The 54,900-nt window shown below is 70.3% G+C and carries 55 protein-coding genes and 1 pseudogene (1 of these 56 running past the window's edge); 26 read left to right on the plus strand and 30 right to left on the minus strand.

The features are described 5' to 3' along the window. Positions 1-472, minus strand: a pseudogene (locus AN233_RS18100) (PIN domain-containing protein); the annotation flags it as partial. An 874-nt stretch (positions 473-1,346) separates the two neighbouring features. Next, positions 1,347-3,650 carry a twin-arginine translocase subunit TatC gene (gene tatC / locus AN233_RS12220; RefSeq protein WP_058367058.1) on the minus strand — a complete coding sequence of 768 codons (2,304 nt, stop codon included), beginning with the start codon at positions 3,648-3,650 and terminating at the stop codon, positions 1,347-1,349. 129 nt (positions 3,651-3,779) lie between these two features. Between tatC (AN233_RS12220) and tatC (AN233_RS12225) the strand changes: the two genes are divergently transcribed. Then, positions 3,780-5,078 (plus strand): twin-arginine translocase subunit TatC, encoded by a 1,299-nt coding sequence (tatC, locus tag AN233_RS12225; protein ID WP_058367059.1) that lies wholly within the window; start codon positions 3,780-3,782, stop codon positions 5,076-5,078. 80 nt (positions 5,079-5,158) lie between these two features. Here the strand turns inward: tatC (AN233_RS12225) and AN233_RS12230 are convergent, their stop codons facing one another. Further along, positions 5,159-5,407, minus strand: coding sequence for a histidine kinase (locus AN233_RS12230; RefSeq protein WP_245626071.1), 249 nt, complete (start codon positions 5,405-5,407; stop codon positions 5,159-5,161). Between the two features lie 233 nt (positions 5,408-5,640). On the opposite strand from AN233_RS12230, the gene AN233_RS12235 reads away from it, so the two are divergent. From AN233_RS12235 to AN233_RS12245, 3 genes are all read left to right on the plus strand, one after another. After that, positions 5,641-5,982, plus strand: coding sequence for a dihydroneopterin aldolase family protein (locus AN233_RS12235; protein WP_058367061.1), 342 nt, complete (start codon positions 5,641-5,643; stop codon positions 5,980-5,982). Between the two features lie 131 nt (positions 5,983-6,113). Then, entirely contained in the window at positions 6,114-6,545 is a 432-nt protein-coding gene (locus tag AN233_RS12240; protein WP_058367062.1) for an HIT family protein, read from the plus strand. Between the two features lie 72 nt (positions 6,546-6,617). Continuing rightward, on the plus strand, positions 6,618-7,373 hold the full coding sequence (locus AN233_RS12245) for an AAA family ATPase (RefSeq protein ID WP_058367063.1): 756 nt from the start codon (positions 6,618-6,620) through the stop codon (positions 7,371-7,373). Positions 7,374-7,376: 3 nt separating this feature from the next. On the opposite strand, the gene AN233_RS12250 is transcribed toward AN233_RS12245, so the two are convergent. Then, positions 7,377-7,865, minus strand: a complete 489-nt coding sequence (locus AN233_RS12250; protein WP_058367064.1) for a DUF7858 family protein — start codon at positions 7,863-7,865, stop codon at positions 7,377-7,379. Positions 7,866-7,929: 64 nt separating this feature from the next. Here AN233_RS12250 and AN233_RS12255 point away from each other — a divergent pair, with 64 nt between their 5' ends. Then, positions 7,930-8,934, plus strand: coding sequence for a transcription initiation factor IIB (locus tag AN233_RS12255; protein ID WP_080508461.1), 1,005 nt, complete (start codon positions 7,930-7,932; stop codon positions 8,932-8,934). 71 nt (positions 8,935-9,005) lie between these two features. After that, positions 9,006-10,283 (plus strand): aminotransferase class V-fold PLP-dependent enzyme, encoded by a 1,278-nt coding sequence (locus AN233_RS12260; protein ID WP_058367065.1) that lies wholly within the window; start codon positions 9,006-9,008, stop codon positions 10,281-10,283. 412 nt (positions 10,284-10,695) lie between these two features. Here the strand turns inward: AN233_RS12260 and AN233_RS12265 are convergent, their stop codons facing one another. The 3 genes from AN233_RS12265 to AN233_RS12275 all read right to left on the minus strand — a co-directional run bounded on the left by AN233_RS12265 (position 10,696) and on the right by AN233_RS12275 (position 13,196). After that, a complete protein-coding gene (locus tag AN233_RS12265; protein WP_058367066.1) occupies positions 10,696-11,625 on the minus strand; it encodes a branched-chain amino acid transaminase in 930 nt (309 codons plus the stop codon). Positions 11,626-11,709: 84 nt separating this feature from the next. Then, positions 11,710-12,435, minus strand: a complete 726-nt coding sequence (ribB, locus tag AN233_RS12270) for a 3,4-dihydroxy-2-butanone-4-phosphate synthase (protein ID WP_058367067.1) — start codon at positions 12,433-12,435, stop codon at positions 11,710-11,712. Next, complete coding sequence (locus AN233_RS12275; protein WP_058367068.1) at positions 12,435-13,196, minus strand: DUF120 domain-containing protein; 762 nt, start codon at positions 13,194-13,196, stop codon at positions 12,435-12,437. The genes ribB and AN233_RS12275 overlap by 1 nt, the downstream gene beginning before the upstream one ends. 283 nt (positions 13,197-13,479) lie before the next feature. Here AN233_RS12275 and argS point away from each other — a divergent pair, with 283 nt between their 5' ends. Further along, a complete protein-coding gene (argS, locus tag AN233_RS12280; protein WP_058367069.1) occupies positions 13,480-15,255 on the plus strand; it encodes an arginine--tRNA ligase in 1,776 nt (591 codons plus the stop codon). 30 nt (positions 15,256-15,285) lie between these two features. Here argS and minD read toward each other — a convergent pair whose 3' ends face one another. Continuing rightward, entirely contained in the window at positions 15,286-16,500 is a 1,215-nt protein-coding gene (gene minD, locus AN233_RS12285; protein WP_058367070.1) for a cell division ATPase MinD, read from the minus strand. Between the two features lie 181 nt (positions 16,501-16,681). On the opposite strand from minD, the gene ahaH reads away from it, so the two are divergent. From ahaH to AN233_RS12325, 8 genes are all read left to right on the plus strand, one after another. Further along, positions 16,682-17,014, plus strand: a complete 333-nt coding sequence (ahaH, locus tag AN233_RS12290) for an ATP synthase archaeal subunit H (RefSeq protein WP_058367071.1) — start codon at positions 16,682-16,684, stop codon at positions 17,012-17,014. Further along, complete coding sequence (locus AN233_RS12295) at positions 17,001-19,190, plus strand: V-type ATP synthase subunit I (RefSeq protein WP_245626073.1); 2,190 nt, start codon at positions 17,001-17,003, stop codon at positions 19,188-19,190. Before ahaH ends, AN233_RS12295 begins: the two co-directional genes overlap by 14 nt. Positions 19,191-19,389: 199 nt before the next feature. After that, on the plus strand, positions 19,390-19,644 hold the full coding sequence (locus AN233_RS12300; protein ID WP_058367073.1) for an ATP synthase subunit K: 255 nt from the start codon (positions 19,390-19,392) through the stop codon (positions 19,642-19,644). Between the two features lie 22 nt (positions 19,645-19,666). Continuing rightward, a complete protein-coding gene (locus AN233_RS12305) occupies positions 19,667-20,242 on the plus strand; it encodes a V-type ATP synthase subunit E (RefSeq protein ID WP_058367074.1) in 576 nt (191 codons plus the stop codon). Continuing rightward, a complete protein-coding gene (locus AN233_RS12310; RefSeq protein ID WP_058367075.1) occupies positions 20,239-21,285 on the plus strand; it encodes a V-type ATP synthase subunit C in 1,047 nt (348 codons plus the stop codon). The genes AN233_RS12305 and AN233_RS12310 overlap by 4 nt, the downstream gene beginning before the upstream one ends. Further along, positions 21,282-21,608, plus strand: coding sequence for a V-type ATP synthase subunit F (locus tag AN233_RS12315; RefSeq protein ID WP_058367076.1), 327 nt, complete (start codon positions 21,282-21,284; stop codon positions 21,606-21,608). The genes AN233_RS12310 and AN233_RS12315 overlap by 4 nt, the downstream gene beginning before the upstream one ends. 5 nt (positions 21,609-21,613) lie before the next feature. Next, positions 21,614-23,386, plus strand: a complete 1,773-nt coding sequence (locus AN233_RS12320) for a V-type ATP synthase subunit A (RefSeq protein WP_058367077.1) — start codon at positions 21,614-21,616, stop codon at positions 23,384-23,386. A 1-nt stretch (position 23,387) separates the two neighbouring features. Then, the gene (locus AN233_RS12325) at positions 23,388-24,809 is read left to right on the plus strand and encodes a V-type ATP synthase subunit B (protein ID WP_058367078.1); all 1,422 of its coding nucleotides are present in this window, start codon (positions 23,388-23,390) and stop codon (positions 24,807-24,809) included. Between the two features lie 96 nt (positions 24,810-24,905). Here the strand turns inward: AN233_RS12325 and AN233_RS12330 are convergent, their stop codons facing one another. Continuing rightward, entirely contained in the window at positions 24,906-25,415 is a 510-nt protein-coding gene (locus tag AN233_RS12330) for a metallophosphoesterase (protein ID WP_058367079.1), read from the minus strand. Positions 25,416-25,581: 166 nt separating this feature from the next. Between AN233_RS12330 and AN233_RS12335 the strand changes: the two genes are divergently transcribed. Next, complete coding sequence (locus tag AN233_RS12335) at positions 25,582-26,148, plus strand: GNAT family N-acetyltransferase (RefSeq protein WP_058367080.1); 567 nt, start codon at positions 25,582-25,584, stop codon at positions 26,146-26,148. A gap of 583 nt (positions 26,149-26,731) precedes the next feature. Here the strand turns inward: AN233_RS12335 and AN233_RS12340 are convergent. The 7 genes from AN233_RS12340 to AN233_RS12370 form a co-directional block, all read right to left on the minus strand. Next, on the minus strand, positions 26,732-27,958 hold the full coding sequence (locus AN233_RS12340) for a phosphoglycerate kinase (RefSeq protein ID WP_058367081.1): 1,227 nt from the start codon (positions 27,956-27,958) through the stop codon (positions 26,732-26,734). Between the two features lie 93 nt (positions 27,959-28,051). Beyond that, on the minus strand, positions 28,052-29,104 hold the full coding sequence (gene gap / locus AN233_RS12345; protein WP_058367082.1) for a type I glyceraldehyde-3-phosphate dehydrogenase: 1,053 nt from the start codon (positions 29,102-29,104) through the stop codon (positions 28,052-28,054). A gap of 87 nt (positions 29,105-29,191) precedes the next feature. After that, on the minus strand, positions 29,192-29,953 hold the full coding sequence (locus tag AN233_RS12350) for a M48 family metallopeptidase (RefSeq protein ID WP_058367083.1): 762 nt from the start codon (positions 29,951-29,953) through the stop codon (positions 29,192-29,194). Further along, on the minus strand, positions 29,950-30,285 hold the full coding sequence (locus AN233_RS18105; protein ID WP_058367084.1) for a hypothetical protein: 336 nt from the start codon (positions 30,283-30,285) through the stop codon (positions 29,950-29,952). The genes AN233_RS12350 and AN233_RS18105 overlap by 4 nt, the downstream gene beginning before the upstream one ends. 97 nt (positions 30,286-30,382) lie before the next feature. Beyond that, complete coding sequence (locus AN233_RS12360) at positions 30,383-30,733, minus strand: fluoride efflux transporter FluC (protein ID WP_058367085.1); 351 nt, start codon at positions 30,731-30,733, stop codon at positions 30,383-30,385. Beyond that, a complete protein-coding gene (locus AN233_RS12365) occupies positions 30,730-31,071 on the minus strand; it encodes a fluoride efflux transporter FluC (RefSeq protein WP_058367086.1) in 342 nt (113 codons plus the stop codon). The genes AN233_RS12360 and AN233_RS12365 overlap by 4 nt, the downstream gene beginning before the upstream one ends. 20 nt (positions 31,072-31,091) lie before the next feature. Then, positions 31,092-32,189, minus strand: coding sequence for an ATP-binding protein (locus AN233_RS12370; RefSeq protein WP_058367087.1), 1,098 nt, complete (start codon positions 32,187-32,189; stop codon positions 31,092-31,094). A 202-nt stretch (positions 32,190-32,391) separates the two neighbouring features. Here AN233_RS12370 and AN233_RS12375 point away from each other — a divergent pair, with 202 nt between their 5' ends. After that, positions 32,392-32,850 (plus strand): DUF7382 domain-containing protein, encoded by a 459-nt coding sequence (locus AN233_RS12375; RefSeq protein WP_058367316.1) that lies wholly within the window; start codon positions 32,392-32,394, stop codon positions 32,848-32,850. Here the strand turns inward: AN233_RS12375 and AN233_RS12380 are convergent. The 3 genes from AN233_RS12380 to AN233_RS12390 form a co-directional block, all read right to left on the minus strand. After that, the gene (locus AN233_RS12380) at positions 32,847-33,611 is read right to left on the minus strand and encodes a protein-L-isoaspartate O-methyltransferase family protein (RefSeq protein ID WP_058367088.1); all 765 of its coding nucleotides are present in this window, start codon (positions 33,609-33,611) and stop codon (positions 32,847-32,849) included. The two genes, AN233_RS12375 and AN233_RS12380, sit on opposite strands and share 4 nt — an antisense overlap. A 15-nt stretch (positions 33,612-33,626) precedes the next feature. Beyond that, positions 33,627-34,655, minus strand: coding sequence for a hypothetical protein (locus AN233_RS12385; protein WP_058367089.1), 1,029 nt, complete (start codon positions 34,653-34,655; stop codon positions 33,627-33,629). A 117-nt stretch (positions 34,656-34,772) separates the two neighbouring features. Further along, positions 34,773-35,402 (minus strand): protein-L-isoaspartate(D-aspartate) O-methyltransferase, encoded by a 630-nt coding sequence (locus AN233_RS12390; RefSeq protein ID WP_058367090.1) that lies wholly within the window; start codon positions 35,400-35,402, stop codon positions 34,773-34,775. 159 nt (positions 35,403-35,561) lie between these two features. Here AN233_RS12390 and prf1 point away from each other — a divergent pair, with 159 nt between their 5' ends. Beyond that, the gene (gene prf1, locus AN233_RS12395; RefSeq protein WP_058367091.1) at positions 35,562-36,812 is read left to right on the plus strand and encodes a peptide chain release factor aRF-1; all 1,251 of its coding nucleotides are present in this window, start codon (positions 35,562-35,564) and stop codon (positions 36,810-36,812) included. Between the two features lie 616 nt (positions 36,813-37,428). On the opposite strand, the gene AN233_RS12400 is transcribed toward prf1, so the two are convergent. Then, positions 37,429-38,067, minus strand: a complete 639-nt coding sequence (locus AN233_RS12400; protein ID WP_058367092.1) for a riboflavin synthase — start codon at positions 38,065-38,067, stop codon at positions 37,429-37,431. Between the two features lie 160 nt (positions 38,068-38,227). On the opposite strand from AN233_RS12400, the gene AN233_RS12405 reads away from it, so the two are divergent. Continuing rightward, complete coding sequence (locus AN233_RS12405) at positions 38,228-38,497, plus strand: DUF7533 family protein (protein WP_058367093.1); 270 nt, start codon at positions 38,228-38,230, stop codon at positions 38,495-38,497. A gap of 84 nt (positions 38,498-38,581) precedes the next feature. On the opposite strand, the gene AN233_RS12410 is transcribed toward AN233_RS12405, so the two are convergent. Continuing rightward, on the minus strand, positions 38,582-39,580 hold the full coding sequence (locus AN233_RS12410; protein WP_058367094.1) for a radical SAM protein: 999 nt from the start codon (positions 39,578-39,580) through the stop codon (positions 38,582-38,584). A 124-nt stretch (positions 39,581-39,704) separates the two neighbouring features. Here AN233_RS12410 and AN233_RS12415 point away from each other — a divergent pair, with 124 nt between their 5' ends. Continuing rightward, a complete protein-coding gene (locus AN233_RS12415) occupies positions 39,705-40,418 on the plus strand; it encodes a DUF6517 family protein (RefSeq protein WP_058367095.1) in 714 nt (237 codons plus the stop codon). An 88-nt stretch (positions 40,419-40,506) separates the two neighbouring features. After that, positions 40,507-41,628: a DUF373 family protein gene (locus AN233_RS12420; protein WP_058367096.1), complete on the plus strand. Its 1,122-nt coding sequence runs from the start codon at positions 40,507-40,509 to the stop codon at positions 41,626-41,628. Between the two features lie 36 nt (positions 41,629-41,664). On the opposite strand, the gene AN233_RS12425 is transcribed toward AN233_RS12420, so the two are convergent. Genes AN233_RS12425 through pyrE form a run of 3 tightly spaced genes read right to left on the minus strand, consistent with a single transcriptional unit; the run spans position 41,665 to position 42,807 of the window. Further along, a complete protein-coding gene (locus tag AN233_RS12425; protein ID WP_058367097.1) occupies positions 41,665-41,949 on the minus strand; it encodes a hypothetical protein in 285 nt (94 codons plus the stop codon). A 41-nt stretch (positions 41,950-41,990) separates the two neighbouring features. After that, positions 41,991-42,263, minus strand: coding sequence for a hypothetical protein (locus AN233_RS12430; RefSeq protein WP_058367098.1), 273 nt, complete (start codon positions 42,261-42,263; stop codon positions 41,991-41,993). Between the two features lie 4 nt (positions 42,264-42,267). Continuing rightward, positions 42,268-42,807 carry an orotate phosphoribosyltransferase gene (gene pyrE, locus AN233_RS12435; RefSeq protein WP_058367099.1) on the minus strand — a complete coding sequence of 180 codons (540 nt, stop codon included), beginning with the start codon at positions 42,805-42,807 and terminating at the stop codon, positions 42,268-42,270. 110 nt (positions 42,808-42,917) lie between these two features. Between pyrE and AN233_RS12440 the strand changes: the two genes are divergently transcribed. Further along, on the plus strand, positions 42,918-43,103 hold the full coding sequence (locus AN233_RS12440; protein WP_058367100.1) for an HVO_0416 family zinc finger protein: 186 nt from the start codon (positions 42,918-42,920) through the stop codon (positions 43,101-43,103). 72 nt (positions 43,104-43,175) lie between these two features. On the opposite strand, the gene AN233_RS12445 is transcribed toward AN233_RS12440, so the two are convergent. Continuing rightward, positions 43,176-44,333 carry a pyridoxal-phosphate dependent enzyme gene (locus tag AN233_RS12445; RefSeq protein WP_058367101.1) on the minus strand — a complete coding sequence of 386 codons (1,158 nt, stop codon included), beginning with the start codon at positions 44,331-44,333 and terminating at the stop codon, positions 43,176-43,178. Further along, positions 44,333-45,289, minus strand: coding sequence for a succinylglutamate desuccinylase/aspartoacylase family protein (locus tag AN233_RS12450; RefSeq protein ID WP_058367102.1), 957 nt, complete (start codon positions 45,287-45,289; stop codon positions 44,333-44,335). Before AN233_RS12450 ends, AN233_RS12445 begins: the two co-directional genes overlap by 1 nt. A gap of 160 nt (positions 45,290-45,449) precedes the next feature. Here AN233_RS12450 and AN233_RS12455 point away from each other — a divergent pair, with 160 nt between their 5' ends. Further along, positions 45,450-47,522: a hypothetical protein gene (locus tag AN233_RS12455; protein ID WP_058367103.1), complete on the plus strand. Its 2,073-nt coding sequence runs from the start codon at positions 45,450-45,452 to the stop codon at positions 47,520-47,522. A gap of 10 nt (positions 47,523-47,532) precedes the next feature. On the opposite strand, the gene AN233_RS18265 is transcribed toward AN233_RS12455, so the two are convergent. Both AN233_RS18265 and AN233_RS12460 read right to left on the minus strand, forming a co-directional pair. Continuing rightward, positions 47,533-47,661: a DUF7503 family protein gene (locus AN233_RS18265; protein ID WP_281176563.1), complete on the minus strand. Its 129-nt coding sequence runs from the start codon at positions 47,659-47,661 to the stop codon at positions 47,533-47,535. A gap of 237 nt (positions 47,662-47,898) precedes the next feature. After that, positions 47,899-49,002: a M20 family metallopeptidase gene (locus AN233_RS12460; RefSeq protein ID WP_058367104.1), complete on the minus strand. Its 1,104-nt coding sequence runs from the start codon at positions 49,000-49,002 to the stop codon at positions 47,899-47,901. 130 nt (positions 49,003-49,132) lie between these two features. Here AN233_RS12460 and mutL point away from each other — a divergent pair, with 130 nt between their 5' ends. Both mutL and kdgK1 read left to right on the plus strand, forming a co-directional pair. After that, complete coding sequence (gene mutL / locus AN233_RS12465; protein WP_080508463.1) at positions 49,133-51,598, plus strand: DNA mismatch repair endonuclease MutL; 2,466 nt, start codon at positions 49,133-49,135, stop codon at positions 51,596-51,598. A gap of 95 nt (positions 51,599-51,693) precedes the next feature. Further along, positions 51,694-52,659 carry a bifunctional 2-dehydro-3-deoxygluconokinase/2-dehydro-3-deoxygalactonokinase gene (gene kdgK1 / locus AN233_RS12470; RefSeq protein WP_176696691.1) on the plus strand — a complete coding sequence of 322 codons (966 nt, stop codon included), beginning with the start codon at positions 51,694-51,696 and terminating at the stop codon, positions 52,657-52,659. A 51-nt stretch (positions 52,660-52,710) separates the two neighbouring features. On the opposite strand, the gene AN233_RS12475 is transcribed toward kdgK1, so the two are convergent. Both AN233_RS12475 and AN233_RS12480 read right to left on the minus strand, forming a co-directional pair. Continuing rightward, positions 52,711-53,334: a DUF502 domain-containing protein gene (locus tag AN233_RS12475; RefSeq protein ID WP_080508464.1), complete on the minus strand. Its 624-nt coding sequence runs from the start codon at positions 53,332-53,334 to the stop codon at positions 52,711-52,713. A gap of 68 nt (positions 53,335-53,402) precedes the next feature. Continuing rightward, the gene (locus AN233_RS12480; RefSeq protein WP_058367105.1) at positions 53,403-54,242 is read right to left on the minus strand and encodes a proline dehydrogenase family protein; all 840 of its coding nucleotides are present in this window, start codon (positions 54,240-54,242) and stop codon (positions 53,403-53,405) included. A gap of 149 nt (positions 54,243-54,391) precedes the next feature. Here AN233_RS12480 and AN233_RS12485 point away from each other — a divergent pair, with 149 nt between their 5' ends. Then, positions 54,392-54,900, plus strand: the 5' portion of a protein-coding gene (locus AN233_RS12485; protein WP_058367106.1) for a CDP-2,3-bis-(O-geranylgeranyl)-sn-glycerol synthase. The gene runs 37 nt beyond the window's last position; 509 of the gene's 546 nt are visible here — the first part of the coding sequence; its start codon is at positions 54,392-54,394; its stop codon lies off the right edge, out of view.

The raw sequence follows: 54,900 nt of genomic DNA on the forward strand, positions 1-54,900 counted from the left end.
TCGTGTCGGTCTTGAGGTGGACCGACATCGTCTCGTCGGTGAAGAACTGCTGGATGGGCAGTTCCTCGACCACGCCGCGGGTGACGGGCTCGAGGTAGTCGATCGCGAGCCCCTTCGCCTTCGCGACCTCCGCCTGCACCACGTCGCTCGTCAGGAGCGTGGCGTCGTGCTCGCTGGCCGCGTCGCGGATCACCGCGTCGATCTCGCCCTCCTCGGCGGCGTCCCGCCGGCCGGCCTCGGGGCGGACGCCGACGTACGTCAGGTCGATCCGTCCCTCGTCGGCCATCGTCGCGAGCCGCTGGAGCTCCGAGAGCCCGTCCCAGCCGGAGTCGCGGCCGTCGTTGGCCTGCGCCTCCAGTTCGCCGACGACGGCCTCGGGGACGACCACCGTCGCGCCCTCGTAGGTCCCGTCCTCGACGCGTTCGGACACGCGGCCGTCGACGACCGCACTGGTGTCCGGTACTACGTTCATACCGTCGCTGGGGGCGCGTGCCGTATAAGGGTGTTCGACCGCCGGCCCCCGGCGTCCTTATAAACCCGGGCGCGGCGTCGGGCTCCCAGCGAGGCGGTCGCGGGGGCGAGCGGGGCGGTGCTGAGGTGCTGTGCCGTGCGGTTGCGGGGCAGTGCTGTGCCGTACGGTTGCGGGACGGTGCTGAATGCGGTCGGCGCGCGCGACCCTGACGCGCGCGAGGGAGGTCGCGGGCCGGCCGCATTGCGGTGCGGTGCTGTTCGCGGTCGGCCCGCGGCCGAGGTTGGGGAGGAGTGAGGCTGCCGTGCGGCCGCGGTGCTGTGCGGGGCGGTCGCGGTGGGTGGGACTGAAAGGGGCAGTCGGCTCGATCCGGCCCCGGCGCCGCAAGCGACGCGAGAGCGAAGCACTCGCTAGTCTGAGACTTCGTCTCAGGCACCGCAGCGGGCGTTGTCTCCAGCGTCGCCGTGAGCGCGGTGGGGAGCGAACGGCGGCTCGAAAATCTCCGATTTTCGGCGCGCTACTGCACGCTGGAGGCCAGCGGGACGCGGTTTGTCCCGCGCGGCGGAGAGCGAGGAGCGCAGAGTGTGCCGCGTTCCCGCGAGGAACGAGCGGGAGCCCGTGAGTCGCAGCCCGGCAGCCCGCTACCGCAGGCAGCCCGGACCGTCTCACGACGGCCGGTCGAGCCGGCTGGGGCTTTCGAGGTGTTACTGCTCCGATCAGCAGGATCAGCAGGATCAGCACCGGAGACAGAAACAGAAAACGCGTCGAAAGGAGAACGAGGAGAGCGTTCCGAACGTCGCCGCCCCGATCGGCAGCCTCGGGACCGAACCAGGGACGCGCTCCGGCCGGTCTTGCGCCCTACATCCGGTCTCGCGCCCTACATCCGGTCTTGCACTTCGCTCTCGACGCGCTGACCGGTCTCGATGATCGCCGAGGGCGGCGCGAGGTTCCGGCGGCCGCCCAGCGTCACGACGAACAGGACCGCGATACCGACGCCGTAGGCGGCCATCAGTGGCACCGTCACGAGGAACATCGTGATGATGTCCGCGGGCGTGAAGATGGCGGCGACGGTCAACATCGCGATGGTCACCTCGCGCCAGCGGCCGCGGAACGCGCCGTAGGTGATCCCCACGGAGTTCAGAAGCACCATCAGCACGGGCACGTCCGCGAGCAGGCCGATGCCGATGGTGGTGAACACGATGAGCCAGAAGAAGTCGTTGATCCGGTAGGTGATCACCATGTTGGCGTTCAGCGCGTCCGTCACGAGGTAGCTGATGATCGTCGGGGCGATGTACGAGTAGCCGAGCACGAAGCCGCCGATCAGGCCGGCCGCGAGCGCCGCGGCCCAGCCGAAGATGACGTTCCGGCGGCCGCGGACGAACCCGCGGTCGCGCAGGGCGGGCCACGCGGAGTACGCCAACACCGGCAGCGTCATCAACGCGCCCGCGAGCACCGAGAACTTCACGAGGAAGATGAGCGCCTCCACCGGGTGGAGCGTGATGATGGTGAACGAGGAGGTGTCCAGCGCCGGCGGCACGCGGCTGATGAAGTCCTCGCGGACGCGGCCGAGGCCGCCGAGGTACAGCGCGGTGAACGTCCCGGCCATCCAGATCAGGAACCAGGCCACGATGAGGAACGACCGCGAGCGCAGCGAGTCGAAGATGAACTTGAGGTCGGTGTAGTAGCCGCCGATGTCGTCCTCGTCGGCGCCCTCCTCCGTCAGCTCGTCGAGGAACGTCGAACTCGCGCGGGAGGCGCGTTCGCCCACGTCGTCGGCGATGCCCGGCGTCTCCTCGGCGACGGCGTTCACCTCCTCAGCCGGCTCGGCGCCGGCGGACTCGTCGGCCGCCCCGTCGTCGTCGGTCTCCGCTTCGGCGTCCGCGCCGGCTTCCTCGTCCGCTTCCTCGTCCGGCGTCGCCTCGTCGAAGCGGTCGAGGATCGCCTGCGCCTTCTCGGGGTCGTCGTCGTCCATCGCCTCGCTGGCGAGCGCGAGCGCCTCCTCCTCGGCGAGGGACGCGAACGCCTGCTCGGGCGCGGCGCGGACGCCGCCCGCGTCGAGCCCCCCGATGTCGATGGCGGTCGGGTCGCCGTACTCGCCGCCCGGCGCGACGGTGTCCAGGTCGCGGTAGACGACCGCAAGCGTCGCGACGACGACGAAAAGCAGCGCCCACAGGCCGGCGTAGAGCCCGGCCGCGGCCGCCGGGTCGAGCCCGAGCCCCTCGCCCGGCGCGAGGAACCGCCGCGTGCTCCCGAGCGACCGGATTAGGTCGTTGGCCGCCGTGCGACCGCCGTACTCGTAGAAGGCGTAGACGAGGCCACCACCGAGCACCGCCGCGCCGGCGACGACGTTCCAGTGGCGGCGCACCGACTCGAGCACGTCGATGCGGTCCGAGGAGCGCCTCGCGGTGACGACGACCTTCGAGAGGTAGAGGCTGAAGCCGTACAACGCGATCAGCGGCACCGCCCACATGATCTGCGTGAACGGGTCCGGCGGCGAGAACATGGCGCCGAAGACGAAGATGATGACGACCGCGTGGCGCCACTTGTCGCGGAACGTCTCGTAGGGGACGATCTCGGCGTACGACAGCCCGGTGATGAGGAGGGGCATCTGTCCCGCCAGCCCGAACGACAGCGAGAGGAAGACGATGAACTCCGTCCACATCACGATGGAGTAGCTCGGGTTCAGCCCCGCGTCGAGACCGAACGACGCGAGGAACGAGAACATCACCGGGAAGAAGACGAAGTAGCCGTAGGCCACGCCGCCCGTGAACAGGGCGACCGCGAGCAGGCCGATCAGCGCGAGCTTCCACCGTGCGACCGGCGTCTGCGGCCACGCGCCGCGCTCGCGGAGCTCGTCGCGCGCGAAGTAGATCAGCACCGGAGCGGCGACGATGCCGCCGACGATCAGGCCGATCTTCGCCTGCAGCAGGATCACCTCGAAGGGGGTCTGGGCGATGATCTCGGTCTCGGCGGCCACGTCCGGCGGCATGTTGGACTTGGTGTTGGCCTTCAGCGTGTCCCAGACGTAGAGTCGGAGGGCGTAGAACGTGCCCATGAAGCCGATCAGGAAGACGATGAACACCTTCTGGAGGTCCTTCTGGATGGAGCGCAACACGGTCGCGGCCGCGTCGCGTCCCTCCGATAAGGTCTGCTGGGTGTCCTCGTCGAGGGCACTCGCCATACCGGGCCGGAAGCGCGTCGCGGTTATCAACCTTTTCGAAGCCGACGCTCCCGAACGCCCGCCGTCGGGGGAGATCCGGCGGCGCTATCCAAAAAGGCCTATAATAGCCCGGTGGCGTATGTCGGATGAATGGGTGAGGACTCGGATCCCGACGGCGACGAGGAGAACGCGCCGTCGGACGCCGACGAGACGTCGTCGAGCGAGGGAGCGCCGGACGCCGGGGCCGAGGCCGACCCGGTCGAGGATCCCGACAGCGACGCGTCGGCCGCGGGCGACGAATCCGGTGAGGGCGACGCGGAGGGCGATGCCGATGCGGACGACGGCGCAGATGCGGACGACGATGCTGACGCGGACGACTCGAGGGATGAGTCAAGCGACGACGAAGCGTCCGACGACGAACCGGCCGATCCCGAGCCGAACGCGCCCGACGATGACGAGCTAGAGGAGGCGCGCGCGGTGGCCCCGCCACTCGACCGCGAGGAGGCGGTCACGAGGCGGGAGGACGCGGACGACGAGGGGGACGAGGACGATGAGGGAGACGCGGACGACGAGGGGGACGCGGACGAGGACGTCGACGAGGACCCCGACGGCGGTGCGGACGCTGCGAACGAGTCGGCAGACGTGACCGAGCCGACCGCGGAGGGCCTCGACGAGGACCCCTACGGGATGAGCGAGGAGGGGGACGACGAAGACGAGGAGCTCTTCGAGGGTCCCGAGTCGGACGAGGAGATGCCGCTGGCGGTCCACATCGAGGAGATGATGCGGCGGCTCGGCATCGTCTTCCTGTTCGGCGGCATCGCGACGCTGATCGCGTTCCCGACCGCGACGGACCTGATCGAGTACTTCTGGCAGTTCCACATCCCGGAGCCGATGGCGAACCGGCCGCGGCTCTACGGCCCCCTCGAACTCGTCTTAACGCGGCTGAAGGTGGCCGGGCTCGCGGGCGTGGTCGTCGGGCTCCCCGTCTTCGTCTACGAGACGTACCGGTTCATGCGCCCCGGGCTCTACCGCACGGAGCGGCGCTACTACCTCGCAGCGGTGCCGACGAGCCTAATCCTCGGCTCCATCGGGATCATGTTCGCGCACTTCCTCGTGCTGCCGGCGATCTTCAGCTACTTCACGACCTACACGACGGGCGCGGCGGTCATCGCGTTCGGGCTCGCGGAGACGTTCAACCTGATCGTCGTCATGCTGGCGTTCATGGCCATCGTCTTCCAGATCCCGCTGTTCATCATGCTCGCGATCATGATGAACCTCGTCACGCGGCGGTGGCTCGAACAGAAGCGCCTCATCTTCTGGGGCGTGTTCCTCGGCATCGCGTTCCTGTTCAGCCCCGACCCGACCGGGATGGCCCCGATCATCGTCACGCTGACGATGATCGTCCTCTACGAGGGAACGCTCGCGCTGCTGCGCTGGACCGGGAACTGAGAGGGAATCCGTCTCTGCGTTTTCACGTTTTCACATTTTTACGTTTTCGCGGACCGCGTGAACGCGGTTCGACGATCAGCCTAACAGGTCGAGGCGCCGAACAGCGTCTTCACGAAGTTCGGCACCGGGAGCGACCCGATCAGGTCCGAAAGGAAGTCCGGCACGAGGTCCGCCACGAAGCCCGGCGGTCCGTTCGCGCCCGGCCCCTCGTCAGCGTTCAGACACTCGTCCGTTTCCCCGCCCGGTTGCGCGGCGGCCGCGGCCGGCGCGACCGCGACGCCCGCGAGCAGGATCAGCGCGACCAGCGGGATCAGCCAGTTGGTTCTCATACACGCTCCCATTGCCCCAGTACGACCATAAGGGGTCGAGACGCTGAAGTCGGATTGCACCCGTTTTGACTCGGGTTAAGCACTCCGCGTCCGTCGATCGCCCGGATTTCGCCGACCGCGGTGGCGGGACGACCGTAAGCGTCCGAACCGCTCGCAACTGCGATGACGACCGCGGCGGACGCGACCGATCCCGCACCAGTCCTTATAAGCGCCCGCGCGGCGACCGCGGATCCATGTCCACCGACGCCCAGCAGGCCTGCTTCGAGGCGGGCATCAAGTTCGGCTCGCTGTACCATCAGTTCGCGGGGACGCCCGTCAGTCCCGCGTCGACGCGGAGCCTCGAGACCGCGATGGCGGAGGCCATCGAGAACCAGCCCTTCTGTGAATCGGTCGAGGTGACGGTCCACGACGACCGCGTCCGCGAGGCCATCGACCACGAGAACGGCTACACGGAGCTCACCGGCTCGCTGATGGACGTGACGATGCGCGTGGTCTACGAGAACGTGGTCGTCCGCACGCGCATGGAGATGGAGGACGGCTATCCCCTGATGAAGCTGGTCGAAGTGGAGGAGTGAGTCGCCGCGGGGAGCCGTCCGCATCCCGCATCGTCCGGACGACCCGCGCCCTGCACCGCCCGAACCGTCCGCTTCCCGCACCGCCAGCTCCCCGCCGAAGCTTCTTGTCGAACCGGGCCGAGCCATCGCGTATGGCCGACGACTGCATCTTCTGTGCGATCGTCGCGGGCGACATCCCCGCGCGCACCGTCCACGAGACCGACGACATCCTGGCGTTCCTCGACGCGAACCCCCTCGCACCGGGCCACACGCTCGTCATCCCCAAGGCGCACCACCGGCACGTCGGGGACCTACCAGCCGACCTCTCGAGCGCCGTCTTCGACGCGGTCGCCGACCTCACCCCGCGCGTGCAGGCCGCCGTGGACGCGGACGCCGCCAACGTCGGCCTCAACGACGGCGAGGCGGCCGGTCAGGAGGTCCCGCACGTCCACGCGCACATCGTCCCGCGGTTCGAGGGGGACGGCGGCGCCCCGATCCACGCGGTCGCGGGCGAGCGGCCGGACCTGAGCGACGCGGAACTCGACGGGATCGCGGCCGACATCACGGCCGAGCTCGACGGCTGACTGACACCTCAGACGAGACAAAATCAACTCTTTTCTCGAAGAATTTAAACCCGAAAGCGCGCCAGTAGGCCCATGACCGGCACGACGCTCGCGCTCGTCGGGGCGACCGGCGGCGCGGGAACGACGCGGACCGCGGTCGAGTTGGCGGCGATGGGCGCGCGGACGGGGGAGAACGTCGCCGTGCTCGACGCCGCCTACGGGACCCAGGGGCTCTCGGAGTACGTCACCGGCCGCATCGATCCCGACCTCACGGCGCTGGTGACCGACGAGCGGGAGCGCCCCCTCGCCGACGCGGCTCACGGCGCGGGCGATACGCTCCCCGGAAACCTCACGCTCGTTCCCGCTCGTGCGCCCTTCGAGCGCGTCGCGAGGGCGAAGACCGCGGCGGCCGCCCGCGCGCTGGCGGACCGGATCGGCGCGGCCGCCGCCGAGCACGACCGCGTGATCGTCGACACGCCGCCCGTCGCCGCCAATCAGGCGGTCGCGGCCGTCACCGAAACCGATCGAGTCGCGGGCGTACGCCCGGCGAGCAGACACGGGCGCGACGCGCTCCAGCGACTCCGCGGTCGGCTCGACGACGTGGGGAGCGGACTGGACGCGACGCTCGCTGTCGACCGGTTCGGTGACGGCGGGGAAGCCGCGGCGACTGACCGCGGCGCGGACGCGACCCTGCCCGCGACCGACCCGACGGTCGCCGCCGCGCCGGTCGCGGGAACCGACGACGGGGCCTACGGCGAGGCGGTCGCGGCCGGCTTCGAGGCGGCGTTCGACGCGTCGCTCGAGGTGAGCTTCGAGGACGAGGGCTTGCTGGACCGGATCGGGAACTGAGCCTCAGCGCCGCTCGTCCAGTCCCGCCCCCAGCCCGTCGCCGAGCGGGTCCACGGGGTCGGCCGCGACGGCGTCGGAGAGCTCCGGCACCGGGTCGTGGGTCTCGGCGTACGTCGCGAGCGCGAAGTCGGCTTCGTCGCCGCCCGCGAGCGCGACCGCCTCGCTGCGAGAGAGATCGCCGTCGAGCCAGTCGCGGACGGCGCCGCGTCGGCTCGGCGCGAGGGGGCGGACGCCCGTGAGGCCGCAGCGGTAGAGCGCCTTCGCGGCGACCATCGGCGCCACGCCGGCCTCGCGTGCGGCCGCGCCCACGCTCGACCCGACGGTGTAGGCGTCGACCAGCGTCGCGACCGCCTCAGGGGTACAGGGGAGCGCGTCGGCGTGCTCGCGGAAGCGTTCGACCGCGGGCACGTCCGTGTCGTCGACGACCGCCGCGCCGCGGTCGCGCTGCTCGCTCGTCACCTCGATGCCGGCCGCGATCTCCGAGAGCGTCACGCGACCGACTGCCGCGCCTTTCTACTTAACTTTTCTGCACGAACTGAATTGAGAAAACACACTGATGGAGAACCGACCGGTCATCGGTCGGTTGTTCCGGACGATCCGCGCCGATCACCCCCGATCCGTCCCGGGTTTAAGTAAGGAATCGGCGCCAAGTCTGTCGTGTATGAGTGGAACACGCTCCACGCCGTCGCGCTCGCCGGGTTGCCCTGAGTGTGACGGTCAGGTTCGTACCGACGGCACCGAACGCGTCTGCGGCGACTGCGGGCTCGTGATCGAGGCCGACCGCATCGACCACGGTCCCGAGTGGCGGTCGTTCGCGGACGACGACGCGAGCCCCGAGCGGACCGGCGCGCCGCGGACGCGGGCCAGACACGACCGGGGGCTCTCGACGGAGATCGGACGGTCAACGCGGCTCACCGGTCGGAAGAAGCGTCGACTCGCGCGAATGCGGACGCACCACAAGCGCTCGAAGATCGGCTCGAAGCGCGAGCGGAACCGCGTCTACTCCTACACGGAGATCCGGCGACTGATCGGCGAACTCGGACTGCCGGAGAGCGTCCGCGACCAGGCGTGTGCGCTGTTCGACTCGGCGCAGGACGCGAACCTGCTTCGCGGGCGCTCGCTGGAGGGGTTCTCGGCGGCCGCCGTCTACGCCGCGGCGCGGGCCGCGAACGTCGCCCGGACGCGCACGGAGGTGCGCGAGGCCGCGAAGGCGACCGCCGGCGAGCAGGACGCCGCCTTCGACGCCATGAACCGCGAGCTCGGGCTGCCGGTCGGCCCGACCGACCCCGCCGAGTACCTCCCGCGATTCGCCTCGGATCTGGACTGTTCGTCCGCGGTCGAGCGACGCGCTCGCGAGCTCGCGCGGCGAGCGGTCGAGGAGGGGATCGCCGGTGGGCGCGACCCCAGCGGCGTCGCGGCCGCGTGTCTGTACACCGCAGGCCGGCAAGTCGACGCGAGCGGTGCGGTCACGCAGCGGGAGGCCGCGGACGTGGCTGACGTGACGCCGGTGACCGTGCGCAGCACGTACGTGGACATTCGGGGCTACCGGAGCCGGGACTGACGCCGCGGATTGCGGTCCCGCCCCTCGGCCGACCGAAGGGGTGTTAGTCCTCCAACCCGTCCCTTTCGGTAATGGGAGTTCAAGAACAGTCCCCCTTCGACGTCGACGCGCTCCGCGACGACTTCCCGATCCTGGAGCGGAAGGTCGGCGGCGACGTGACGGTTCCGGGCGAGGGGCCGGGCGACGACACCCCTCTCGTCTACCTCGACAACGGCGCGACGACGCAGAAGCCGAACCAGGTGATCGACGCGATCGCGGACTACTACCGCGAGTACAACGCGAACGTCCACCGCGGGATCCATCAGCTGAGCCAGGAGGCGAGCGTCGCCTACGAGGAGGCCCACGACCGCGTCGCCGAGTTTATCGGCGCCGAGGGACGCGAGGAGGTCGTCTTCACGAAGAACACGACCGAGGCGATGAACCTCGTCGCGTACGCGTGGGGGCTGGAGGAGCTCGGCCCGGATGACAGCGTCGTGCTCACGCAGATGGAGCACCACTCCGCGCTCGTGACGTGGCAGCAGATCGGCAAGCGCACCGGCGCGGACGTGCGGTTCATCGAGGTCGAGGACGACGGAACCCTCGACATGGACCACGCCGCCGAGTGTATCGACGACTCGACGAAGATGGTCTCGGTCGTCCACGTCTCGAACACGCTCGGAACGATAAACCCCGTCGCGGAACTGGCGGAGATGGCCCACGACCACGACGCCTACCTGTTCGCGGACGGTGCGCAGTCGGTGCCGACGCGGCCGGTCGACGTGGGGGAGCTCGGGGTCGACTTCCTCGCGTTCTCGGGCCACAAGATGTGCGGCCCGACGGGGATCGGCGTGCTGTACGGCAAGGAGCACCTGCTCGACGCGATGCAGCCGTATCTTTACGGCGGCGACATGATCCGCCGCGTCAGCTTCGAGGACGCGACGTGGGAGGACCTCCCGTGGAAGTTCGAGGCCGGCACCCCCAACATCGCGCAGGGGATCGGGCTCACCGCGGCCATCGACTACCTCGAGGAGATCGGCATGGAGAACGTGCAGGCCCACGAGGACCGGCTGGCCGAGTACGCCTACGACCGCCTGACGGAGTTCGACGACGTGACGATCTACGGCCCGCCGGGCGACGAGCGCGGCGGACTGGTGGCGTTCAACCTCGATAGCGTCCACGCCCACGACCTCTCCAGCATCCTCAACGACTTCGGCGTGGCCGTCCGCGCGGGCGACCACTGCACGCAGCCCCTCCACGACGAAATGGGCGCGAACTCCTCGGCGCGGGCGTCCTTCTACGTCTACAACACGACCGACGAGATCGACGCGCTCGTCGACGCGGTCGACGAGGCGCGCCAGCTGTTCGCCTGAGCGGCGAGCGGTCTCAGAGGGACCCTTTTCGAACTCCCACTTTTCAGGGCGTCCGCAGTGCGGTGCGTCCTCGATCCGCACTGGGCTTGCGCGACCGATCGGTTCGGTGCGCTCGTTGAACGGCGGGAATGCCCTCGACCGGTCGTGGGCCCACTTTTTCAGTCCGCCGCGAGACAATCGCGTCTCGCGGGCCTCCGGCGTACAGTAGCGCGCGGGAGGCGTCAGGGTTGGTTCGTCGGCCGCCGCGGCCGATTGCTCGGTGAGTCACTGCTCCGACTGTCGGGTCACGCGTGAGGCTGTTGTGCGGTGCGGTCGGGGCGGTCGGGACCTACAACAGAACCCAAAGAAGTCGTGGAAAGGGGCTGTAGCGGTTTTCTGCCCGTCCCGCTCTCCATCGACGGTCGTTCGCGTCTCAGAGGTACGTGAACCAGTCGTCGTGCGCGTCCGTCCGGCGCTCGACGAGGTCGAAGAACGCCTTCTGGAGCTCCTCGGTGACGGGGCCGCGGGTGCCCGCGCCGATCTCGGTGTCGTCCACCGAGCGGATCGGCGTGACCTCGGCCGCGGAGCCGGTGAAGAACAGCTCGTCGGCGGTGTACAGCTGGCCGCGGGAGATGACCGCCTCGTCGTGGACGGTGTAGCCGCGCTCGCGGGCGAGCTGGATGACGGTGTTGCGGGTGATCCCGTCGAGGATCGACTGGGCGCGGCCGGTCGTGTAGACCTCGCCGTCGTTGACCATAAAGATGTTCTCGCCGGGCCCCTCCGCGACGTTGCCCTCCTTGTTGAGGACGATGGCCTCGACGTAGCCGTTGCGGCGGGCCTCCTCGCCCGCGAGCATGGAGTTGACGTACAGCCCCGTGGTCTTCACGTTCGTCGGGATCTGCGAGGAGGAGTGCTTGCGCCACGAGGAGACCATCACGTCGACGCCGTCGTTGAGCGCCTCCTCGCCGAGGTACGCGCCCCACGGCCACGCGGCGATGGCCACGTCGGTCGGACACTCCTTCGGCGAGACGCCGAGCGTGTCGTACCCGTAGTAGGCGATGGGCCGGATGTAGCAGGACTCCAGGTCCTGGTCGCGCAGGAGCCGGAGCGTCGCCTCGGTCAGCTCCTCGCGGGAGTGGTCGATGTCCATGTCGTACACCTTCGCGGAGTCGAACAGGCGGTCGAGGTGCTCCTCCCACCGGAAGATCGCCGGGCCGTTCTCCGTGTCGTAACAGCGGACGCCCTCGAAGACGCCGGTCCCGTAGTGGAGCGCGTGCGTGAGGACGTGCGTCGTCGCGTCCTCCCAGTCGAGGAATTCGCCGTTCTTCCAGATGGTGTCGACGTCCATCTCGTCGAAGCTCATGATCGCAGCGTCGGCAGCGGTCGTGATAAATGTAGCAGGATCAGCAGTCGACGGCGACGGAGGGAGTCCGCAGTCCCCCGATCGTCAGCGCAGCGCGTCGAGCAGCGCTGCGCCCTCAACGAAGGGGATGTCGTTCGCTGCCGCGTACGCGCGAGCGTCGGCGGGCGAGAGCGCGCCGCCGGTCGCCCCGTCGAGCATCTCGCAGACCACGGCCGCGGGCGCGCGGTCGGTCGCGGCTGCGAGCGCGAGCCCCAGTTCGGTGTGGCCCTCCCGGTCGGACAGCCCGGCCGGCGCGCCGCGGAGGACGTGGACGTGGCCCGGCGCGCGGAACTCGGCGGCGAAGTCCTCGGGCGTGTAACCGTCGGGATCGCGGGCGACGGCCGCCGCGGCGTTGCCCAACTCCGAGATCGTGCGCGCGCGGTCGTCGTCGGTGATGCCGGTGAACGTCTCGCGGTGGTTCACCGGGAGCGAGAACGAGGAGCGGTCGTCGTAATCCGGATTGTCGTCGACCGCGGGGTGGTCGAGCGCGTCCGCGAGGAACGGGAGGCCGAACGCGTCCGCCACGGCGTCGCCCACGGCGACGCAGATCAGGCCGCCGGCGTCGTTGCGCATCCGGCGGACCGCGGCCGGACCGACCGCCGCCGCGGGGTAGATCAGGTCCGTCTCACCCTCGCGGTCGGCGGCGTCGTGAACGCAGACCGGCTCGCCCGCGGCGAAGGCCTCGAGCGCGCGGTCGACTGCCGCGGTCCCGGTTCCCGGGCGGTCCCCTTCGCCCGCCGCTGCCGACTCCGCGTCGCTGCCGGCCCGCATCAGGCGCCCTCCTCGTCGGCGCGGCTCGTGGGCTCGATCCGCACGTCGACCGGCTCGCGGTCGTCGAGTCCGAGCTCGTCCCGCAGCCGGTCGGGCGCGATGACTTCGATCTGCGACTCGTCGTGGTGGGTGCGGTCGGGGACGATGACGTGGGCGCCCTCGTAGCTTCGGGCGTCCGCCTCGTCCGCGCCGTCGTCGTCCTCCGCGCCGCCGGCGACCACGGTCGCCGCGAAGCAGGTGGCCGCGCCGTACGTCCGGTCGTCGCCCTCCCACGCGTCGATGGGAACGGCGTCGATCCCGCCGAGCTCGGCCCGCCGGCGGACGCTCGCCTCGTCGAGGTCGACGTTGAGCGTGCCGGGGAACGGCTCGTAGCCGAGCCGCTCGCGGAACTGGCGCATGTAGCCATCGAGCGTGATGTAGTGGCGTCCCTCGCCCATCCCGCTCGTCACCACGCCCGAGAGGGTGAGCGCGGTCTCCGTCTCGAAGATCCGCCGGTAGTCGGCGTACTCGCTTCGGAGCGCCGCCTCGCCGGCCTCCGTCACCCGGACCCACTGGCCGTCGCCGACGACCTCGCGTTCGATCAGGCCGGCAGCCTCCAGCCGCTGGAGCCGGCGCGAGGCGGTCTGCGTCGAGGCGTCGAGGCGGTCCCCGAGCGCCGCACACGAGACCTTCGTCTCCGTCAGCCCGTCCGCGAGCGCGACGTGTTTCAGCGCCGCGAGCTCGTCAGGACCGACGTCGGTAGCCGTCGCCGCGTCTTGCATACCTCCGGGTTGGCGACTCGCCGCTAAAAGCATACCGAATGTGAGGAGCATCTCAAAAACGTGACGGCGTTCCAGGAACGGACCGGCCCGAACCGCGGCGGACCGCACGCGGTCTACCTGCGACTCCGGCCGGGAGCGGCCTAAAGCCGTCGGTCGCGTCGGTTCCGGCCGCGGTCGCGGACAGCGACGGTCGCTCGGACTCGCGGTCCGACCCCGGTCCGACCGCGGTCCCGGGCGGGTCGCTTCGGAAGGGCCTTTTAGCGGGACCCACGAACGGGTCCACATGTTCAGACAGTTCCGCTCGGAGGTCGAGACGGCGCTCGCGGACGCGCTCGCGCGCCGCGACCTGCCGACGGACGACCTCGGCATCGAGGAGCCGCCCGCCGACACCGACGCGACGCTCGCCTCCAGCGTCGCGTTCCGACTCGCGGGCGAGGTCGGGGCGGCCCCGCCGCAGGTGGCCGAACAGGTGGCGGAGGCGGTCACCGAGGTCCTCGCCGAGGGCGCCTTCGACTACCTCGGCGGCGTCGAGACCGCCGGCCCCTACGTCAACTTCCGGACGGCGGACGCCTACCTCGCGGACACGCTCGCGGCGGGCGTCGACGCCGACTACGGCGCGCTCCCCGACCGCGACACCTCGGTCGTCGTCGAGCACACCAGCGCGAACCCGACCGGTCCCGTCCACGTCGGCCGCGCGCGCAACCCCATCGTGGGCGACGCGGTCGCGAACCTGCTCGACTTCGCCGGCTACGACGTGGACCGCCACTACTACGTCAACGACGCCGGCCGCCAGATGGCCGTCTTCACGTGGGCCTACGAGACGTTCGACGAGTCGGACCTCGAGGGGAAGCCGGCCCGCGACCGGATCGAGTACGACCTCGTCCGCTACTACCGCAAGGGGAACGCGTACCTGGAGAACGCCGACGAGGCAGCGGTCGAGGCCGCCGAGGCGGAGATACAGTCGATCCTCCAGGGGCTGGAGGCCGGCGACGAGGAGACCTACGAGCGCGTCCAGACCGTCGTCGACCAGGTGCTCGGCGGGATGAAGGAGTGCCTCGCGCGCCTCCCCGCGACGTTCGACGAGTTCGTCAAGGAGACGCGGTTCATGCGCGACGGTTCCACCGACGAGATCGCCGAGCGGCTCAAGGAGACGGACCACGCCGTCTACGAGGAGGACGCGTGGCAACTCGACCTGGACGCGTGGGGGATCGACAAAAACCTCGTCTTCCTGCGCTCGGACGGGACCAGCCTCTACACGACCCGCGACCTGGCCCACCACGAGTGGAAGTTCGACAACTACGACCGCGCCGTCACCGTCCTCGGCGAGGACCACAAGCTGCAGGCCGACCAGCTCGACGCCGCGCTCGAACTCCTCGGCAACGACGTCGACCAGCTCGGTCACGTCATCTACTCGTACGTCAACCTCCCCGAGGGGAAGATGTCGACGCGAGCGGGGACGGGCGTCCAGCTCGACGACCTGCTCGACGAGGCCATCGACCGCGCGCGAGAGGAGGTCGAGGACCGCCTCGACGACCGTATCCGCGACGACGAACTCGACGACGAGGACGTGGAGCGAATCGCCCGTCAGGTGGGCATCGGCGCGGTCCGCTACGACATCGTCTCGAAACAGCCCGCGAAGGCGATAACCTTCGAGTGGGACCGCGCGCTCGACTTCGAGGCACAGTCGGCCCCCTACGTGCAGTACGTCCACGCGCGGTGCTGCGGCATCCTCGAGGAGGCCGCGCGCGCCGGCGCCGCGGTCCCGGACGCGCCCGACGCCGACGCCCTCGTTGCGCCCGAGGCCGAGGCCCTGCTCCGGGAGGCCGCCCGCTTCCCCGCGGTCGTCGAGGAGGCCGCCGACGACCTCGAACCCCACACGGTCGCGACCTACACCCGCGACCTCGCGGAGGCGTTCAACGCCTTCTACCGCGAGTGTCCGGTCCTGACCGCCGAGACGGACGAGCGCCGCGACGCGCGGCTCGCGGCGGTCGCGCTGGCGAAGCACGCGATGGCGAACGCGCTCGCGGTCCTCGGCGTCGAGGCCCCCGACTCGATGTAGGCTGCGGAGAGCGACAGACCCTCACTGCGGTCAGCGACCGAACAGCCGAGAGAAAAAGCCCTTCTTCTCCGCCGTCTCGTCGTCCGCGTCGTCCGGCGACGTCTCGTCCTCGGGTGCCGCCTCCGCGCCGTCACCCTCGCCGTCCGCGTCGCCGTCCGCATCGCGGAACGGGACGCTCCCCTCGAGGTCGGCGTCCTCGTCCGCTTCGGTCGCTTCGTCCGTCTCGTCCGCGCCGTCGTCCGCTTCGTCCTCGGAGTCGGCCGATTCGTCGACGGGACCCGGTTCGGGGGCGTCCGGGTCCGCCCGTTCCGGCTCCGCCTCCGCGATGGGTGTCGCGTCCCGCTCCGGCGCGTCCTCTTCGGACTCGACCGCTTCTTCTTCAGCCGTTCTCTTTTCTGTCACGGCCGCTTCGTTTTCTGCCTCAGTCGCTTCTTCGCCGGCTGTTTCCGCCTCGGTCGCTTCTTCTCCAGCCGCTTCCGTTTCTGTCTCGGCCGCTTCCGCCTCGGTCGGTGCCGCCTGCTTCTCGGCGCCCGGTGCGGGCTCGAGCGTCACGCCGGTCAGCTCCGCCGCGAGCGCGCGGTAGGCCGCGGTCGCGGGCGCGTCGGGCGCGAACGTCGCCAGCGGCTCGCCGGCGCGCAGCGCCTCGCCGACGGTCGGGTCCTCCGGGATCCTGCCGAGGACGGGCGCGTCGAGGTGTTTCTCGACGAGCGCCTGGTCGTGGTTCTCCGCGGTCACGCGCGTGAGCGCCGCGCCGGCGACCGTTCCGCCGAGGCGCTCGGCCAGGTCCGCGGTCTTGTCGGTGTCGATCAGCGCGTCGCGTTCCGGCGTCGAGACCAGCAGCGTCTCGTCGGCCAGCGCGAGCGGGAGCGCCGAGTCGTGCGCGAGCCCCGCACCGCAGTCGAGCACGACGATGTCGGCGTCGTCGAACGCCTCGATCACCTCGCGGAGCCCCGCCGGGTCCGCGGCCGCGTACGCGTCCAGTTCCGTTTCGCCGGGGACGACCCGAAGCCCGCACGGCCCCTCGCGGACCGCGTCCGCCAGGTCCGTCTCACCCGCGAGCACGTCGTGGAGGGTCGGTTCGGCGGCGTCGACGCCGAGCGCGCCCGCGAGGTTCGCCATGCCCAGGTCGGCGTCGACGACGACGGTGTCCTCGCCCGCCGCGGACAGGATCGCCGCGAGGTTCGCGGTCGTCGTCGTCTTGCCGACGCCGCCCTTCGCCGAGGCGACCGCATAGACCGTTGCCATACGGCCATCCACCGGTAGCGACCACTTAAATGTACGCGCGAGCGACCGTTCGCCCGGCCGCCCCGCGGGGAACCACGCCGCCAGCGCGGGATCGCGACCGGCGGCGCGAGCCGCGCGAGCCGCGATGGCTTTCGCAAACACCTTATACGGCGCTGTCGGTACTTTCGGACGATTAGTGAGTATGGCGAGACCAGAGGTTCTCGAACGGATCAAGGATGCCGAGGAAGAGGCGGACGAGATCATCGCCGAGGCGGAGGCCGACGCCGAGGAGCGCCTCTCCGAGGCCCGCAAACGGGCGGAGGAGATCCGCTCCGAGGCCGAGGAGGAGGCGTCCGCCGAGGCGGAGGAGCGTCTCGAGTCCGCCCGCGAGGAGATCGAGGAGCGGAAATCCGAGATCCTCGCCGAGGGAGAACAGGACCGCGAGGAGCTCGAAAGCGAGGCACGCGAACGCGTCGACGAGGCGGTCGAGTACGCCGTCGACCAGTTCGAGGAGGCGGTGAATGCTCAGGCCTGAGCAGATGAGCAAGGTGTCGGTGACGGGCTCGAAGCGCGTCATCGACGACGTGATCGAGACGGCCTATGAGCACCACAGCCTCCACGTCACCGACTACGACGGCCGCTACGAGGGGTTCCAGCCGGGCGGGTCCCTCGAGGGCGCCGAGGCGGTCAACGAGAAGCTCGTGACCGTCCGCTCGCTGGAGAGCATCCTCGACGTCGAGGACGCGGACGCCGACGGCCGGGCCGCGCTCGACGACGAGGAACTGGAGGCCGAGCTCGCCGACGTGCGCGAGCGCGTCAACGACCTCAACGACCGCCGGGACGACCTCCGGACGGAGATCCGCGACCTCGAGGAGGAGGTCGCCGCCGTCGAGCCGTTCGCGGAGCTGGGGATCGAGCTGGACCTCCTCCGCGGCTACGACGGACTCGAAGTGGTCGTCGGCCAGGCGTCCGCGGACGACGTGGAGTCCGCGGTCGCGTCGGCGTCCGGCATCGACGCCTTCGAGGTCTTCTCCGGCGGCGACACCGTGGCGGTCTTCGCCCGCCCCGCCGAGGAGGCCGACGAGGGCGTCCTGCAGGACGCGCTCGTGGGCGTCGACATCACCTTCCTCGACGTGCCCGAGTCGGGCGCGGACCCCGAGAGCTACGTCACGGAGCGCGAACAGCGCATCCGCGAGCTGGAGTCGAAGCTCGACACCGTCGAGAGCGAGATCGAGGAGGTCAAGACCGAGGCGGCGAGCTTCCTCCTCCGCGCCGAGGAGCAGCTCACCATCGAGGCACAGAAGAAGGAGGCGCCGCTCTCGTTCGCGACGACGGAGAACGCGTTCGTCGCCGAAGGGTGGGTTCCGACGGAGATGTTCGACGATTTCGCGGCCGCGATAACCGACGCGGTCGGCGACCGCGCGGAGGTCGAGGAGCTCGAACGCGCCTCGTTCACGCCGGACGGCGACCACCACTCGGAGCCGGTCGCCGACGAGGGCGACGCCGAGCGCGAGGCGGCCACGGACGGCGGCCACGCGACCGGTCCGCAGGACGAGCCGCCGGTCGTGCAGGACAACGGCGGCGCGGCCGGTCCCTTCGAGCTGCTCGTGCAGGGCTTCGGACGGCCGAAGTACCGCGAGTTCGACCCGACGCTGCTCGTCTTCCTCACGTTCCCGGCGATGTTCGGGTTCATGATCGGCGACGTCGGGTACGGCGTCCTGTACGCCGCCATCGGCTACTTCATGTACTCCAACTACGAGGGCGCCTTCCGCGAACTGGGCGCCATCGCGATGTGGGCGGGCGGCTTCACGATCCTGTTCGGGATCTACTTCGGCATCGACGTGTTCGGCTACCACGCCTACCCGCTGTTCGGCCTCGACTGGCCGGTCGCCGGGAAGGGGCTCTCCCCGGCTGACCTCGACTGGGCGCTGTCGTTCCTCGTCGTCAGCGTGCTGTTCGGGCTGGTCCACCTGAACGCGGGGTACGTCCTCTCGTTCGTGAACAACTACGAGCAGCACGACCTCAAGCACGCGATGTACGAGAGCGCCTCGTGGCTGCTCCTGCTCAACGGCGCGTGGATCTGGATCTTCAGCCAGCACGTGCCGGGCCCGAAGCCCGACTTCCTGTTCGAGTCGGTGTCGATCCTCACCCTCGGCGCCGTCTCCTTCGCCGGGTTCCCGGTCGTCGTCGGCTACCTCGGCCTCGCGGCCGCGGCGCTCGGCTTCGTCCTGCTCGCGATCGGCGAGCCGGCGGAGCTGGCTGAAGTGCTCTCGCCCATCGTCAACGTCATCTCGTACGCGCGGATCATGGCGGTGCTGCTCGCGAAGGGCGGGATGGCTCTCGCGGTCAACCTGCTCGCGTTCGGCGCGTACATCGACGGCGGTGGCGACGGGAGCTTCCACTTCATCTTCACGCCGGAGTACCTCTCGTACGTGCAGGAGCACTCCGTCGCGAACGGCGGGGAGTACGAACTCGTCTTCGCGGGACTGACGACCGCGTTCGAGCCGAGCCTCGTCGGCGTGCTCGCCCTGGTGGGCGGCATCGTCGTGGCGTTCATCGGCCACGTCGTCGTCCTGCTGCTCGGCGTCACGTCCGCCGGCATTCAGGCGGTGCGCCTCGAGTACGTCGAGTTCTTCGGCAAATTCTACGAGGGCGGCGGCAAGGCGTATCTCCCGTTCGGATACGACCGGCAGTACACCGCCGACGACTGAGCGCGGCGCCCTCGCTCGCCGGCCGCCGTTTCGCCTGAGCGCTTCGGTCCCGCGTCCCGTTGTCGGGACCGACGAACTTCCGTCAACCCCGGGTTTGCGGCTCAGTACCGCGGTTCTCGCCGATCGTTTTGGGAAGCTTTATGACCGTAGTGGCGGCAACTAGCAACTGTTCGGAGACGAGCAACTGCAACTACTACCAATGCTTGAAGCTATCAGCGAATTCGGGAACGTCGCACAGTCGTCGACCGGCGGAACACTGACCGACCCCAGCGCCGCCGCAGCGCTCGCCGTCGGCCTCGCGGCGCTCGGGGCCGGGTACGCGGAGCGCGGCATCGGTTCGGCCGCCGTCGGCGCGATGGCGGAGGACGAGAGCCTCTTCGTTAACGGGCTCATCCTGACGGTCCTCCCCGAGACGATCGTTATCCTCGCGCTCGTCGTCGTCTTCATCGTCTGAGCGGCACCCCCTTTTCAAACCAATGACCTTGGACACTGTCGTTGAGGACATTCGAGACGAAGCCCGCGCGCGTGCGGAGGACATCCGTGGAGACGCCGAGGCGGAGGCCGACGAGATCATCGAGGCGGCCGAGGCCGACGCGGAGCGCATCCGCGAGGAGCGCCTCGACGAGGTCGAGCGCACCATCGAGCAGGAGCGGGAGCAGGAGCTCTCCTCCGCGAAGCTCGAGGCCAAACAGGAGCGGCTCGCCGCCCGGCGCGACGTCCTCTCGGACGTCCGCGACCGCGTCGAGGACGAGCTGGCCGAGCTCGAGGGCGACCGTCGCCGCGAGCTCACGGAGACGCTGCTGGAAGGCGCGCTCGCCGACTTCGAGGACGAGTCCGTCGAGGTGTACGGCAGCGCCGACGACCAGGAGCTGCTCGCGGACCTCTGTGCGGACCGCGACGCCACCGTCGCCGGCGAGATCGACTGCCTCGGCGGCGTCGTCGTGGAGAGCGACACCTCCCGCGTTCGCGTGAACAACACCTTCGACTCCGTCCTGGAGGAGGTCTGGGACGACGAGTTGAAGCAGCTCTCGGAGCGACTGTTCGACCAATGAGCGCCGCCGGCAGCTCGAACCCGGAGTACGTCGTCGCGCGGGTTCGCGCCCGCCGCGGCTCGCTGTACGGTGACGAGGAGTACCGCAAGCTGGTGCGGATGAGCCCCCCCGAGATCGCCCGCTTCATGGAGGAGTCCACCTACGAGGCGGAGATCAACGCGCTGGGGAGCCGACACGGCGGCGTCGACCTGATCGAGTACGCGCTCAACGCCAACCTCGCCGACCAGTTCGAGGCCATCCTCGACTGGAGCGAGGGGCGCGTCTACGACCTGGTCGTGCGCTACCTCCGGAAGTTCGACGCGTGGAACGTCAAGACCGTCATTCGCGGGATCTACACGGACGCCGACACGGAGGACGTGGAGGTCGACCTCATCCGCGCCGGGTCGTTCGACGACCGGCGGATCCAGCGTCTGCTGGAGGCCGACTCCATCGAGGCGGTCGTCGAGATCCTCGAGGACACCATCTACGGCGAGCCGCTGGAGGCGGCCTACGCCGACTTCCAGGAGGCGGACGTGCTGGTGCCGCTGGAGAACGCGGTCGACCGCGCCTTCTACGACCACCTGCTCGGGAGCCTCGGCGGCGACGAGCCGACCCGGCAGTACGAGCGGTTCCTGAAGGCCGAGGTCGACTTCCGGAACGCGCGTAACGCGCTCCGGCTCGCCCGCTCGGGCGCGGACCTCGATCCCGCCGACTACTTCATCGAGGGCGGCGAGCTGTTCGACCGCGCGACGCTGTCGCGGCTGGCCGCGAACCTCGACGAACTCGTCACGTACATCGCCGACAGCACGTACGGCGACGACCTCGGCGACGCGCTGCGCGAGCTCGAGGAGGCGGACAGCCTCATCGCGTTCGAGCACGCGACCGACGCGGCGCTTCTGACGTACGGCGACCGCCTCGGGACGATCCACCCCGTCTCGGTGACCCCGATCATCTCGTACATTCTCGCCAAGGAGCGCGAGGTCGAGAACATCCGGGCCATCGCACGTGGGAAGGAGGCCGGGCTCGGGAGCGACGAGATCGAATCGGAGCTGGTGATACAATGAGCCAGGAGATCGCCGTGATCGGCAGCCCGGACTTCACGACCGGCTTCCGGCTCGCCGGCGTCCGGAAGTTCCGCAACGTACCGGACGACGAGAAGGACGCGGCCCTCGACGACGCGGTCGAGGAGACGCTGTCCGACGAGGAGGTCGGCATCATCGTGATGCACGACGACGACCTCGACCACCTCTCGCGGGGCACCCGCGAGAGCGTCGAGGGGAGCATCGAGCCGGTCCTCGTGACGCTCGGCGCGGAAGGCGCCGGGAGCGGCGGGCTGCGCGACCAGATCAAGCGAGCCATCGGTATCGACCTGATGGAGGAAGACTAATACATATGAGTCAAGCAACAGGGACGGACACCACCGGAACCGGTGTCATCCAGAGCGTGAGCGGTCCCGTCGTGACCGCCCGCGATCTCGACGCGCGCATGAACGACGTCGTCTACGTGGGCGACGAAGGCCTCATGGGCGAAGTGATCGAGATCGAGGGCAACATTACGACGGTGCAGGTGTACGAGGAAACCTCGGGCGTCGCCCCCGGCGAACCCGTCGAGAACACGGGCGAGCCGCTGTCGGTCGACCTCGGTCCCGGCGTGCTGGACGCCATCTACGACGGCGTGCAGCGCCCGCTGGACGTGCTCGAGGAGAAGATGGGCAGCCCCTATCTCGACCGCGGCGTTGACGCGCCCGGCATCGACCTCGAGAAACAGTGGGAGTTCGAACCGACCGTCGAGGTCGGCGACGAGGTCGGCCGCGGCGACGTGGTCGGAATCGTCGAGGAGACGGTCACCATCGACCACAAGGTGATGGTGCCGCCCAACGCCCTCGAGGAGGACGAGACCACCGAGGTCACGGCCATCGAGTCGGGCTCGTTCGACGTCACCGAGACGGTGGCCGAGCTCGCCAACGGCACGGACGTCTCGATGCATCAGGAGTGGCCCGTCCGCGAGCCGCGCCCCTCGGAGAACAAGAAGACGCCCCGGACGCCGCTCGTGTCCGGACAGCGCATCCTCGACGGCCTGTTCCCCATCGCGAAGGGCGGAACGGCCGCGATTCCGGGGCCGTTCGGCTCCGGGAAGACGGTCACCCAGCACCAGCTCGCGAAGTACGCCGACGCGGACATTATCGTCTACGTCGGCTGTGGCGAGCGTGGCAACGAGATGACCGAGGTCATCGAGGACTTCCCAGAGCTGGAGGACCCGGCCAACGGCAACCCGCTGATGGCCCGGACCTCGCTCATCGCGAACACCTCGAACATGCCCGTCGCGGCGCGTGAGTCCTGTATCTACACGGGGATCACGATCGCCGAGTACTACCGCGACATGGGCTACGACGTGGCGCTGATGGCCGACTCCACCTCGCGGTGGGCGGAGGCCATGCGCGAGATCTCCTCGCGGCTGGAGGAGATGCCCGGCGAGGAGGGGTACCCCGCGTACCTCGCCGCCCGGCTCGCGCAGTTCTACGAGCGTGCCGGCTACTTCGAGAACGTCAACGGGACGGAGGGGTCCGTCTCGGCGATCGGCGCGGTGTCGCCGCCCGGCGGCGACTTCTCCGAGCCGGTCACCCAGAACACCCTGCGTATCGTGAAGACGTTCTGGGCGCTTGACGCGGACCTGGCGGAGCGCCGCCACTTCCCGTCGATCAACTGGAACGAGTCCTACTCGCTGTACAAAGACCAGCTCGACCCGTGGTTCCAGGAGCACGTCGAGGAGGACTGGCCCGAGAAGCGGCAGTGGGCCGTCGACATCCTCGACGAGGAGACGGAGCTCCAGGAGATCGTCCAGCTCGTCGGGAAGGACGCCCTGCCTGAGGACCAGCAGCTCACCCTCGAAATCGCTCGCTACCTGCGGGAGGCGTACCTCCAGCAGAACGCGTTCCACCCGGTAGACACGTTCTGTCCCCCGGAGAAGACGTACCTCATGCTGACGACGATCAAGACGCTTCACGACGAGGCGTTCGACGCGCTCGAAGCGGGCGTCCCGGTCGAGGACCTCGTCAACACCGAGGCTGCTCCCCGGATCAACCGGATCGGCGTCCAGGAGGAGTACGAGGAGTACGTCGAAGAGCTCAAAGCGGACATCACCGAGGAACTCCGGAGCCTCTACTAACATGAAAGAGTACCAAACTATCACCGAGATCAGCGGCCCGCTGGTGTACGCCGAGGTCGACGAAGCGATCGGCTACGACGAGATCGTCGAGATCGAGACGGACCAGGGGGAGACACTGCGCGGACAGGTGCTCGAATCCTCGGAGGGCGTCGTCGCCATCCAGGTGTTCGAGGGCACCTCCGGCATCGACCGCAACGCCTCCGTCCGCTTCCTGGACGAGACGATGAAGATGCCCGTGACCGAGGACCTGCTCGGGCGGGTCCTCGACGGCTCCGGCCGCCCGATCGACGACGGCCCGGAGATCGTCCCCGAGGAGCGACAGGACATCGTCGGTGCAGCAATCAACCCGTACTCCCGGGAGTACCCCGAGGAGTTCATCGAGACCGGCGTCTCCGGCATCGACGGCATGAACACGCTCGTCCGCGGCCAGAAGCTCCCGATCTTCTCCAGCTCAGGGCAGCCGCACAACGAGCTCGCGATGCAGATCGCCCGGCAGGCCAGCGTGCCCGAAGAGGAGGAGGGCGACGACGAGGAGAGTTCGGAGTTCGCCGTCATCTTCGGCGCGATGGGGATCACCCAGGAGGAGGCCAACGAGTTCATGGAGGACTTCGAGCGCACCGGTGCTCTGGAGCGCTCGGTCGTCTTCATGAACCTCGCGGACGACCCCGCGGTCGAGCGGACGGTCACCCCGCGGATGGTGCTCACCACGGCCGAGTACCTCGCCTTCGAGAAGGATTACCACGTCCTCGTCATCCTGACGGACATGACCAACTACTGCGAGGCGCTCCGTGAGATCGGCGCGGCTCGCGAGGAGGTTCCGGGCCGTCGTGGCTACCCCGGATACATGTACACCGACCTGGCGCAGCTGTACGAGCGCGCCGGACGGATTCAGGGTCGAGAGGGGTCGGTCACCCAGATCCCGATCCTCACGATGCCGGGCGACGACGACACCCACCCGATCCCGGACCTGACTGGCTACATCACGGAGGGGCAGATCTACGTCGACCCCGACCTGAACAGTCAGGGGCTCCAGCCGCCGATCAACGTCCTCCCCAGCCTGTCGCGGCTGATGGACGACGGCATCGGCGAGGGACTCACCCGAGAGGACCACGCCGACGTGAAAGACCAGATGTTCGCGGCGTACGCGGAGGGCGAGGACCTCCGTGACCTCGTGAACATCGTCGGGCGCGAGGCGCTCTCGGAGCTCGACAACAAGTACCTCGACTTCGCGGACGCCTTCGAATCGGAGTTCATCGACCAGGGCTTCGACCAGAACCGCGACATCGACGAGACGCTGGAGATCGGCTGGGACCTGCTCTCGATGCTCCCGAAGGAAGCCCTCAACCGGATCGACGAGGAGTTCATCGAGACGTACTACCGCGAGGACGACTCCGAGCGGGAAGTCGTCGAAGCGGCCGACTGAGGCCGCCGGAACTTTTCGGTTCTTTTTGCGGGACTCGTCTGGCTGTCCAGCGGCCGCGCCGCGTCGACGGTCCGGTTCGTCGTCCCGCGTCCCGATTCAGCGGTCCAGCACGTGGTGGGTCACCGCGTCGGCGCCCTCGCGGTCGGTGTCGATCGTCGCGATCCGGAAGGCGTCGTCCGCGCCCGCGACCGGGATGGGGAGCCCGCCGGGGTTGATGCGGACCGTCCCGCCGCGCTCCTCAACGCCGTGCGCGTGCGTGTGTCCGTGACAGACGAAGTCGTGGTCGCCGCAGTCGACCAGCGCGTCGACGAGCGTCCCGCTCGTGCCGTGGTAGACCGCGACGGAGCGCCCGCCGAAGTCGAGTTCGGCCGCCTCGCCGTGGTACTCGCCGAACGCCTCGACGGTCGACTCGACGGCCCACTCGCCGTCGTTGTTGCCGCGGACGGCGTGGAACGCCCAGTCGCCCTCGAACGGGGCGACCGAGAAGGGGGCCACGAAGTCGCCGCAGTGGACGACGGCGTCGACGTCCTCCCGTTCGAACAGGTCGACCGCGGCTGCGACGGCGTCCAGGTCGTCGTGCGTGTCGGAGACGATACCGATCTTCATGCGCGGCGGTTCGCGGGCGGCCGACAAAAGTGTCGGCCGAACGCCGGCGTTCGGAGGGACGCCGGCGTCCGACGTGCGCGCTCGTGGTCGCTCCGCGCCGCGTTCCCGTTCGCTGGGAGCCCGCGTCCCGGTTTAAGCGCCGGCTCGGCGTAGACTGAGACGAGCCATGACCACGACGCCCACCTCCACGGCGGACCGGTCGGCAGACCCCACGGCGGAGCGGTCGCCCGCTCCCGCCCCCTCGCCGCGCGGTCCACGGTTCGTCGACAAGCTCGGCGTCCGATGGCGGATCCGGGCCGCGGACGGCGACGACCGTGACGCGCTCGCGGCGATGTACGCCGACTTCGGGACCGCCGACCGCGCGCAGGGGCTCCCGCCGGTCACCGAGTCGCGGACGGTGCGCTGGCTCGACGACCTCTTCGAGCGCGGCTGGAACGTCGTCGCGGAGGGGGAGGCCGGGGTCGTCGGTCACGCCACGCTGACGCCGACCGACGCCGACGAGCCGGAGCTCGCGGTGTTCGTCCACCCCGCGTATCAGGACCGCGGACTCGGGACGGAGCTGTGCCGCCATATCGTCGCCCGCGCCGCCGCCACCGACCGGGACGCGGTCGTCCTCACCGTCGAGCGCCGCAACCGGGCCGCGCTCTCGGTGTACCGCGGCCTCGGCTTCGAGACCGTCGAGGGGGAGCGCGGCGACCTCTGGATGCGCCTGCCGCTCGCGGGCGACTCGTAGTGCTCCGCGGACGGTCTCGGGATTTCTGAGGTCTGGTGGCGGAGACGGCCGATCGCGCGAGCATCGCCCGGTTCGAACGCTCCCTCAGACAGAACGTGTTCCGTCGCCGATCCGCCTGCTCTGAACAGGACCACCCAGAAAGCCCCAGCCGGCTCTCCCTGCTACTGATCTAGATCTGTTGCAGATCCTGCTACGCTGGACAGCAGCACCCAGAAAGCCCCAGCCGGCTCTCCCTGCTACTGATCTAGATCTGTTGCAGATCCTGCTACGCTGGACAGCAGCACCCAGAAAGCCCCAGCCGGCTCGACCGGCCGCGACACACTCTGCGCTCCTCGCTCTCCGCACAGCCCGCTGCGGTGCTTGAGGCGCCGGGGCCGGATCGAGCCGGCTGCCCCTTTCAGTCCCACCCCGCACAGCACCGCAACCGCCCCGCACAGCACCGCAACCGCACCGCAGCCTCACACCTCCCCAGCCTCGGTGGTGGCGCGGCCGCGAACCGCACCGCACAGCAGGCGGCCGCGCCACCGCCTCCCTCGCGCGCGTTCCTCGCGCGCGCCGACCGCCTGATCGGCCGGATCTCAGGCTACGCGTCCGCCCGTTCCTGCAGCAGTTCGACTGCAGGCAGCGACTCGCCGGTGAGCGCGCGGATGTACGCGCCGCCGGCGATGGAGACGTGCGAGAAGTCGTCCTCGTCGAGGCCGTACATCTCGATGGCGCGGGAAGTGTCACCGCCGCCGACGACGGAGAAGCAGTCCGTCTCGGCGATGGCCTCCAGGACGCCGACCGTTCCCGTCGCGAAGCGCTCGTCCTCGAAGACGCCGAGCGCGCCTTTCACGAAGACGGCGTCGGACTCGCGGATCAGGGGGGCGTACGCCTCAACCGTCGCGGACCCCACGTCGAGATACGCCGTCTCCTTCTCCTCGATGTCGTCGACCATGACCTCGGCGCGGTCGCCGTCCGCGCCCTCGTACGCGAGGTCGGTGGCGAGACGAATCGACTCGCCCCGCTCGTCGAGCACGCGCTCGATGGTCTCGCGGTTCCGCTCCCACTGCTCGTCGAACAGGTCCATCCCCGGCAGGTCCGAGCCGACGGGGTGGCCGGCCGCGCGGAGGAACAGCTCGCCGGCGACGCCGCCCAGTAGGAAGCGGTCGACCGTGTCGCCGAGCGCGTCCATTACGCCGATCACGTCCGTCGCCTTCGTCCCGCCGACGACCATCGTGACGGGGCCGTCGAACGACTTGCGCGCGATGGCGGTGTTGGCCTCGTACTCGGCCTCCATCACGCGGCCGGCGTAGGCCGGCAGCGCGAGCGGGAACCCCACGAGCGAGGCGTGCTTCCGGTGGGCCGCCGAGTAGGCGTCGTTGACGTAGGCGTCGAACAGCGGCGCGAGCGCCTCGACGTACTCGGTCGCCGCCTTCTCCTCGGGGTCGGCCTCCGGGAGTTCGTCCTCGCACATCCGGGTGTTCTCCAGCAGGAGGATCTCGCCGGCGTCGAGGGCCTCGATGGCCTCCTGTGCGGCGGGGCCGTGGGTGTCGGCGACGAACGCCACGTCGCGGCCGACGTGGTTCGCGAGGAGGTCGGCGTGGCCCGCGAGCGAGACGAAGTCGTCGCGGCCGGGGCGGCCCTGATGGGCCAGACAGACGACGCGGTGGCCGGCGGCCGCGAGTTCGCGGACGGTCTCGGCGTGGCGCTCGAAGCGGCGGTTGTCCTGCGGGTCGCCGTCCTCGATGGGGGAGTTGAGGTCGAGGCGGACGAGCACGCGCGAGTCGTCGGGCAGGTCGTCGAGGGTTCTGAAGGTGGAAGCGGTCATGGATCGAGAATCGAAGGGCGGTCACTTAGCGGTGGGCGATACGTGCAAGCGGTGCGGCCGGCGGTCCGCGAACGGGCCGGAACGGGTCCCGGATCAGGCGTCGTGGACGTACGCCGCCATGTCGAGCATCCGGTTCGAGAAGCCGAACTCGTTGTCGTACCAGGTGAGGATCTTCACCAGGTCGCCGCCGGCGACGACGTTCGTGGAGTTCAGGTCGACGTACGAGGAGAACGGGAGCCCGAGGATGTCGCGGGAGACGACCTCGTCGTCCGTGTAGCCGAGCACGCCCGCCAGCGGTCCCGAGTCGGCGGCGTCGCGGAATGCTTCGTTGATCTCCTCGGCGGTGATCTCCGCCTGGTCGAGGCTGACGACGAACTCCGTCAGGGAGCCGTTCGGAACCGGGACGCGGATCGCCATCCCGTCGATCTTCCCGTCGAGCTGCGGGAGGATCTCGGTGGCGGCGTTCGCGGCGCCCGTGGAGGTCGGGACGATGTTCTCGGCGGCCGCGCGACCGCGGCGCGTCTTGGCCATCGGCCCGTCGACGAGGCTCTGCGAGCCGGTGTACGCGTGGACCGTGGTGAGCGTCCCGGACTCGATGCCGAACTCCTCATCGAGCACCTTCGCGACCGGCGTGATGGAGTTGGTCGTACAGGAGGCGTTGGAGATGACCGTCTCCCCGTCGTACTCGTCGTGGTTGACGCCGTACACCAACTGCTTGACCGGCTCCTCACCCTTCGGCGGCGCGGAGATGATGACCGTGTCGGCGCCGCCCTCGAGGTGTGCGCTCGCGTCGTCCTTCGTGCGGAAGACGCCGGTACACTCCAGTGCAACGTCCACGTCGAGGTCGTCCCACGGCAGGTCGGCGGGGTCCTGCACGTTGAACAGCGGGACGGACGTGTCGCCGACGACGAGCTCGTCGCCGTCGCGCTCCAGCCCGTCCAGCCGGCCCATGACGGTGTCGTACTTGCCGAGGTACTCCATGTCCTCGAAGTCCATCACGTCGTTGATGCCCGCCAGCTCGACCCGGGGGTTCTCCAGCACGGCGCGGAACACGTTCCGACCGATGCGGCCGAACCCGTTGAGCCCGACACGGACGACCTCGTCGTCCGCGACGTCCGCGTCCGCGGCGAGGTAGGATTTACTCATATCCGAATAGTACGCCCGGATCCACTTAAATCCGCTTGAGTCTCCGAGACGACCGCAGTACCGCGGTCCCCGTCGGACCGCCCCGGCTCACAGGTCCGTTTCGTCGAAGATCAGCTCGTCGGCGTGCTCGCGGAGCCAGTCCCGGTGCCGTTCCCACTCCGTGTCGTGTGCCGCGACGATCCGCCAGAACGCGTCGGAATGGTCCCGTTTCCGCAGATGTGCGAGCTCGTGGACGAGGACGTACCGCAGCACCGCGGGCGGCGCCAGCAGCAGCCGCCAGTTGAGGCTGAGCGTTCCGTTGCTCGAGCAGCTTCCCCACCGCGTCCGCTGGTTGCGGACCTCCATGCCGCCGACCGCGTCGGCGACCCCCATCTCGGGCGCGAGGGCGTCGACCCGGTGCTCGAACTCCGCGCGAGCGGTCTCGCGGAAGCAGTACTCCAGCGCGCGCTTATGGGAGGTCCGGTCGACGTGGCTCCGCGCGAGCCGGATCCGGTCCGCGTCGCGGTCGACCGTCGAGGAGCGGCGGCGCTCCACGACGACCTCGCGCTCGGCGCCGAGGACCGGCCACGTCGCGCCGGGCCCGTACGCGCGGTCGGGCGCTCGCTCGCGGCGCGCGGCCATCGCCATCCGCTTTTCGAGCACCCACTCGGCGTGGCCGGCCAACACTTCGTCGGGGTCGACCCGGTGGCGGTCGGCCTTCGGAATCACGACCGTCACGCCGGCCGGTCGCACGTCGATCCGCGGCCGCGAGGCACGCGTACTCTCGCGGATCCCGTAGGCGACGCGCTCCCCGCGAAGGACCGTCTCGCGGTCGTTCGACGATTCCGGACCGTTTCTGCCCCCGCTCATCGCAGCAGGTAGAGCACGCCGCCGATCGCGACGGCGGCGACCGCGGTCGCCGCGGACCCGAGCGCCGCGAACCGGGGGAACGCGAGCCAGAGCGCGATGTAAAAGGAGAACGCGAACGCCAGCAGGAACGCGACGAACACGCCCCGCGTCGGGTTCTGCACCGCGGCGACGAACACGCGCTGGGGAAGCGTCAGGTCGTCGAGCGAGAGCTCCTCGCGCTCGACCGGCTCGGTCGGACGCGCCTCGGCGTCGTCCCCCTCCAGGTTCGGTCCGTCGGCCGATCCGCCGTCCCCCGGCTCGCCGCCGACCGGCGTGTCTGAAGCGTCGGTCACGGCCGTCCTTCGGGCGGCCGGAACGTGTACCTGTCGCTCGGTTCGTCCGGTTGCGGTCGGACCGCACCGGTTGCGGCGCGACCCGCGACGGCCCCGGTCACCACGCCGCCTCGACGGCGGCCGCACCGAGGAGAACCGCCGAGAGCGCCGCGATGAACGTTCCGCCGGCCAGCGCCGCGGCCGCCCCGGAACGACCCTCGTCCGTCAGCGTCGCGACCTCCACCGCCACGGAGGAAAAGGTCGTGAACGCGCCGCAGAACCCGACGCCCGCGAACCGCATCGCCGAGGGCGACAGCGGCGCGGCCAACACCGCACCGAGCAGCAGGCTCCCGGCGACGTTGACCGCGATCAGCGAGCGCCGACCGGACAGCGCCCGCCCGACGGCGTGTCTCCCGACGGCGCCGCAGGCGCCCCCGATGCCGACCAGCAGCAGGTCGACGGCGGTCATCGTCGCCCCCCGAGCGCGAGCCCCGCGCCCGCCGCCGCAAACCCGACCGCGTACGTCGCCGCGACGTAGCCGGCGCCCGCGGCCGTTCCGAGCGTCACCGCGTCGTGCGCGAACGTGCTGTAGGTGGTGAACGACGACAGCAGTCCGGTCCCGAACAGCAGGCGGACGCGCCGGTCGGTCACGCTGGCCACGAACAGGCCGAGCAGGAACGCGCCGGCGACGTTGACAGCGAACGTTCCCGCGACGCCGCCGACCGCGAGGTCGACGCCGTATCGGCCAGTCGCGCCGAGGAACCCGCCGAGCGCGACCAGCCCGACGTCGCTCGCGCTCCGGTCCATGCACCCGATTCGGCGGTCGCCTACTTTTCTGGTCCGGTGTGGGGGCGGGATTCGCGCTGGGGACTGCCCCCGACCGCGCTCGCCCGGGGACTCCCCCCGCCGTGTGGCGTCTCACGTTCGCGGACTCGGATCGTGTGGCTCACCTCCGTCGCGTCGTCGACGACCAGCGCGTCGCCGGTGCCGGTCGGGAGCGCGGCCGCGAGGTCGGCGCCGAGGTACGAGGGCTGGGCCGCCCGCAGCGCCGCCACGTCCCGCTCGTCGGTCAGACGGTGTGCGATCAGCAGGTCGGCCTGCGAGACGGCGACATCGGGGAGCGCGCCCGGGCGTTGCGTGGCACAGACCAGCGAGACGCCGGGCGCGCGGCCTCTGGTCAGAAGCGTCCGCAGGGCGGGGTCGGCGACGCCGCCGAACAGCGCGTGCGCCTCGTCGACGAGCAGCCACGGAAGCCGCCGACAGCCCCCGCCGGCGTCGGAGACGCGGGCCTCGTAGAGCCCGCGGGCGACCGCCCGCACCACTGCCCCGCGCGCAGCCGTCGGGAGGGCGGCGCAGTCGAGCACGGTGGGGTCGCCGTCCGCGAACGCGGCCGGGTGCGGCGCGTCCGCCGCGAACACGCCCCACGACTCGGCCAACCGGAGGGCGTTGTCCGCCGCCCGGCGCGCGCTCGCGGGCGCATCGGCCGCGCCGAGCTTGTTCCGGATGTCCGCGAGCGCGGTCGCGTCCCCTTCCCCCTCGCCTGCCTCGGCGACGCTCCGCCAGAGCAGGCTCCCCGCCGGAGACTCAGGGTCAAGCCCGAGCAGCTCCGGCCAGACGGACGGAGGGAGCGCGTCGGGGCGCACGTGCGGTTCGACCACGCGGCCGCCGGCATCGCTGAGCCCGCGAAAAACGTCCATCGGGTCGACGACGACCGGCGCGACGCCAGCGGCACTCGCGAGTTCCTCAGCGAGCACGCCCAGCGTGTGGGACTTCCCCGTTCCGCGCTTGCCGACCACTACGCCCACGTGCGGACGATCGATGTCGAAACCGACCGGCGCACCCTCGCTCCCGTCGCGTGCGAGGAACCGCCCGACCTCGGCGACCGGTCCCGCGTCCGCCGGCGCGTCGCGTCCGAGCACGTGCATCGCGGGAGATTCACGCGGCATCGTTCATAAGGGTCGGCGCGTGGGTTCAAGTGCGATACCGGGGCGATTCGGGGCCATGCCCGACACGTCCCCCAGCGGCGACGAGCGTGCCGACGATCCAGCCCCGTTGCACGAGAACGACACCGCCGGGGAATCCGCCATCGGCCGTACCCGCCACGACCGCGGCGCCTGCGAGCGGGGCATCTGCGTCTGTCACCCCTTCTGTGAGCTCCGTCGCGACGAGCGCGCCATTGAGGGACTTCCCGTCAGACTGGTCATCGCGCTCGTCGTCGGCGTCGCCAGCCTGAGCGTCATGCTCTCGATGGTGAGCGGGATCCAGGGGTTGGCCGTGACCGAACTGGACGCTCAGCCGGAACCGGAGGTGACGACGCCCGGCCAACAGGACCTCGACGTGGCGGTCGTCGACCCCGACGGTTCCCGCGTCGCGGATGCGACCGTGATCGTCCGAGCCGGGAGCGCGCGGCTCGACGGGGTGGCGACCGCGACGACCGACGCGGACGGGATGGCCACGCTCTCGGTCGACCCCTCGCTCGGTCCGAACCAGCCGGACGGCACGCTCCGTATCACGATCAAACCGCCCGCCGGGAGCGACTACGCGGACGACCGAGAGAACACCGCGGTGCTGGTAGTCGAGGACTAACCCTGCCGGTCCCAGTCGATCCAGTCCTGCTCCCAGCCGGCGCGGGCGAAGTGCCCCTGATCGGCGCGCTCGGCGTCTTCGCGACGGGTTCGGTTGCGCTCGACCCCGCCGCGTTCGCCCTCCGCGAGCATCGCGTGGAGCCGAGCGGGGCCGGCCTCCTCGACGACCGCGAAGTCGTCCGGGCCCCGCTCCTCGCGGTCGGCGACGGTCGGTTCCGCCGCGACGACGGTCTGCACGCCGGTCCCCTTCGGGTAGACGATCCGTCCGTCGGCGGAGAGCTGGTCGATCAGCGCCCGCGGAGGGCGCACGACGGCCGCCTCCAGCAGCACTCGGTCGAAGGGCGCGTACTCGGGGAGCCCCTCGACGCCGTTTCGGCGATCCACCAGCACGGCGTCGTAGCCGGCGTCCGCGAGGTTCGAGCGCGCGAGGTGGACGGCGTCGCGGTCCACGTCGACCGCGTGGACGTGTCGGGAACCGACGATCTCCGCCAGCGCGGCCGCGGTGTATCCCACCCCGGCGCCGACGATCAGCGTCTCGTCGCCCTCTCGCGCGTCGAGGGCGGTGAGCATCCGGGCGACCGTCGCCGGGGCCAGCGCGCGCGTTCCCTCCTCCTGGGAGGCGTCGGCGCCGTACGGCGACGAGGAGACGAACGTCTCGCGGGGGACCGCGCCGAGCGCGCTCAGCACGCGCTCGCCGAGCGACTCGCCGATGTCGTGTTCGAGTCGCTCGATCATGTCGACCCGGAGCGCCGCCTCGTCCATACTCGCCCTCGGGACTCAGTCCTCTTGAACCGTGCGCTCGGGACGCCGATAGACGACCGCGGTGTGGTCGGACCCGGGGACGGCGACGAGTTCCGTCGGCAGTCCGGCGGACTCGCCCCACGCGCGGTAGTCGTCGCTCGCGTGGGCGCCGGCGGCCTCGCCCCCCGAACCGGTGCCACCCCCAGTTCCGATCGCGAGCGCGCGCACGTCTGCGGCGACCGCCTCTTCGGGCGAGAGTCGGTCGCGGACGCGTTCGAGGAGGACGACCGCGCCGCCGGGACCGATCAGGTCGGCGGCGTCCGCGACGAAGGCCCTCGCCGCGTCGGAAGAAACGGCTCTGCATCGGTCGACCGCGTACACGAGGTCATAGCGCTCGGTCGCATCGGCGGCCGTCTCCCCGACCGGTTTCGCGCCCGAAACCGGCTCCACGCCCGCGGCCGACAGCATCGGCCCCGCCGCGTCGACCGCGGCGGCGTCCGCGAGGTAGGTGACCGTCCGATCGCGGGCGGCGAACTCCCGGGCATCGGCGGCGACGCCTGGCCCCGGGGCAACGCCGGCCTCGGGGTCGAGGAGGTCGACCGCGAGCACGGCCTCCGCGTTCGGGACCTCCCGGAGGGCGGCGGTCACGCGGGCGCGAACGGCCGCTTCGTCCGCCGCGGCCGCGGCACCGAGGCGGTTCGCGGTCCGGTGCTCGTCCGGCCGCGACGCGCCGTCGCCGGTCAGCACCGCGGGGAGCGCGGTCAGCGCGTCGATCCGGTCGAGCGCGTGGGGGACGCGGCCGGTCGAGCGCGGGTCGCGCTTGGCGAGAAATCCGAGCATGCGGTTCGTCGGCTCGTACTCCCCGCCGACGCGTTCGAGGAAGCCCAACTCCGCGAGCGAGCGGACGACGGTCTCCGCGGCGTCAGCCGTGAGGTCCGTCTCCGTCGCCAGCGCGGCCGGGGTCCCCGCGGACTCGGCGAGCGCGTCGAGTGCGCCGGTCTCGCGGGCGGCCCACAGCAGGAACAGCGCCTCCGTCGGGAGGCCGGCGTCGTCGCGTGTCGGCATGAGCGGACGGTGGGGACGCGGGGGCAAAAGCCCCGCCCACCGTCGTCGGCGGTCGCGGCGACCGTTTCGGAAACTGGGGTCGCCACGGCGGCGCCGGTCACGACGGACGCACCGGCATCACTCCTCGACCATCGGGACGAAGCGTACGCCGCCGTGGCGCTCGCGGTCGACCCCCGTCTCGGTGACGGTCGCGACGACCAACCGCTGGGCGCCGCGGCCGCCGACGGGGGCGACGACGCGGCCGCCGTCGGCGGTCTGGTCGAGGACCGAGTCGGGGATCGTCTCCGGGGCGCAGGTGAGCGAGGCGGCGTCGTAGGGGGCGTGTTCGGGCCACCCCTCGTGACCGTCGCCGTGTCTGACGTGCACGTCGTAGCTGAGGCGGTCGAGCCGGTCGCGAGCGTCGGCCGCGAGCTCCTCGACTACCTCGACGCTGTACACCGCGCCGTCATCGCCGAGGACCGTCGCGATGACGGCGGCGTGGTAGCCGCAGCCGGTGCCGATCTCCAGCACGCGGTCGTCGGGCGAGAGGTCGAGCAGGTCGGTCATCAGCGCGACGACGCTCGGGGCGCTCGCCGTCTGCCCGTGACCGATCGGCACCGGACGGTCGGTGTAGGCGCGGTCGCGCTCGCGCTCGGGGACGAACTCGTGACGCGGAACGGCGGCGATCGCGTCGATCACGCGCTGGTCGAGATCCCTCCCGGTCGCGATTCGCTCCGCAAGCGACTCGCGAGCCGCTTCGTAGTCCATGTGTCGAGGTACCACGGGAATCGACGTGAACGCTGTGGCCGGGGGACCGGGGAAATCGCTGGTCGAGGTGCTTTGAGCCCGAGAACGCGCCACACGCCGCGACGCGGGCGAGCAGGCGGGTCAAAGCATACTTACCCCCAGCGCGGCGAGTTACCGGTAATGAGCGAGCAAGCAGAGCAGGCGAACGAGGACCGGCGGAAGTACGAGTTCCGCAAGGTCATCGAGGAGCTCACGGAGTACGAGGGCTCCGGGACCCAGCTCGTCAGCATCTACATCCCCGAGGACAAGCAGGTCTCCGATGTCGTCGCTCACGTCACCCAGGAGCACAGCGAAGCGGCCAACATCAAGTCCAAGCAGACGCGGACCAACGTCCAGGACGCGCTCACGTCGATCAAGGACCGGCTCCGCTACTACGACACCTTCCCGCCGGACAACGGGATGGTCATCTTCTCGGGCGCCATCGACTCCGGCGGCGGGCAGACGGAGATGGTGACCAAGACCCTGGAGTCGCCACCCCAGCCCATCGAGTCGTTCCGCTACCACTGCGACTCGCACTTCCTCACCGAGCCGCTGGAGCACATGCTCACCGACCAGGGGCTGTTCGGGCTCATCGTGCTCGACCGCCGCGAGGCCAACGTCGGCTGGCTGAAGGGCAAGCGCATCGAGCCCGTCAAGTCCGCCTCATCGCTGGTGCCCGGCAAGCAGCGGAAAGGCGGGCAGTCAGCACAGCGGTTCGCCCGCCTGCGGCTGGAGGCCATCGACAACTTCTACCAGGAGGTCGCCGGGATGGCCAACGACCTGTTCGTCCCCGAGCGTCACGAGCTCGACGGCATCCTCGTGGGCGGTCCCTCGCCGACGAAGGACGAGTTCCTCGACGGCGACTACCTCCACCACGAACTGCAGGACAAGGTCATCGGCAAGTTCGACGTGGCCTACACCGACGAGTCCGGGTTGAAGGACCTGGTCGATGCCGGACAGGAGGCGCTGGCCGACCAGGAGATCATGCAGGACAAGCGCCTGATGGAGACGTTCTTCGAGAACCTCCACACGGGCGAGGAGGCCACCTACGGCTTCGAGCAGACCCGCCGGAACCTGATCATGGGCTCGGTCGACACCCTCCTGATCTCCGAGGACCTCCGCTCGGACGTGGTGGTCTACGAGTGCCCCAACGGCCACGAGGAGTACGAGGTGGTCGACGCCCGCCACTCCACGCCGGACCACGAGTGTTCGGAGTGCCGCGAGGACGCCGAGGTGCAGGAGCGCGAGGACGTCATCGAGCACCTGATGAACATCGCGGACCAGCGCGGCACCGAGACGACGTTCATCTCGACGGACTTCGAGAAGGGCGAGCAGCTGCTCGACGCCTTCGGCGGCATCGCCGGCATCCTGCGCTACTCGACGGGCGTCTAACTCCGTTTCTCCCTCCCGGCTTCACAAGCCACGAATTTCTCGAGAGTTCCGCTACGGCTGTCCGCTCAGAGATCTCGGCGGTCGGCGCGCGCGAGGAACGCGCGCGAGGGAGGTCGCGGGCGGGGCGCGATGCGGTGCATTGCGGTTACCGCGCCCCGCCCGCGGCCGAGGCTGGGGAGGGGTGAGGCTGCTGGGCAGTGTGGTCGCGGTGCGGTTGCGGTGGGTGGGACTGAAAGGGGCAGTCGGCTCGATCCGGCCCCGACGACGTAAGCACTCGCGCCGGGCGGTGTCTCCAGCGTCGCCGTGAGCGCGGTGCGGAGCGAACGGCGGCTCGAAAATCTCCGATTTTCGGCGCGCCACTGCACGCTGGAGAGCGGCGAGACGCGGGTTGTCTCGCCAGCCTGAGAGGCGCGAGCGCGCAGCGAGGGTCCCGCGAGCCTGCCGAGCGGGACGACGGCAGTCGCAGCCCGGCAGCCCGCGACTGCAGGCAGCCCGGACCGTCTGCCGGTACGCGGCCGGTCGAGCCGGCTGGAACGTTCGAACCGGATACGCACCACCCGATCCGATCGCCCCAGTCACCACTCCTTCTGACGGTCCCAAAAACGGCCGTGGAGCACTACCTGTCTGCCGCGTATCCCTCGACCATGTTCTCTACGTACTTCGCGATCACGTCGACCTCCAAGTGGAGCGGATCGCCGGGCTCCTTCTCGGAGAGCGTCGTCACCTCGTAGGTCGTGGGGATGATCGCCACCTCGACGGCGTCCGCGCGCCGCTCCGCCACGGTCAGCGAGATGCCGTCGAGCGTCACCGACCCCTTCTGGACCAGGTACTGCCCGAGCCCTTCCGGGATCGAGACGGTGAGTCGCCAGTCCTCGCCGACCGACTCGACCGCCTCGACGGTCGCGACCGCGTCGACGTGCCCTTGCACGAGGTGGCCGTCGAACCGACCGTCGGCGGGCATCGCGCGCTCGACGTTGACGCGGTCGCCCGGTCGGAGGTCGCCGAGGTACGTCTTCGCGACCGTCTCGGCCGCGAGGAACACCTCGAAGCGGTCGCGGTCGTCGTCGGTCGCGGCGTCCGAACCGTCGACATCCGCGCCGAACGCCTCGACCGTCAGGCAGACGCCGGAGACGCTGATCGACTGGCCGTGGTGGAGGTCGTCGAGACCGGGCGCGGCGACCGCCAGCCGCACGCCGTCGTCGGTCGCCTCTCGTCCCACGATCTCGCCCGTCGTCTCGACGATGCCGGTGAACATGTCCGAGGGTTTGGCGGCCGCGACAAAACCGTTGTCGTGTGCAGATCTGGAACGGTGGCGGGACGGGAGACGGAACCGCGGCCGCCTCCGCGAGCGACCGTCTCCACCCTCCGGCCCGCCGTCGCGACCCTTTTAGGAGTCGCCCGGCTACGGGTGAGCGATGAAGTTCGGCCTGCTGGACATGCTCGGGCTGGCGGCGTCGCTGGCGTTCGCGCTCCCGGTCGGTAACTACGGCCTGATGCGGCTGCTCGCGGGCGAGACCGCACTCGGCACGGCGATGGTCGTCGTCGCCGTGGCGATGGTGGTGCTGCCGCAGTTCTTCTTCGACCCCGCGAGGATCGCCCGCGGGCTGCTGGCCGGGCTGTTGCCCGCTCGGTTCCGGAGCGACGCCGACGAGGCGGAGCCGGGGTCCGATCCGGTCGAAAAGTAGGCGGTCGAAACGTAAGCGGCCGAAACGCGTGCGCTCGCGCCGCGGCCGGGCGCAGAAAACGGCCGGGCGCAGAAAACGGCCGGGCTACGCGACCGGCGTCCGCTCGACGACCGTGCCGTCGACGGTCGGGTACTGCTCGACGATCTCGCCCTCGTCGAGGTCGCCGTCCTCGACCATCTCCTCCAAGAGCCACCACGCCACCTCGACGTGGTTCGACTTGACCGTGTAGAACTCCTCGGGGACGCCGAGCTCCTCGAAGCGCTCGGCCGGCGCGTACGCCTTCCCGTAGACGAGCGTGCCGTCGTCGGTCACCTCGTCGAACTCGCGGCGGAGGTTCTTCGCCATGCGCTTGAGCCGGTTGCGGTGCTGGGCCGCGTCCTTGAAGACGCTGGTACAGAAGTACACCTTCTCGTGGGAGGCCATCTCCTCGAGGATGGCGTCGTCCTTCGACCCCTCGACCGCGGACATGTGGCCCTCCTGCAGCTCGAAGCCCTCCTCCTGCATCCGGCGGTAGTTGCCGTCGGACATCTCGAACTCGTTGATGTTGCAGAACTCGGCGGCGCCCTCGTCGAGGAACTCCAGGAACTCCGGCTCGGCGCGGATGCCCGGGATCTCGAACGCGGGCGTGAGTCCCTCCTCGCGGGCGATGTGGAGGATCTCCTCCCATTCGGTGCCGTGCATGTCGCCCCACAGCTCCAGCGGCGGGTGGAAGCGGATCTCGTCGAGGCCCGCCTCCGAGAGCCGCCGCATGTTCTCGCGGCCGCCGGGGATACCGGTGTAGAGGTGGGTGTGGTGGTCCTCGCCGTACTCCTCCTTCAGCAGTTCCAGGTAGTGGCACGTCTTCTCGAGGGCTTCCTGCGGCTCGCCGCCGGTGATGGAGGTGCCGAGCGCGCTCATGCGCTCCGCCTCCGCGAGCACGTCCTCGTCCGACTCCACCTTCCGCTCGTTGGCGTAGACGTCCGTGACGTTCTTCCGGTTCTCGCCGAGGGGGCAGTAGAAGCAGTCCCGCTGGTCGCAGTAGCCGTAGACGAACAGGACCATCTTCCCGCCCTTGGCGCACTGTTCACAGCCCTTCGAGATCATTCGTCCCTCTCTACCGGCTCGGGACTCAAAAAGCGTCCGGAGCGTCCGCCCCGTGTGTGCCGCGTTCCCGTGCGACGCGGTGTCTGACGGAAGGTTTGTGCCTCGCGAGCGCCTCCGGACGGTCATGGAACGCGAGGCACGCGAGGCGACTGACCGCGCGGACGCCGTGACCGGAACCACGCGCCGCCGCCTGCTCGCCGCCGGGGGCGCCGCGGCGGTCGTCGGGCTGGCGGGCTGTGCGGGCATCGATACGGACCTGATAACCGGCTCCGGGCCGGCGGAGTTCGACGCGGAGGCGGCGACGGTCGCGGACGCGACCCTCTCGGAGACGGGCTACGAGCTCGTCGACGTGAGCGAGGACGTGCGCACTGAGTCGTTCGAGGTGGCCGACCAGACTCGCGAGGTCGAGGTGACGAGCCACTTCGCGGAGTACGACCGCGCGGTGGAGATCCTCGGGGAGCGCTTCCAGGCGGCCGTCTTCGTCGCGTTCTCGACCCCGCAGATCGAGGTGCTCGGCCGGACGTTCAACCCCGTCGGCGACATGTCCAGCGAGGACCTCGCCGAGATGGTCCAGAGCCGGTACGACGGCGTGGAGGACCTCGAGCGGCGCTCGGAGTACGAGACGACCGTCGCCGGGAGCCAGTCGCGGGTCGTCCAGTACGACGCCCGCGCGGATCTGGCCGAGAGCGGCGTGACCGTCGACCTCGTGCTCCACGTCGCGGACCCCGTCGCGGTCGGCGGCGACTTCGTGGTCGGGATCGGCGCCTATCCGGAGGCCGTCGGCGACGGGGACGCCGTGCGGGCGCTGCTGAACGGGATCGAGCACCCTGAGGCCTGAACGCGGCCCGCCGGGGCAGTCCTCGACCGTCTCCCGGCCCGTCGCCGTGGCCGAAAGCATATGCCGAGCGACCGCGTAGCCCGTCCCGATGCTGTTGGTTCTCTGTGTCGACCTCGACGACGACCTCGGCCGCAAGACCGGGATCCCCACCCCGGTGATCGGCGCGGACGAGGTCACCGAGGCCGCGGTCGCGCTCGCGACCGCCGACCCGGAGGACTCCGACGTGAACGTGCTCTTTCAGGGCGTCAACGTCCACGACGAGTTGGCCGCCGAGACCGGCGAGGAGGTGGAGGTCGCGGCCGTCACCGGCGTCGACGGCTCCGACGTGCAGGCCAACCGCAAGGTGGGCAACGAGGTCGACCGCGTGCTCGCGGAGCTGGCGACCGGCGAGGAGGTGCGCGCGGTCGTCATCACCGACGGCGCGCAGGACGAGTCCGTCCTCCCCGTGATCCGCTCGCGGATGCCGATCGACGGGGTCCGGCGCGTCGTCGTCCGGCAGGCGCAGAACCTTGAATCGATGTACTACACGATGAAGCAGGTGCTCGCGGACCCCGAAACCCGCGGCACCGTCCTCGTGCCGCTGGGTATCCTGCTCCTGATCTACCCGCTCGTCGTCGTGGCAAACCTGTTCAACGTGGCCGGCGCCGCGGTGCTGGGACTCATCTCCGCGCTGTTGGGACTCTACTCGCTGTTCCGCGGACTCGGACTGGAGGCCAGCGTGGACACGGTCGCCGACCGCGTCCGGAACGTGCTGTACGCCGGCCGGGTGACGCTCATCACCTACGTCGTCGCGCTCGCGCTGCTGATCATCGGCGGCGTGCAGGCGGTCGAGACCGTCGATCGAGTCCGCGCTCTTGCGGGCGGCGGGACCGTCCCGGTCGGCACCGCGGCCGCCGCCTTCGTCCACGGGTTCGTCCAGTGGGGCGCCGCCGCGGGGATCACCTCCAGTCTGGGCCAGGTGACCGACGAGTACCTCGCGGACCGGTTCCGCTGGCGCTACCTCAACGCGCCGTTCTACGTCGTCGCCATCGCGGTAGTTCTGTACGCCCTCTCCGGGTTCTTCCTCCCCGCCGGGGTCCCCGGCGTGACGAGGCTGACGCTCGGCGACCTCGCGCTCGCGCTCACCGCGGGGACGCTGCTCGGCGTGTTGAGCACGCTGACGTTCGCCGTGGTCGAGTCGCGGATCGCCTCGACGGCGGAGCCGACCTGACCCGACGGTCGCCCCCACCGACCGTCCGGGCCGGGATCAGAGTGCGTCGCGGTCGTCCGCGTCGGCGCCAGCGTCGTCGGTCGCTGAGTCCGCGTCGGCGCCGGTGTCGTCCGTCTCTGCCGCTGTGGGGCCGTCGTCGGTCGCGGCAGCCGTGTCGGCCGAAGAGGTATCGCCCCCGCCGCGGCGCCCGCGGAGCCACCACCCGACCCCGACGCCGAGCGCCAGCGAGGCGGCCGGGAACGCGAGCACGAACAGCAGGAAGACGATCAGTAGCTCCGGACCGCCCGGAACGCCGAACTGGAGCACGGAGGGCACGGTCATGCTCCAACGACTCCCGTCTCGTCACAAAAGGATGTCGCCGGCTACCGGGAGCTGTCGTTCCCGCGGTCGTCACCGTCTGTTTTCCGGTCGTCATCGTCGCTCCCGCGTCCGCCGCCGGTCTCCTCGTCCTCGGGCGCGGCGTCTCGCCGCCGCACCTGCAGGTACTCGCGGGCGCCGGCCGCGAACTTCACTCCGAAATAGACCAGCGCCAGCGCCGCGGCGGTGCCGATGGCGGCGATGGCGACCGTCTCGCCGCCGATCTGCAGCGGAACGGCGATAGCGAGGCCGTCGACGGGGACGACGGTTGCGGCCATGGGGTCACTCCCGGTCGTCGAGCAGTTGCGAGGCGGTGACCAGCGCGTCCAGTTCCACGTCGTGCTCCGCGAGCAGTTCGCGGGCCCCCTCCTCACGGTCGACCACGACCAGCACGCGGTTCACGACGGCGCCGGCCTCCCGGAGGGCTTCGACGGCGTCGACCGCGGACTGACCGGTCGTCGCGATGTCCTCCAGCACGACGACCTCCTCGCCCTCGGCGAGGGTCCCTTCGATCCGGTTGCCGGTGCCGTACTCCTTCGCCTGCTTGCGCGCGATGACGTAGGGGCGGTCGAGTTCAACCGCGGTCACCGCCACCAGCGGGACGGCCCCGAGCGCCACCCCCGCGAGGGTCGCGTCCGTGTCGCGGAGCCGGTCAGCGAACGCCGCCGCGATGAGGTCCAGACAGTGCGGGTCCGTCTCGAAGAGGTACTTGTCGACGTAGTAGTCGCTCGTGCCTCCGTGGGAGAGCTCGAACTCGCCGTACTGCACGGCGTCGGCCGCGCGCAACGCCGCGATGAGGTCGTCGGGTGCGTCGTCGGGCATCACTCGCGTAGGCGGCCGCGGGCGGCATAAACGGGTCGGAACGACCGCCGTTCTCGAATCGCCGATACGGCAAAAAGACATATATAGTGGTACGTCATACCATGCCGTGTATGTCGTCTGCACCCAGCACGAACGACGACGAGCTGTTCGACGAGTTCCTCGCGGACAACGGCCACGAGACGGAGATCGTACGCTGGGAGCGATCGTATAACAAGAAGCAGTGTCCGGACTGCGGGGCGCTTCACGACGAGTCGGCCGCGACCTGCGGGGTCTGCGGCTGGGATCCTGCGGCCTGACGGTCGCGTCGGCCGCGTCGGCCGCGCCACTACCGGTCCGTTTTCAGAAATTTCGCAGCGCGCGAGCGCCGGCTACGTCTTCAGCCCGCTCCCGGTGAGCGGAACAACCACGTCCTCGTCGGGAGCGATCACGCCGCGCTCGCGGAACGTGCGGAGAGCGGCGGGCGCGACGGCGCAGGTCGGCTCGACGTAGAAGCCGGCCGCGTGGAGCCGGTCGAGCTCGCGCTCGGCGTCGGCCTGGGTCACGGCGACCGCGTCGCCGTCGGTGGTCGCGATCGCCTCGAGGATCCGGTCGATCTGGACCGGCTCCGCGATCTGGATGCCGTCGGCGGCGTCGTTGACCGCGTCCGCGGGGTCCGCGGCGTCCGGCCCGTGGAGCGCGCGGACGACCGGCGCGACGCCGGCGGCCTGCGCGCCGAGCAGCCGGGGGACGCGGTCGGTCCACCCCGCCGCCTTCATCGCCCGGAAGCCGAGGTAGGCGCCGAGGAACAGGGTGCCGTGTCCGAGCGGCGTCACCACGGCGTCCGGGACGGTCCAGTTGCGCCGGTGGGCCACCTCGTACGCGAAGGTGGCCGTTCCCGCGAAGAACGCGGGGTTCCACGCGTGGCTGGCGTACCACGCGTCGCCCTCGCGGACGCGCTCCAGACACGCGTCGGTCACGTCCTCTCGGCTCCCCGGGACCCGGACCGGCTCCGCGCCGGTCCGGCGGATGGCCGTCAGCTTCGACTCCTTCACGCCCGCCGGGACGTAGACCTCTGCGTCGATCCCCGCGCGGGCGGCGTAGGTCGCGACCGCGGCGCCCGCGTTGCCCGAGGAGTCCTCCACGACGCGCTCGACGCCCAGTTCTCGGGCTCGGGTGAGCGTCGTCGTCGCGCCGCGGTCCTTGAACGAGCCGGTCGGGAAGACGTACTCCAGCTTGAACGAGGCGTCCCAGTCGGGCGCGTCCGCACCCCCGCCGGCGTCCGCGTCCACGAGCGGCGTCGCGCCCTCGCCGAGCGTGACGCGATCGGCCGGGTCGTCGCCGACCGGGAGGAAGTCGTCGAAACTCCAGAGCCCTTCGCGGGCGTCGAACGCTTCCGGGTCCGGGGCCGGCGGCTCCGGCAGCGGCTGCTCGGCGAATCGCAGCGGGGAGCCGCAGGTGCAGCGCCAGCGGTCGCGGTAGGTCGCCCCGCAGTCGGGGCATCGGAGCGCGGTGGGGCCGTCCGTGATCGGTCCGTCCTCGCGGGCCATCAGTAGCTGTCCACGTCGACGGCGACCGAGCAGACGTACTCGCCGGAAGCCACCTGGGGGAGCCGGCGCGACCGCCAGAAGATCCCGTCGCTGTCGGCGGTGACGTTCGCCTTCACCGTGCCGAAGACGTCGGTCACCTCGAAGAGGTCCTCCCCGCGGGACACCTCCGCGCCGATCTCGCGTTTGAACCGCACGAGCCCGCCGGCGGGGGAGGCGTACTGGTCGAAGCCGCGGGAGCGGGTCTGCGTCTCCACCTCGACGTCGCCGTCGAGGAACCCGTAGTAGCGGAGGACGTTGAACGTCCCCTCGACGCCCTTCCGGATCGACTCCTCGTCCCACCCCACGCAGCCGCCGAGCTCGGGGTCGATCGTCGGGACGCCCTCGTCCGGGCCGGCGCGGGCGAGCTGGCCGTCGGGACCCTTCTGGTCGAGGACGTAGCCGCAGCCGAACACTTTCGCGAGCCGGAGGCAGTCGCCGTGGAGGCGGTGACGGGGGCCACACCGCACCCGGACCTCGTCGATCATCCGGCTCGTGGAGCCCTGATGGAGGTCGAGGATGAGGTCCGCGCGCATCGCCGCCTCGAAGGTGGCGGCCGCGATGCGCTCCGAGGTGGTCCCGCTCTCGTCGCCGGGGTACGCCCGGTTCATCTTCGTGTCGTCGATGGGGTTGCGGTGTTCGGCCACCTGGAACGCGTGGTAGTTGACGATCCCGACGACGAGCACCGTCCCGGACAGTTCGGCGGGGTCGATCCGCGGGACGACCCGGTTGACGACGCCGAGCCCGTTCAGCTCGTCGCCGTCGCTGACCGCCTGCACGTACAGCGTCTTCCCGTCGGCGGCGCCGTTTATCACTGCGACCGGGAGCCGCACCGGGCTCCCGTCCCGCGTCTCGCCCACCTCAAGCCGCCCCGTGTCCGTCTCCCCAGGGGCCGCATTCGCCGTTCCCAGCGTGGTCATTAGCGGACGGAGGGGTGGGCGACTCTTTATCGGTTCGGTCCGACCCGGTGACTCCGCCGACGACACAACCTTTATCCGGGCAATTGGCGAATAGCGAGCCAACCGATCCACAGACGGCGTGGGGCTGCGGTCGTCGACGCCCCGCCGTCGTGACCACCCAATGAGCATCGACATCGACCCGCTCGTCGAGGGCAACGGACTGCGCGTCACGGACCACATCGAGAACGCGCAGTTCGAACTCTACACCGACCGACCTGTCGCTCCCGTCCCCACCGACGGGGAGAACCACTACTTCCCGGTCGACGCCGCGGTTCGGTTCTCGACGTCGTCGGTCACGGTGCCCCGCGTCGCGAACGTGGTCGTGCGGGACGTCACGGGGGCGGTGGTCGCGGAGGGGGCCGACATCGAGGTGCCCGAAGGCGAGTACTACGTGCAAGTGTCGCCGACGCCGACGAAGACGTACCTGCACGTCCGCTCCGGGTTCGCAGTCGTCTCCGGTGACGAACGCTCACGGATCGCGTTCGACGGGGAGACGGTCGTCTCCGCGGGATTCCGGTCGCTCAACGACCAGCCGGCGGGGACCATCACCACGCCGTCCGACCCGGAGTCGGTGATGCGGGCCGTCTCGCTTCTGGGATCGTCGCTCGCCACGACCAGTCCGGAGCGGTCCTTTCCGACCCTGCGAGGCCATCCGCCGCTGATCGAGATCGGCGACGGCTTTTCGGTCCCGGACTCAGTCGAGGAGACCGATTCCGGGGTGGAGATCGTCGTGCCGCCCGAGTATCGCTACGTCTTCGCGAGCGCCTCGATCGCGCACTACCTCGACGCCACGGTCGTTCCGGGGTCGGCGCCCGAGCTTCGCGGAGACGGATGGAGCCACTCGCTGGCCCCCGACTTCGAGGCGCGGTGCTCCCGCCTGTTACGGCGGACCTTCTATCTCGACTGTCTCGTTCGGACCGAGGGGTTCTATCCGGTCGAGCTGTACGAGCGGGACCGCTTGGACGACGTTCTCGACCTGGAGTACGCGAGGCTGTACCACCTGCCGCTTTCCGAGCGGCTGGGGGCGTACCTCGACGTGCCGTTCGAGGACCTGGAGCCGCTCCTCCCGCAGTGGTCGCTCACCACGGACGTGCGTCCGACCGCGGAGAACGTCTCAGTCCTGCCGTACCTCGCGGACGACCTGTCGCTGATCCGCTGTCCGGAGGCCGACCCGTCGGACACCGGCCCGGAGGCGACTCACGGCTCCGAGTTCCTTCGGTCGCCGACGGACGCGTCGGTCGTCCGCGGCGCGACGGATCGGGGGACCGGATTCACCGTGGACGACGGGCAGTTCGTCCAGCCCGATCCGGTCGACACCGTCGAGCACGCCTGGGTCGGGGAGGGGATCCCGATCGGCGCCAACAAGGCGACCATCGAGGCGTACCGGCGACGCATCGGCCGCGGCACGCCCGAACGGGGGCCGATCTCGGTGAGCGTCGTCTGCAACGACGACCGAATGCGGGAGGAGGGGGAGGTGGCGGCCCTGTACGGGCTCCGCGACATGCTGCAGTTCGACATCGAGGTGACACACGACCTGACCCGGGCGGAGATGCGGGAGCTGCTCGCGTCCGACGTGGACTTTCTCCACTACATCGGGCACGTCGACGACCGCGGGATGCAGTGTGCAAACGGGTTCCTGGACCTCACGGAAGCCTCCCTGGAGATCGGGGTCGACTCCTTCCTCCTGAACGCGTGTCAGTCCTACAGACAGGGACAGGCGCTCATCGAGGCGGGGAGCCGCGGCGGGATCGCGACGCTGACAGACGTGGCGAACGCGCCCGCGACCGAGCTCGGCCGGATCGTCGCTCGGCTGATGAACGGCGGGTTCAACCTTCGGACCGCGCTCCACGTCGCCCAGCGCGCCCTGATCACCGGCCATCAGTACAGCGTGCTCGGGGACGGTGGCGTGACGTTGTGCCAGAGCCGGAGCGGAATCGCGTCGATCTTCGAACTCAGTGAGAGGGATCAGGAAACGTACGACCTCACCGTCAAGACCTATCCGCTGGGCGGGTTCGGGATCGGGACGTTATTCACGCTGAGTACTGACGCATTAGATCAGCACTGTCTGGTTCCGGGAGAAGTTACGATCCATGATATCTCATCCGATAACATAGAGCGACTGCTAGAATTAGAAGTGTTTCCAGTATTTGTCAACGGCGAGCTACACTGGAGCGACGAACTCCTTCCGATGTAATAAACTGGGATTACGGACCGGGCATTGCGGACCCGACGTTCGCCGCAGCCGGGGCGGCCTGCGACAGCAGGAGCAGGGTCATGAACAGGACGCCGGTCATCTTCGGGTTCTCGGACAGGTAAGCGCTGATTGCTTCCATACTTTCAGAAACACCGGTTTGAAATGAAATGTCTATGTAAAAGTATTGATACATTTCTGATGATCTAATCAGATATTTTCAGAAATTATCTTCGGCGGCGGCGCGCCGGCCGTCTCGGTCGCCGGTCGCTCCGGAATTGTGAGTGGGTCCTAAAAGTTCCGCGCGTCCGCGTATCGATTCTGAAAACTGCGCCGCGGTGGTCCACGGACCGGGTTCGATCGGCCGATCCGACCGCGTTCAGTCTTTCTTCGGAGGGTTCTCGGCCAGTTCGCGGTAGATGCGGTAACAGCGGTCGAGCACGTCGAGCGAGACGCTCTCGGTCTCGGTGTGGGCCTCGCCCGGCTCGGAGGCGCCACAGACCACGCACTCGACGCCGACCTCGGCGAGCCACCCGGCGTCGGTCGCGTGCGGTTTCGTCACCAGTTCGGGGTCGCCGTCCTGGGCGGCCTCGGCGGCCGCGAGCGCCGCCTCGGCGAAGGCGTCGTCCCCGCAGGCCATCGGCGGGAGGTCCTGATCTACCTCCCACTCGACGCCCGGAAGCGCCTCCACGCGCCCGAGGTCGGCGCGCTCGCCCGGCACGGTGCGCTCGTCGACGGTCACCTCGCAGGCGTCCGGGATCACGTTCCACGCGTCCCCGCCGTCCATTTTCGTCACCGCGACCGACCCCGAGAGCGTCTCGCCGAAGACCTCGGCCTCGGGGAACTGGATGTCGCGGATCACGTCGACTGCGTCGCAGGCGCGGTACACCGCGTTGACGCCCGACTCCGGCTCGGAGGCGTGGGCGGCCTCGCCCGTCGCGCGCACGGTCGACCCCCGCCGGCCCTTGTGTGCGACGACCACGTCCGTCACGCCCGCCTTCGAGTAGTTCGTCGACCCCTCCGCGACCAGCGCGTAGTCCGGTGCGAACCCCGCGTCGATGGCGGCGCGGGCGCCGGTTCCGCCCACCTCCTCGCCCACGAAGGAGGCGACGACGAGTTCGACGCCCGCGGGTACCGCGGCGTCGCGGAACGCCAGCATGCAGGCCGCGACCGCCCCCTTCATGTCGGCCGTCCCGCGCCCGTAGAGCCGTCCGTCGCGCTCCTCGACGACGTACCCCCCGTCGTCGGTCGTCTGGCGGGGCGCGGGCGGGACCACGTCGTGGTGCCCCACGAGCGCCAGAGTCGTGGCGTCGGGGTCGTCGGTCGCGCCGCGGCGGGCGACGACGTTGCCCGTCTCGTCGCGCTCCACGGCGGCGTCGGTCTCCGCGCGGAGCCACGCCTCGATGGCGTCGCCCGCGTCCGTCTCGTCCTCGTGAGAGGGGATCGACACCAGTTCGGCGGTCAGGTCGGCGAGTTCCGTCACATCCGGCGGTGGGACGCGCGAGGGCATAAATCGGCGGGAGCCGGCGAGGCCGGAGGAGCATCGCCGGACAACCGACGCCGCGTCGCCCCGGACAACGGCTTCAAGTACCGCACGCGCCCACCACGGGGTAATGAGCGACACGGGCGAGGACGGGGACGGAGAGAGCCCGGGACGGGACGGCGACGCGGAGAGCGCCGACTCGGCGGACGCGACCGCGGACCCGACCCCGACGATCCGCCACCTCGACGAGCGGGCGGTCCAGCGCATCGCGGCCGGCGAGGTCGTCGAGCGCCCCGCCTCGGTGGTGAAGGAGCTGGTCGAGAACAGCCTCGACGCGGACGCCGACCGCGTCTCGGTCGCCGTCGAGGCGGGCGGCACGGAGTCGATCCGCGTGCGCGACGACGGCGTCGGCATCCCCCGCGACCAGCTGGCGGCCGCGGTCGCGGAGCACGCCACCTCGAAGATCGACGGCGCCGCGGACCTCGACGCCGGCGTCGGCACGCTCGGCTTCCGCGGCGAGGCGCTGTACACCGTCGGCGCGGTCTCCCGACTCACCCTCCGCTCGCGCCCCCGGGACGCGGCCGGCGCGGGCGCGGAGATCACCGTCGAGGGCGGCGACGTGGGCGAGGTCAAACCGGCCGGCTGCCCGACCGGGACCACCGTCGAGGTCGCGGACCTGTTCTACAACACCCCCGCCCGCCGGAAGTTCCTGAAGACGACCGCGACCGAGTTCGACCACGTCAACACCGTGGTCACGCAGTACGCGCTCGCGAACCCCGACGTGGCGGTCTCGCTGGAGCACGACGGCCGCGAGGTGTTCGCGACCGAGGGGAACGGCGACCTCCGCTCGGCCGTCCTCGCGGTCTACGGCCGCGAGGTCGCGGAGGCGATGGTCGACGTGGAGTGGACGCCGGGGACCGACGCCGAACCCGACAGCGAGGGCGAGACCCCCGTCCGGCGCGTCCACGGCCTCGTCTCCCACCCCGAGACGACCCGCGCGGGCCGGGAGTACCTCGCGACGTTCGTCAACGACCGCTACGTCACCGCCGGGGGGCTCAGAAACGCGGTCGTGGAGGCCTACGGCGGCCAGCTCGCGCCCGACCGCTATCCCTTCGCGGTCCTCTTCGTGGAGGTGCCGACCGACGCGGTCGACGTGAACGTCCACCCGCGCAAGATGGAGGTGCGCTTCGACGAGGAGGCTGCCGTCGTCGCGGCGGTCGAGGAGGCGGTCGAGGACGCCCTGCTCGACCACGGCCTGATCCGCTCGACCGCACCCCGCGGACGCTCGGCCCCCGACGAGGCGCGCGTCTCCCCCGAGTCGGCCGACGCGGAGGCGGTCGGCGGCGCCGGAACCGACCACGAGCGCGCGGCCGGCGTGGGGGAGCGAAGCGGAACCGACGCGACCGGGGACGGAAATGCGGGCGGAACAGACGACAGAAATGCGGGCGGGACCGCGGGCGCGACTGCCGACGGAAACGCGGACGCGACCGCGGACAGAAACGGGGTCGAGACCGCCGACACGGCGACGGAGCTTGACCCCGAGGACGCCGACGCGTGGACCGTCGAGGGGCTCGGCGGCGGCTCCGAGGCTGCGGGGTCCGCGGAGGACGCGGCCTCGGACGACGGGAGCGGCGGCGGACTCCCGGATCACAACGCGAGCCGGACGGACCGCGACAGGCCCTCACCGCGGGCGTGGCAGTCGGACGCATACGCCGGGACGGACACCGATGCCGAGACGGACACCGATGCCGAGACGGACACCGATGCCGAGACGGACACCGAGGCGGACGCACACACCGGACGTCCTTCTGTCGACGGGGACGCGGGGAGTTCTTCTGTCGACGGAGACGCCGATCGCGGTACAGTCCCCGGCTCCGGCGGCCGCTCCGACGCGCCCGCCGCATCCTCGCGGCGCGTCACCGACGCCGGGAGCCAGCGCACGCTCGGGGGAGACGAGGCGACCGCGGAGCGCGAGTACGAGCGCCTCCCGTCGCTGCGCGTGCTCGGCCAGCTCCACGACACCTACGTCGTCGCGGAGGCGCCCGACGGGCTGGTGCTTATCGACCAGCACGCGGCCGACGAGCGCGTCAACTACGAGCGCCTCCAGCGCGAGTTCGCGGACGGCGCGGCCGCGCAGGCGCTCGCGGAGCCGGTTCGGGTGGAGCTGACCGCCCGCGAGGCGGCGCTGTTCGCGGAGTTCGCCGACGACCTCGCCGAGATCGGCTTCGAGGCGGAGCGGGACGGCGAGCGCGCCGTGGCGGTGTCGGCGGTCCCGGCGGTGTTCGACGCGACGCTCGACCCCGACCTCGTGCGCGACGTGCTCGGATCGCTGGTGAGCGACGCCGCCGACGGCGACGAACCGGTCGCGGACGTGGTCGACGAGCTGCTGGCGGACCTCGCCTGCTACCCCTCCGTGACGGGCAACACGTCGCTGACCGAGGGCTCCGTGGTCGACCTGCTCGCGGCACTCGACGACTGCGAGAACCCCTACGCCTGCCCGCACGGCCGGCCGGTCGTCATCGCGTTCGACCGGACGGACATCGAGGACCGCTTCGAGCGCGACTACCCCGGCCACGCCGGACGCCGCGCGGAGTAAGGGTTATCGGAAAGACGCGGCGCGGAGGAGGGCGCCGCGCTCGTTCCTACGGATCCCCCCGCTTATGGTGCACCCAGCCGAGCGCCCGGTATGGAGTGGTACGCGTGACCGACCTCGTAACGTTCGGCGAAACGATGTTGCGGCTGTCGCCCCCGCGCGGCGAGCGGCTGGAGACGACCCGCGAGCTCGGCGTGCAGGCGGGCGGCGCCGAGAGCAACGTCGCGGTCGGCGCGGCGCGGCTCGGCGTCGACGCGGCGTGGCTCTCGCGGCTTCCCGACTCGCCGCTCGGCCGCCGGATCGTGAGCGAACTCCGCAGCCACGGCGTCCGCACCGGCGTTTCGTGGGCTGACCCCGAGGGAACCCGCGTCGGGACCTACTACCTCGAACACGGCGGGGAGCCCCGCGGGACGAACGTGATCTACGACCGCGCGGACGCCGCGATCACCGGGGTCTCCGCCGGGGAACTGCCGACCGGCGTCTTCGAGTCGGCGGACCGGTTTCACACCACGGGGATCACGCCCGCGCTCTCGGCCGAGGCGGCCGAGACGACAGCGTCGCTGCTGGAGACCGCTGGCGAGCACGGCGTGACGCGCTCGTTCGACCTGAACTACCGGGCGAAGCTCTGGAGCCCCGAGGCGGCGAAGTCGGCCTACGAATCCCTGTTCCCGGATATCGACACGCTGTTCGTCCCCGTCCGCGACGCGCGGCGCGTGCTCGACCGCGAGGGCGACGCGGTCGACATCGCCCACGGACTGGCGACGGACTTCGGCTTCGAGACCGTCGTCGTCACTCGAGGACCGGAGGGCGCGCTCGCGCTGGCGGACGGGTCGGTCCGCGAGCAGGGCGTCTTCGAGGCCGACACGTTCGACGCCATCGGAACCGGCGACGCCTTCGTGGCCGGGTTCCTCGCTCACCGGCTCGACGGCGGCGACGTGGCCGACGCGCTGGAGTACGCCGCCGCGACCGCCGCGCTCAAGCGGACGGTCGACGGCGACCTGGCCGTCGTCACGCCCGCGGAGGTCGAGCGCGTCATCGGCGGCGAGGGCGGCATCGACCGATAGCCGACGACCGACCGCGAGCGTCGACGGATCCCGGCCGGCCGTCGCCGCCGCTCAGTCCCGGTCCGCGGTGTTTCTCCCCTCTTCTTCCACCGGGATCTGGTGGGCCGACTCCGCGAAGCCGGCCGAAAGGATCCGGGTCATCGCCTCCTCGACGCTCTCATTGGTCTCGGTGATGCGTTCCGGCTCGACCTCGATCACGTAGCCGGAGGTGATGTTCGGCGCGGTCGGCATGAACAGCACGACCTTCCCGTCGGTCGTTTTCTTGCCCGTCTTGAACGCGGTCATGCGGATTCCGTCCCACGTTTCGAGGTGGACCGGCGTCTGGAGTTCGTCGGTGCCCGAGAGGGCGGTCTCGACGGCGAGTTTGGAGGCGTTGTACACCACGCGGAGCGCGGGGAGCCGGTTGATCGCGTCATCGAGTTTGGTCTCCGCGACGCGGCCCATCGTCGTCCGCATGAAGTAGCCGACCGCGAGCACGAGCGTCGTGAACACCACGATCGCGATGACGACGCGGTAGACGGGCTCGACCCCGGTGGGGAGCCACCCCGGCTCCAACTCGCCGATGAACGGGAGCGCCACGATGTGCCGGTAGATCCACTGCACCAGCAGCAGGAGGACGATGAGCGGCACGAGGACGATGAGTCCGCTCGCGAAGTCGCGTTTCCACGTGGACATCTACTTGGTGGGTATGCGTAGCCGCCCCTTATCAGCGCTTCTACACGAGCCTCGCGCGGTCCGAGTGATTAGCGACCCAGCACCGCCCGCACCGCGAACAGCAGGTTCGCCTTGCGCTCGCGGATGCGCCGGTAGAAGTACGAGAGCCACTTCCCACCGTAGGGGGCGTACTGCCACACCTCGACGTCCTCCGCCGCGAGGTCGCGCTGGGCGTCGTCGCGGACGCCCATCAGCATCTGTATCTCGTAGTCCGTGCCGTGCTCCTCGCCGAGCCGCCGCGCCAGCGAGACCATCTCCGGGTCGTGGCTCCCCACCGCGACGCCGCGGTCGCGGTGCTCGAACAGGTACTCGATGTCGCCCCGGTACGCCTCGTTGACGCGCGCCTTCTCGGTGTAGGCGATCTCCGAGGGCTCGTCGTAGGCGCCCTTCACGATCCGGACCTTCCCCGGCACGTCGACCACTTGCTTCAGGTCCTCGCGGGTGCGCTTGAGGTTCGACTGGAGACACTGCCCGACCGTCCACGGGTTGTCCGTCGCCACGTCCACGAACGCGTCCAGCGTCGCGTCGGTCGTGTCCGCGTCCTCCATGTCGCACCAGACGAACACGTCGCGCTCGTGGGCGTGCTCGACGACCCCCCGGAACAGCTCCGCGAACAGGTCCGCGGAGACGTCCAGCCCGATCTGGGAGGGCTTCACCGAGACGCAGGCGTCCAGCTCCGTGTCGGCGATGTCGTCGATCAGCTGCCGGTAGGCGGCCGCGTCCTCGCGGGCCGGCTCCGGGTCGTCGTAGTGTTCCCCGAGCAGGTTCAAGATCACCTTCACGCCCTCGTCGTTGCGCTCGCGCGCGTGGTCGAGCGCGGCCGCCGGCGTCTCGCCCGCGACGAACCGGCTCGCGATCGGCGGGATCATGGTCCGAAATTTTTGCCGGCGCGTAATCAGGGTTGCCGTCCGCGCCGGCGGAGCGGCGCCCACACGCTCCCGCGGCCGGCCGCCGCTTCCGCCCTCTCGTCGCCGTCCTTCCACACGCTATATACGGCCGCCGGGCGTGCGGTCCCGGTATGGTCGTCTCCCTCGTCGCCACCGCCTTCTGGGCGATGCTGCCAGCCTACGTGCCGAACAACGTCGCCGTCCTCGCGGGCGGCGGCCGCCCCATCGACGGCGGCCGGACGTGGAACGGCGCCCGCCTGCTCGGCGACGGCAAGACGTGGCGCGGCACCGCCGTGGGGACGCTCGCGGGCACCCTGCTCGCGCTCGCGCTCAACGCCGTCCGCGACCCTGTCGTCGCCGCGACCGGCATCGAGGCGCTCCCCGAGTTCTCGCTCGCGGCGGGGTTCGCGCTGGCGCTCGGCGCCATGCTCGGCGATGTCGGCGCCTCGTTCCTCAAGCGCCGCTCCGGCCGCGAGCGCGGCGCCGCGTTCCCCGGCCTCGACCAGCTCGACTTCGTCGTCGGCGCGATGGCCTGCGCGCTCGTCGCCGACCCCGCGTGGTTCCTCGCGACGTTCACGCCGCGCGTGATCGCCGCCGTCCTGCTGATCACCCCGCTGCTCCACGTCACGACGAACGTGAT

The sequence above is a fragment of the Haloparvum sedimenti genome, from assembly GCF_001462205.1.
In the GTDB taxonomy this organism is placed as follows: Archaea; Halobacteriota; Halobacteria; order Halobacteriales; family Haloferacaceae; genus Haloparvum; species Haloparvum sedimenti.

Excerpts from the sequence above, each read along its gene's own strand:
- tatC (WP_058367058.1), bottom strand. The coding sequence starts at position 3,650 with ATGGCGAGTGCCCTCGACGAGGACACCCAGCAGACCTTATCGGAGGGA.
- tatC (WP_058367059.1), top strand. The coding sequence starts at position 3,780 with ATGGGTGAGGACTCGGATCCCGACGGCGACGAGGAGAACGCGCCGTCG.
- AN233_RS12230 (WP_245626071.1), bottom strand. The coding sequence starts at position 5,407 with ATGAGAACCAACTGGCTGATCCCGCTGGTCGCGCTGATCCTGCTCGCG.
- AN233_RS12235 (WP_058367061.1), top strand. The coding sequence starts at position 5,641 with ATGTCCACCGACGCCCAGCAGGCCTGCTTCGAGGCGGGCATCAAGTTC.
- AN233_RS12240 (WP_058367062.1), top strand. The coding sequence starts at position 6,114 with ATGGCCGACGACTGCATCTTCTGTGCGATCGTCGCGGGCGACATCCCC.
- AN233_RS12245 (WP_058367063.1), top strand. The coding sequence starts at position 6,618 with ATGACCGGCACGACGCTCGCGCTCGTCGGGGCGACCGGCGGCGCGGGA.
- AN233_RS12255 (WP_080508461.1), top strand. The coding sequence starts at position 7,930 with ATGGAGAACCGACCGGTCATCGGTCGGTTGTTCCGGACGATCCGCGCC.
- AN233_RS12260 (WP_058367065.1), top strand. The coding sequence starts at position 9,006 with ATGGGAGTTCAAGAACAGTCCCCCTTCGACGTCGACGCGCTCCGCGAC.
- AN233_RS12265 (WP_058367066.1), bottom strand. The coding sequence starts at position 11,625 with ATGAGCTTCGACGAGATGGACGTCGACACCATCTGGAAGAACGGCGAA.
- ribB (WP_058367067.1), bottom strand. The coding sequence starts at position 12,435 with ATGCGGGCCGGCAGCGACGCGGAGTCGGCAGCGGCGGGCGAAGGGGAC.
- AN233_RS12275 (WP_058367068.1), bottom strand. The coding sequence starts at position 13,196 with ATGCAAGACGCGGCGACGGCTACCGACGTCGGTCCTGACGAGCTCGCG.
- argS (WP_058367069.1), top strand. The coding sequence starts at position 13,480 with ATGTTCAGACAGTTCCGCTCGGAGGTCGAGACGGCGCTCGCGGACGCG.
- minD (WP_058367070.1), bottom strand. The coding sequence starts at position 16,500 with ATGGCAACGGTCTATGCGGTCGCCTCGGCGAAGGGCGGCGTCGGCAAG.
- ahaH (WP_058367071.1), top strand. The coding sequence starts at position 16,682 with ATGGCGAGACCAGAGGTTCTCGAACGGATCAAGGATGCCGAGGAAGAG.
- AN233_RS12295 (WP_245626073.1), top strand. The coding sequence starts at position 17,001 with ATGCTCAGGCCTGAGCAGATGAGCAAGGTGTCGGTGACGGGCTCGAAG.
- AN233_RS12300 (WP_058367073.1), top strand. The coding sequence starts at position 19,390 with ATGCTTGAAGCTATCAGCGAATTCGGGAACGTCGCACAGTCGTCGACC.
- AN233_RS12305 (WP_058367074.1), top strand. The coding sequence starts at position 19,667 with ATGACCTTGGACACTGTCGTTGAGGACATTCGAGACGAAGCCCGCGCG.
- AN233_RS12310 (WP_058367075.1), top strand. The coding sequence starts at position 20,239 with ATGAGCGCCGCCGGCAGCTCGAACCCGGAGTACGTCGTCGCGCGGGTT.
- AN233_RS12315 (WP_058367076.1), top strand. The coding sequence starts at position 21,282 with ATGAGCCAGGAGATCGCCGTGATCGGCAGCCCGGACTTCACGACCGGC.
- AN233_RS12320 (WP_058367077.1), top strand. The coding sequence starts at position 21,614 with ATGAGTCAAGCAACAGGGACGGACACCACCGGAACCGGTGTCATCCAG.
- AN233_RS12325 (WP_058367078.1), top strand. The coding sequence starts at position 23,388 with ATGAAAGAGTACCAAACTATCACCGAGATCAGCGGCCCGCTGGTGTAC.
- AN233_RS12330 (WP_058367079.1), bottom strand. The coding sequence starts at position 25,415 with ATGAAGATCGGTATCGTCTCCGACACGCACGACGACCTGGACGCCGTC.
- AN233_RS12335 (WP_058367080.1), top strand. The coding sequence starts at position 25,582 with ATGACCACGACGCCCACCTCCACGGCGGACCGGTCGGCAGACCCCACG.
- AN233_RS12340 (WP_058367081.1), bottom strand. The coding sequence starts at position 27,958 with ATGACCGCTTCCACCTTCAGAACCCTCGACGACCTGCCCGACGACTCG.
- gap (WP_058367082.1), bottom strand. The coding sequence starts at position 29,104 with ATGAGTAAATCCTACCTCGCCGCGGACGCGGACGTCGCGGACGACGAG.
- AN233_RS12350 (WP_058367083.1), bottom strand. The coding sequence starts at position 29,953 with ATGAGCGGGGGCAGAAACGGTCCGGAATCGTCGAACGACCGCGAGACG.
- AN233_RS12360 (WP_058367085.1), bottom strand. The coding sequence starts at position 30,733 with ATGACCGCCGTCGACCTGCTGCTGGTCGGCATCGGGGGCGCCTGCGGC.
- AN233_RS12365 (WP_058367086.1), bottom strand. The coding sequence starts at position 31,071 with ATGGACCGGAGCGCGAGCGACGTCGGGCTGGTCGCGCTCGGCGGGTTC.
- AN233_RS12370 (WP_058367087.1), bottom strand. The coding sequence starts at position 32,189 with ATGCACGTGCTCGGACGCGACGCGCCGGCGGACGCGGGACCGGTCGCC.
- AN233_RS12380 (WP_058367088.1), bottom strand. The coding sequence starts at position 33,611 with ATGGACGAGGCGGCGCTCCGGGTCGACATGATCGAGCGACTCGAACAC.
- AN233_RS12385 (WP_058367089.1), bottom strand. The coding sequence starts at position 34,655 with ATGCCGACACGCGACGACGCCGGCCTCCCGACGGAGGCGCTGTTCCTG.
- AN233_RS12390 (WP_058367090.1), bottom strand. The coding sequence starts at position 35,402 with ATGGACTACGAAGCGGCTCGCGAGTCGCTTGCGGAGCGAATCGCGACC.
- prf1 (WP_058367091.1), top strand. The coding sequence starts at position 35,562 with ATGAGCGAGCAAGCAGAGCAGGCGAACGAGGACCGGCGGAAGTACGAG.
- AN233_RS12400 (WP_058367092.1), bottom strand. The coding sequence starts at position 38,067 with ATGTTCACCGGCATCGTCGAGACGACGGGCGAGATCGTGGGACGAGAG.
- AN233_RS12405 (WP_058367093.1), top strand. The coding sequence starts at position 38,228 with ATGAAGTTCGGCCTGCTGGACATGCTCGGGCTGGCGGCGTCGCTGGCG.
- AN233_RS12410 (WP_058367094.1), bottom strand. The coding sequence starts at position 39,580 with ATGATCTCGAAGGGCTGTGAACAGTGCGCCAAGGGCGGGAAGATGGTC.
- AN233_RS12415 (WP_058367095.1), top strand. The coding sequence starts at position 39,705 with ATGGAACGCGAGGCACGCGAGGCGACTGACCGCGCGGACGCCGTGACC.
- AN233_RS12420 (WP_058367096.1), top strand. The coding sequence starts at position 40,507 with ATGCTGTTGGTTCTCTGTGTCGACCTCGACGACGACCTCGGCCGCAAG.
- AN233_RS12425 (WP_058367097.1), bottom strand. The coding sequence starts at position 41,949 with ATGACCGTGCCCTCCGTGCTCCAGTTCGGCGTTCCGGGCGGTCCGGAG.
- AN233_RS12430 (WP_058367098.1), bottom strand. The coding sequence starts at position 42,263 with ATGGCCGCAACCGTCGTCCCCGTCGACGGCCTCGCTATCGCCGTTCCG.
- pyrE (WP_058367099.1), bottom strand. The coding sequence starts at position 42,807 with ATGCCCGACGACGCACCCGACGACCTCATCGCGGCGTTGCGCGCGGCC.
- AN233_RS12440 (WP_058367100.1), top strand. The coding sequence starts at position 42,918 with ATGTCGTCTGCACCCAGCACGAACGACGACGAGCTGTTCGACGAGTTC.
- AN233_RS12445 (WP_058367101.1), bottom strand. The coding sequence starts at position 44,333 with ATGGCCCGCGAGGACGGACCGATCACGGACGGCCCCACCGCGCTCCGA.
- AN233_RS12450 (WP_058367102.1), bottom strand. The coding sequence starts at position 45,289 with ATGACCACGCTGGGAACGGCGAATGCGGCCCCTGGGGAGACGGACACG.
- AN233_RS12455 (WP_058367103.1), top strand. The coding sequence starts at position 45,450 with ATGAGCATCGACATCGACCCGCTCGTCGAGGGCAACGGACTGCGCGTC.
- AN233_RS18265 (WP_281176563.1), bottom strand. The coding sequence starts at position 47,661 with ATGGAAGCAATCAGCGCTTACCTGTCCGAGAACCCGAAGATGACCGGC.
- mutL (WP_080508463.1), top strand. The coding sequence starts at position 49,133 with ATGAGCGACACGGGCGAGGACGGGGACGGAGAGAGCCCGGGACGGGAC.
- AN233_RS12475 (WP_080508464.1), bottom strand. The coding sequence starts at position 53,334 with ATGTCCACGTGGAAACGCGACTTCGCGAGCGGACTCATCGTCCTCGTG.
- AN233_RS12480 (WP_058367105.1), bottom strand. The coding sequence starts at position 54,242 with ATGATCCCGCCGATCGCGAGCCGGTTCGTCGCGGGCGAGACGCCGGCG.